Source organism: Catellatospora vulcania, from assembly GCF_009720385.1.
Taxonomy (GTDB): Bacteria; Actinomycetota; Actinomycetes; order Mycobacteriales; family Micromonosporaceae; genus Catellatospora; species Catellatospora vulcania.
Map to the genome: position 1 here is coordinate 320,997 of NZ_ML769304.1, position 54,312 is coordinate 375,308.

Consider the following 54,312-nt stretch of genomic DNA (forward strand, 5'->3'; position numbering starts at 1 on the left):
GGTCTTGGCCGCAGCTGTGGGCGGCCGTGGGGTTGGGCCGGGGGGGGGCCGCCCCCCCCCACGACCGGAGGCGGTGGGCATGCCTTTCACCATGACACGCCGGGGAGCCTCGCCGCGACGGGTTACCGCGCCGGGGTGACGGCCTGCCGGCGGCGCAGGGCGGGGTTCGTGATCGCAGGCGCCTGGTAGCCGGCGTCGGCCTGATTGAGGACCGTGCCGGGCGGCACGATCTCGTCGATGCGGTCCAGCACGTCCTGCGACAGCGTCACCTTCACCGCGCCGAGCTGCGATTCCAGGTGCTCCAAGGTGCGCGGACCGATGATCGCCGAGGTGATCGCCGGGTGTTCCAGCACGAACGCCAGCGCGAGGTGGATCAGCGAGAGCCCCGCCTCCTGCGCCAGGGCGCCCAGTTGCTCGACCGCAGCCAGCTTCGTCGCGTTGGCGGGCAGGGTCGGGTCGAAGCGCCCCGGCTGGCGGCCTGCGCGCAGCGAGATCGGCTCGGTCAGCCCGCGGTGGTACCGGCCGGACAGCCAGCCCCCGGCGAGCGGGCTCCACGGGATCACCGCGAGGCCGTACTGCTGGGCCACCGGCAGCACCTCCCGCTCGATGCCCCGGTTGAGCAGCGAGTACGGCGGCTGCTCGCTGACGACCCGCTCCCGCCCGCGGCGCTGGGCGATCCACTGGCCTTCCACGATCGCCGACGGCGGGAAGCACGACGTGCCGATGTAGCGGATCTTGCCCTGGCGGACCAGGTCGGTGAGCGCGCCGAGGGTGTCGTCGAAGTCGGTGTCGGCGTCGGGGCGGTGGATCTGGTACAGGTCGACGTGGTCGGTCTGCAGGCGGCGCAGGCTGTTCTCGACCTCCCGGATGACCCAGCGCCGGGAGTTGCCGCGGTGGTTGGGGTTGTCGCCGATCTGCATGTGCACCTTGGTGGCCAGGAACACCTCGTCCCGCAGGCCGCCCGCGAGGGCCTTGCCGACGATGGTCTCCGACTCGCCTTGGGAGTAGGCGTCGGCGGTGTCGATGACGTTGATCCCGGCGTCCAGCGCCCGGTGGATGATGCGGATGCCGTCCTCGTGGTCGGGGTTGGCGCGGGCGCCGAAGTTCATCGCGCCCAGGGTCAGCGGGCTGACCTTCACGCCGGTGCGGCCGAAGGGGCGTAGCTCGGTCATGGTGGTTCTCCTCGGTCAGGCCGCGACGGCGTGCGGCACGGCGGCGTACTGGCTGGCGGGGCGTTCGAGACCAAGGTGGTCGCGCAGGGTCGTGCCGGTGTACTCGGTGCGGAACAGTCCGCGTCGGCGCAGGATCGGCACCACGTGGTCGACGAAGACCTCCGCGCCGGACGGGAACATGTCGGGCATCAGGTTGAACCCGTCGGCGGCCCCGTTGACGAACCACTCTTCGAGCGTGTCGGCGATCTGCTCGGGCGATCCGGCGACCAGCCGGTGCCCGGAGCGGATGCGCCCGGCGAGCTGGCGGACGGTGAGCTTCTCGCGCCTGGCCAGGTTGATCTGCGCGTCGAAGAAGCCGCGCGAGCCGTTCTCGACCCGCAGCGCGTCGCCGATGAGGTGCCAGGGCAGCTCCTCGTCGAGCTTGAGGTGCCTGCGGTCCAGTTGCAGCCGCTGCGCGACCTGCCCGAGCTGCGCCTCGATGCCCTGGATCTCGTCGAGTTCGGCCTGCCGGGCCAGCGCCTCGGCCTCGGTGCTGCCGATCACCGTCGACAGCCCCGGCATGATCTTCAGCGAGTCGGGGTCCCGGCCCAACGCGGCCGCGCGGGCCTTCATCTCGGCGTAGAAGGCCTGCCCGTCTTCCAGGGTGGTCTGCGCCGTGAACACGGCGTCGGCGCTGCGGGCGGCCAGGGACTTGCCGTGCTCGGAAGAACCGGCCTGCACCAGCACCGGGCGGCCCTGCGGCGAACGCGGGATGTTCAACGGGCCGCGTACGGCGAAGTGGCCGCCCTCGTGGTCGATGGTGTGCACCTTGTCCCGGTCGGCGAACACGCCGCGGGCCCGGTCGGCGATGATCGCGTCGTCCTCCCAGCTGTCCCAGAGTTTGACGGCGATGTCGACGAACTCCTCGGCGCGGCCGTACCGGTCGTCGTGCACGGGTGCGCCGGTGAGCCCGAAGTTGCGGGCGGCCGCGTCCCCGGCGGTGGTGACGATGTTCCAGGCGGCCCGGCCGCCGGACAGGTGGTCCAGCGAGGCCAGCCGCCGGGCCAGGTTGTAGGGATCGTTGTAGCTGGTCGACGCGGTGGCGATGACCCCGATCCGCTCGGTGGCCAGCGCGATCGCGGTCAGCACCAGGGTCGGCTCAAGCCGGCCGCTCGGCCCGCCGCCGGGGTCTCCGGCCAGCGCGGGCCCGTCGGCGAGGAAGATCGCGTCGAGGGTGCCGCGTTCGGAGATGCGGGCGATGTTCTGGTAGTAGCCGATGTCGAGGTAGGACAGCGGATCGACCTCGCCGTAACGCCAGGCTGAACTGTGCCCGCCCAACCCGAGGATGTTCATGCCGATGCTCATCTGCCGCGGCTTGGTGCTCATGGGAGTTGCTCCTTGCTGCTGAAATCTGCGCCCTGGCCGGGCATGGGATCGGCACGTGACGCGTGCTCGCGGCCTTCGCCGGCAGGGGTCAGAACAGCCCGCTGAGCGGGGGCTGCTCGCCGGTGAGGTGGTACGCGCCCGCGGCCGCGGCCTTCCACAGGCGCGGGTTGTGGTTGGCGACGGTGCGGGCGTTGCGCCAGTGCCGGTCGAGGTTGTGGGTCCGGGCGGTGGCCGAGCCGCCGCCGACGTCGAAGACCAGCTCCCCGGCGCGCAGCGCCGCCTCGGCGGCGACGTACTGCGCCTGCGCGACCTGGACCGAGGCCCGCACCAGCACGTCCTCGGCGAGGTCGGCCGCCCAGGCGTCGTCGATGGCCTGCGCCGCGGCGAGCACCACCGCTTCGGCGGCGTACGCCCGCGAGGCGATCTCCCCCACCGCCAGCCGCACGTACGGATCGTCGACGGCCCGTGCCGCGGTGCTGTGCTTGATCGGCCTGGCCTTGTCCCGGGCGAACGCGGTCGCGTCCGTCAGCGCGTCGCGGGCGATGCCGGCCAGCACCGCCCCCAGGTAGAGCTGCAGGAATGCGGTCACCGGCGAGCGCCGGTCGCGGAAGCCGCGCCGGTCGCGCAGCTCGTGCGGGTACACGACGACGTCGTCGAGGTCGGTGGTGCCGCTGGCGGTCAGCCGCTGCCCGATCGCGTCGAAGTCGTCGTGCAGGTGCAGCCCCTCTCGGTCGCGGGGCACGATGAAGGAGACCGGCTGCCCGTCGTCGTCGAGGGCGGTGGCGCTGACCCAGTCCGCGAACAGCGAGCCGGTGCTGTAGTACTTGCTGCCCTTGGCCCGGTGGTGCGGGCCCTCCCGGGTGATCCGGGCGCTGATCGCGCCGTTGGCCCCACCGATCTCCCAGCCCGCGTTGCCGACGACCTGCCCGGCCAGCAGGCGGCAGAACCAGGTCCTGCGCTCGGCGTCGGAGCCCTGTGCGACCAGGCCTTCCACGAACGAGAAGTCGGGCCGCAGCGCCTGGGCGACATTGGAGTCGGCCGCGGCCAGGTCCACGATGAAACGGATCGTGTCGCGTACGCTCGCCGCCGCGCCGCCGTGCTCCGCGGGGATGCGGAAGGCGAACAGCTGTGCTTTCGCCACCGCCCGGACCTGGTCGAAGGGCAGCTCCCGCAGCCGTTCGCGGTCGGCCGCACCGGCCCGGATCCCGGCGAGCACCGGCGCGGCCCGCTCGTGCAGCACCCGCGCGCTGAGCGCCTCGGTCGCCGGTCCGGCCAGGTCCGATTCTGTGCTCGGCACGCTAGGCCGCCTGCAGGTAGCGGGCGGCGAGGGCGTCGGTGAAGCCGGTGACGACGGTGTCCAGGAATGCCTGCCCGGTGGCGTCGAGCAGGATGCCGCCGGTGTCGGTGTCGACGATCGTCTTGTCGTGGATGAAGCAGCCGCCGACGATGTGCGTCGCGCCCATGCTGGACAGCACCGGCCGCAGCGCGTAGTCGATGGCCAGCACGTGGGCGGGGGTGCCGCCGGTGGCCAGCGGCAGCACCACCTTGCCGGCCAGCGCGTACTGCGGCAGCAGGTCCAGCAGCGACTTGAGGATGCCGCTGTAGGCGGCCTTGTAGACGGGTGTCGCGACGATGACGCCGTCGGCGGCCGCGATCGCCGCGCCGACCGACAGGATCGCCGGGTGGCGCACGTCCGCGCCGAGCAGCGCCTCGGCGGGCAGGTCCCGGACCGCGAGGTGCTGGACCTCGTACGAGCCGGAGCCGGGCAGGTTGTCGGTGACGTGGCGGAGCACGCGCGCGGTCTTGGAGGTGGGCGACGGCGATCCGGAGATCGCGAGGATCGAGGGCATGGGGTTCCTCCTCAGCCGACGGGCACGGGTTCGGGCGTGGTGGCCGCGAGCGCGGCGGGATCGCGGTAGCGGGCCCCGGGGTGGACGGCGGGCAGCCGGGACCGCCCGGCCCCGAACAGCCGCTCGCGCAGCGTCTCGCCCTCGTCGTAGGACTCCCGGTAGCGGCCGCGCCGCCGCAGCTCCGGGACGACCAGTTCGATGAAGTCCGCGGCGGTGCCGGGGGTCAGGAACTGGCGCAGGTTGATGCCGTCGATGCCGCCGTGGTCGACCCAGCGCTCCAGCTCGTCGGCGACGACCTTGGGCGTGCCCGCGACGAAGAACGGGCCGCGGTCGAAGCCGCCGAACCGTTCGAGGACCTCGCCGACGGTCTGCTCGGGCCGGAACCGGCTGGTCAGGCGCTGGTGGCCGGGGTCCTGCCTGGCGATGATGTCGGCGACCCGCTCGTCGGGGTGGTAGCGGGTCCAGTCCAGGCCCGCTCCGGCGTGCGCGAGGTGGCCCTCGACGCTGCGCAGCCGCCGGAACTCGGCTACCTTGCGGTCCACCTCGGCGTCGGTGCGGCCGACGATGACGGCCGCGCCCGCGAGGAACTTGATGTGGTCACGGTCGCGGCCGTACGCGACCGCCCGGTCCTTGGTGTCCTCGATGTTCGCGCGCACGTCGTCGAGGGAGAACCCGCCGACGAACACCGCCTCGGCGTGCTTGGCCGCGAAGCCGCGTCCCGCGTCCGACGCCCCGGCCTGGTAGATCACGGGGGTGCGCTGCCGGGACGGCTCGCTCAGGTGCGGCCCGGCGACGCGGTAGTTCTCTCCGACATGGTTGATGTAGCGGACCTTCGCCGGGTCGGTGTAGACCCGGTTGTCGACGTCCCGGATCACCGCGTCGTCGTCCCAGGACCCCTCCCACAGCTTGTACAGCACGTCGAGGTACTCGTCGGCGATGGCGTACCGCCGGTCGTGCTCGACCTCGTCGGCCAGGCCGAAGTTGCGGGCCGCATTGGGCAGGTACGACGTGACCACGTTCCACGCCACCCGGCCCTTGGTCAGGTGGTCCAGCGTCGACATGCGGCGCGCGAACGCGAACGGCGGCTCGTAGGTCGTCGAGAACGTGGCCGCGAACCCCAGGTTGCGGGTCACCGCCGCCATCGCCGGGATGAGCAGCAACGGATCGTTGTTGGGGATCTGCACGGACTCCCGCAGCGCCGTCTCCGGCCCACCCCGGAAACCGTCGTACGCGCCGATGACGTCGGCCAGGAACACCGCGTCGAAGGTCCCTTGCTCCAGCAACTGCGCCAGCTCGGTCCAGAACTCGATGTCGTTGAAGCGGTGCCGGTTGTTGTCGGGGTGCACCCACAGGCCGTGGGAGATGTGCCCGACGCAGTTCATCTCGAACAGGTTGACGTGGATCTTCTTAGGCACGCGGGCCTCCCTGGCTGGCGGGGGTGAGCACGGCCGACAGCAGCGTGCGGGTGTACTCGTGCGCGGGCGCGGTGAAGATCTGGCGCACGTCGCCGGACTCGACGACCTCGCCGTCCTTCATCACCAGCACCCGGTCGCTGACGTGGTGGATCACGCCGAGGTCGTGCGAGATGAACAGGTACGCGATGCCGAGCCGTTCCTGCAGGTCGGCGAGCAGGTCCAGGATCTGCGCCTGCACCGACACGTCCAGCGCCGACACCGGCTCGTCGCAGACGATCAGCTCCGGTTCCGGGGCCAGCGCGCGGGCGATCGCGACCCGCTGGCGCTGCCCGCCGGACAGCTCCAGCGGCCGCCGCTTGAGGTGCTCCGCGCCGAGGCTGACCTGTTCGAGCAGCTCGACGGCGCGGTCGCGGCGCAACGCGGCCCGCAGCCCGGTGACGCCGATGGCCTCGCCGAGCACCCGCTCGACGGTGTAGCGCGGGTCGAACGAGCTGAGCGGGTCCTGGTAGACGATCTGCAGCCGGCGGCGCTCGGCCCGCTTGTCGGCCGGGGTGAGGCTGTCCCAGCGGCGGCCGCGCACGCTGACGTGCCCGCCGTCGGCCCGTTCCAGACCCAGGACCAGCCGGGCGGTCGTCGTCTTGCCCGATCCGGACTCCCCGACGATGCCGAGCGTCTCCCCCGGGTGCACCGCGAAGGACACTTCACGGACCACGGTCCGGTTGACCTTGTCGGGTCCGGTGTACGCCTTGACCAGTCCTTCCGCTGCCACGATCGGGGTGGTGCGGTCGAACTCGCGCGGCGTGGCCCGGATCGCGGCCGCGGGCGCCGACGACAGCCGGGTGCCCTTGGCGTGCGTCGCGGGCACCGCCGCGAGAAGTGCCTTCGTGTACTCGTCGCGCGGGTCCTCCAGCACCTGCCGGGTCGGGCCCTGCTCGACGATGCGCCCGGCGCGCAGCACCGCGACCCGGTCGGCCAGCCGCGCGACGACGGACAGGTCGTGGCTGACCACGAGCATGCCCGCGTCGCCGCGCTTGAGCTCGCCGAGCAGTTCGAGGATCTGCGCCTGCACGGTGGCGTCGAGTGCGGTGGTGGGCTCGTCGGCGATGAGCAGCCGGGGCGCGCAGGCGATCGCGGAGGCGATCAGCGCCCGCTGCCGCAGGCCGCCGGAGAGCTGGTGCGGGTACTGCTGGGCGCGCAGTTCGGGTTCGGGGACACCGACGGAGCGCAGCAGGTCGAGGACCTTCTCGACGCGGGCGGCCTTGGTCAGGGTGGTGTGCAGGGCGAGCGGTTCGGCGATCTCCCGGCCGACCGGGCGCAGCGCGTCGAGCGAGCTGAGCGCGTCCTGGAGCACGAAGCCGACCTGTGCGCCGCGGATGCCGCGCCAGTGCCGTTCGGTGTTGCGGGACACGTCGCGGCCGTCGAACTCCAGGGCCGCCGCCCGCACCCGCGCGCCGTACCCGGTGAGCCCGACCAGGGTGCGGGCGGTGACGCTCTTGCCCGACCCGGATTCGCCGACCAGGGCCAGGCACTCCCCCGGCGCGATGGTGAACGACACCCCGTCCACGACGTCGGCCCCGTGCCTGCCGAACGACACCCGCAGGTCGTCGACCCGTACCAGCGGGGCCTGCGGGTCCCGGCCGCCGACCGTGGCCGCGTCCGGCGCCGTGCCGAGCGCGCTCATGACCGGCCCTCCGTGCGGCGGCGCAGGTCGCGGCCGACGACGGTGACCGCCAGCACGGTCAGTGTGATGGCCAGGCCCGGCACGATGACCATGAACGGGTCGTTGGAGATGTACTGGATGCCCAGCGAGAGCATGTTGCCCCACTCCGGCGCGGGCGGTTTGGTGCCCAGGCCGAGGAAGCTCAGCGAAGCCCCCGCGCCGATGGCGTTGCCGACGCCGATGGTGGCCAGCACGACCAGGGGCTTGAACGCGTTGGGCAGGATGTGCCGGCGGATCACCGTACGGCGGCGCAGCCCCAGTGCGGTGGCCGCTTCGACGTAGGTCGCGTCGCGGACCACGTGCGTCTGCGCGCGGATCATCCGGGCGTAGTACGGGACGCTGGCGAACGCGACCGCGAACAGGGCGTTGACCGTGCCGGTGCCCAGCAGGGTGATGACGACCAGGGCCAGCAGCAGGTCCGGGATGGAAAGCGCCACGTCGATCAGCCGCATCACCGCGCCCTCGACGTACCGGTTGGCCAGGCCCGCGAGCAGGCCGATCGCGGAGCCGAGGGCGACCGCGATCGCGGTCGCGCCCAGGCCCATCACCAGCGACGAGCGCGCCCCGTAGACCATGCGGGCCAGGGTGTCGCGGCCGGACTGGTCGGTGCCGAGCAGGTGTTCGGCACTCGGCGGCACGAACGCGCCCGCGGTGCTGATCTCCAACGGGTCGTGCGAGGTGAGCAGTCCGGGCGCGACGGCGGCGACCGCCAGCAGGCCGAGGAAGGCCAGGCCCAGGGCGACGCCGGGCCGGAAGGCCCGCCGCCGGCCCGCGGTGTGGTCGCGCCGTTCGGGTAGGACGGCGGGGACGGTTATGGCGGTCACGCGGTCACCACTCTCGGGTCGATGAGGCCGTAGACGATGTCGACGACGAGGTTGACGACCACGTAGACCGCGGCCGCGAACAGGACCACGCCCAGTACCAGGGGGATGTCCTTGGTGGTGGTGGCGGTGAGCATGAGCTGGCCGACGCCGCGGCGCACGAACAGCGTCTCGGTGATGACCGCGCCGCCGAGCAGGCCGCCGATGACGAACCCGGACATGGTCACGATCTGGATGAGGGCGTGCCGCAGGGCGTGGCGCAGCCGCACGCCCGCGTCGCGCATGCCGCGGCTGCGGGCGGTGAGGATGAACGGCTGTTCGAGGACCTCCTCCAGTTCGGTGCGCAGCACCTGCGACAGCGTCGCCGCGATCGGCAGGGCGAGCGTGAACGTCGGCAGGACCAGCGCGGACAGCCCGTCGTTACCCGACACCGGGAACCAGCCGGCCTGGAACGAGAACACGATCAGCAGCACCAGGCCGAGCACGAAGGTGGGGAACGAGGTGAGGACCAGTTCGGTCCCGGAGGCCGCGGAGCGGATCCACGGCCGCCTCCTGGCGGTGAGGACCGCGGTCCCCACCGCCAGGACGACCGCGACCAGCGCGGCCGCCAGTGCCAGCTGAACCGTCTCGCCCAGTTGCTCCCCGATCGCCTTCGCGACGGGCACCCGCTGCTGGTAGCTCTCGCCCAGATCCCCTCGCAGCAGCCGGCCGAGGTAGCCGAGGTACTGCTGCCACAGGGGCTGGTCGAGGCCGTAGTCGGCGCGTACCCGGGCGAGCACGGCCTGGGTCGGGTTGGCTCCGTCCCCGGCCACCGTGGCCAGGGCCGCGTCGCCGGCGGTGGCGTGCAGCGCGACGAACGACAGCGTCGCCGCGCCCCACAGCACCCCGATGCCGGCGGCGAACCGGGTGGCGATGCGTTTCAGCTGGCGCATGGCTACTTCTCCAGCCAGGCGTAGGCGAAGTACGGGGTGCCGTGGGAGGTGTCGACGACGACGTTGTGCAGCTTGGCGCTGAACGCCCAGAGCACGGAGTTGTCGTAGACGGGGAAGCCGGGCACGAGCTCGGTAAGCCGCTGCTGGGCCTTGCTGTACAGCTCGGTCAGCTTCGTCTTGTCGCCGGTGCGCCGGGCCTCCTCCAGCCAGCCGTCGAGCTGGGCGTCGCTGATGCGGGAGGTGTTCTGGCCGAGGCGCTTGTCGTTGGGGATGCTGAAGGTGGCGTACTTGACGTAGAGCACGTCCGGGGTGTTGGTGTGCCAGACGCCCGCGGACAGGTCGTAGTCGCCGCCGTAGCGCCGGGTGGTCAGCTGGGCGCTGGGCAGCAGTTCGATGTTGACCTTGATGCCGACCGCCTTCACCTGCGCCTGGACCAGGTCGAAGATCGGGCTGATGGTGGCGGTCTGGGCCACCGGCCACTGCACGAGCAGGGTCTTGCCGTCCTTGGTGCGGTAGCCCTCGGCGTCGCGGCCGGTCCAGCCGGCCTTGTCGAGCAGCTCGTCGGCCAGCTTCAGGTCGTGCCCGCGCAGCTTCACCTCGGGGTCGTAGTACTTGGTGACCCGGTCGACGAAGCTGGTGGCCAGCTGCCGCTCACCGAAGCCGACGGTCTTGACCAGGGCCTCCCGGTTGACCGCGGCGACGAACGCCTGCCGGATCGCGAGGTCGTCGAACGGAGCCCGGGAGGTGTTGAACTCGATGGTGTACGGCAGCCCGATCCGGTTGACGTTGGAGTACACCAGCTTCGGGTCGCTCTTGACCGCGGCGGCGTTCTGCGCCGGCACGTAGCCCGTGGCCTGGTACTGGTTGCTGACCAGCGAGTTGAACCGGACGGCGTCCTGCCCGACCCAGGAGACGTTGATCCCGTCCAGGTGCGCCGCGCCGGTCAGGCCGAGTTGCGGCGGAGCCCAGTCGTACCCCTGGCGCTTGGCGAACGTGGCGCCCTGCGTCTTGGTGTACCCGGTCAGCACGAAGGGACCGGAGCCCACCGGCTTCTCGCACAGCTGCGCCGGGGTGCTCTCCTTGATCGCCTTGGGTGACAGCAGGCCGAGCCAGCCCTGCGCGAGCACGTCCAGGAACGGGGTGTACGGCTGCTTGAGCTTCACCTCCAGCGTGTACGGGTCGATGATGCGGCTGCTGTCGTACGGCGCGATGTAGGGCCCGGCCAGCGGCGAGCGGGTGTCCGGGTCGAGCATGTGCTCGAAGTTGGCGACCACGGCCGCCGCGTCGAACACCGCCCCGTCGCTGAAGGTCACGCCCTTGCGCAGGTGGAACGTGTACACGGTGCCGTCGGTGTTGATCTCCCACTTCTCGGCCAGCCACGGCCCGGGGTTGCCGGCGGCGTCGAGGTAGATGAGGTTGTCGGTGAGGATGCGCCCGAAGATCTGCTCCACGTCGGAGGAGATGGCGTGCGGGTCGAGGCACAGCGGGTCGGCGGACATCGACAGGTTCAGGATGCCCCCGTCGGCGGGGGCGCCCCCGCCGTTGAGCACCTCCCCTGCGGTACGCGACGACGCGTCCGCGCTGGCGGGAGTGGTGCCGCCGCCGGAGCCGCAGGCGGCCAGTGCTCCGATCGCGACGGTCGCGGCGAGCAGGCGGGTGGACAGGATGAAACGCACGGTGAAGCCCTTCACAAGGGGTAGGGGTGTGCCGAGACGGCCGCTCTCGTGGGGTCGAGAGCGGCTCGGGACTCGGAGTCGAGGAGCGCGGGTCGGGGCGAGGGCTACGGTGCCGCTCGGCGCGACGCCGCGGAACGATCAGGCCTGAGGCAGGCCGGTGCGCGGCGTCAACAGCCGCTGCTGCACACCCGTTGGAAGTCCACATGGCGCCGTTGGGTCAGGCGCAGGCTCCGCTTCATGGGTAGGGACCGTAGGAGCGCCGCGGCAAGACCGTCCAGGCTTTTGTGACCCAGCTCACACACTTCTCCTGTATATCCCATAGATTTAATATGAATTATCTGCTCGATGGATTGTGCTGCCCTACCTGCGCGTGTCAGCATCCGTTCATGGTCAGCTCCACACCGGATCTCGTTTCGGCACCCGTCGATGCGTTGTCCATTCCCGACACCGTGCCCGCGCACGTCATCCGTGACGACGCCGAGGCGCTGCGGGTCGCGGCGGCGCTCGCCGTGGAGTTCGCGGCCCGCGCGGCCGAACGCGACGCCGACCGCCGGCTGCCGCACGCGCAGATCGCCCGGCTGAGCGCGAGCGGCCTGCTGGCCATCACCGTGCCCGCCGAAAACGGCGGCGCCGACGCGAGCACGGCCACCGTGACCGAGGTCTTCCGGCTGCTGGCCGCCGCCGACCCGAACATCGCCCAGATCCCGCACAGCCACTTCGTGTACGTCAACGTGCTGCGCCACAACGGCACCGCCGAGCAGCGCAGGTTCTTCTTCGGCGAGGTGCTCGCCGGGAGGCGCATCGGCAACGCCCAGTCCGAGACCGGCACCAAGCACCTCATGGACTACCGCACCCGGCTAACCCCCGACGGCGACGGCTACCGGCTCGACGGCACGAAGTTCTACGCCACCGGCGCGCTGTTCGCCGACTGGATCGCCGTGCTGGCCCGCGCCGACGACGACAGGCTGCACGTCGCGTACACCCCCGCCGACGACCCCGGCGTCACCGTCGTCGACGACTGGAACGGCATGGGCCAGCGCACCACCGCCAGCGGCACCGTGCACCTCGACCGCGTCGCCGTGCCCGCCGACCGGATCGTCCCGCACCACCTGACCTTCACCGGCCCGCAGCTCTACGGCGCGTTCGCGCAGATCGTGCACGCCGCCATCGACGTCGGCATCGCCGAGGGCGCACTGTCCGACGCCGCCGAGTTCGTGCGCACCAAGACCCGGCCCTGGTTCGAGGCCGACGTGCCGACCGCCGCCGAGGACCCGCTGCTCGTGCAGCGCTTCGGCGAGCTGGACCTGCAGCTGCGGGCCGCCCGCGCGCTGCTGGCCCACGCCGCCGCCGAGGTCGACCGGGCCGCCGCCGACCTGCACGACGACTCCGCCGCCGGCGCGTCGCTGGCCGTCGCCGCCGCCAAGGCGTACGCCGACCGCGCCGCCAACGAGATCAGCAGCGCCCTGTTCGAAGTCAGCGGCACCCGGTCCAGCCTCGACGAGTACAACCTGCACCGGCACTGGCGCAACGCCCGCACCCACACCCTGCACGACCCCGTCCGCTGGAAGATCCAGCACCTCGGCCGCGCCGCCCTCAACGGCACTCCCCCACCCCGCCACGGCCTGCTCTGACCGCCCGACAGACGTCGGTCCGGGAGCCGCGACGCCGCGAGTTCGGCGACCACGGCGTGGCGGCTCCCGGACCGCGACCCACCCGAACAGCACGGAGACAGCACATGAGCCTCACCTTCCACTGGTTCCTGCCCACCTACGGCGACAGCCGGTTCATCGTCGGCGGCGGCCACGGCCTGCCCGCGGGCGTGGCCGGCGGCGCGCGCCCGGCGACCCTGGCCTACCTCGGCCAGATCGCCCGCACCGCCGAGCAGCTGGGCTTCGTCGGCGCGCTCACGCCGACCGGGGCCTGGTGCGAGGACGCCTGGCTGTCCACCGCGATGCTCACCGAGGTCACCGAACGCCTGAAGTTCCTCGTCGCGTTCCGCCCCGGCCTGCTGTCGCCGACCCTGGCCGCGCAGATGGCCGCGACCTTCCAGCGCCACTCCAACGGCAGGCTGCTGCTCAACGTCGTCGTCGGCGGCGAGACCCACGAGCAGCGCGCGTACGGCGACTGGCTCGACAAGGACGCCCGCTACGCCCGCGCCGACGAGTTCCTGCACGTCGTGCGCTCGCTGTGGCGGGGCGGCAGCGTCGACTTCACCGGCGAGCACCACCGCATCGAGGGCGCGACCATCCCCCGGGTGCCCGACCCCGTGCCGCCGATCTACTTCGGCGGCTCGTCCCAGGCCGCCGGCCCGGTCGCCGCCAAGCACGCCGACGTCTACCTCACCTGGGGCGAGCCGCCCGCGCAGGTCGCCGGCAAGCTCGACTGGATCCGCAAGCTCGCCGCCGAGGAGGGCCGCGAGCTGCGTTACGGCATCCGGCTGCATGTCATCGCCCGCGACACCGCCGACGAGGCCTGGGCCCAGGCCCGCAAGCTGCTCGAAGGCATCAGCGACGACGACATCGCCAAGGTGCAGGCGGGCCTGGCCCGCAGCGAGTCCGAGGGGCAGAAGCGCATGCTCGCCCTGCACGGCGGCAAGCGCGACGACCTGCAGATCGCCCCGAACCTGTGGGCGGGCGTCGGCCTGGTCCGCGGCGGCGCGGGCACCGCGCTGGTCGGCAGCCACACCGAGATCGCCGACCGCATCGCCGAGTACGCCGACCTCGGCATCAGCGAGTTCATCCTCTCCGGCCACCCGCACGTCGAGGAGGCGTACTGGTTCGGCGAGGGCGTGCTGCCGATCCTGCGCGAGCGCGGCCTGTGGACGCACCCGGCCGGCGACCCGGCGCGCGAACTGCCGAACATCCCCTTCGCCGCAGCCAAGACCCGATAGAAGGTGGCCCCATGACCGGATCGACGAACCAGGTGCGCAGCCAAGCCGTTGTCCACCGCTGTACACCGGTGTCGTCGACGGGCCCGCTCGGCCGGCTGATCCCCCATGCCGCGCGGCCCGACCGCTGGTGCTGGGGCCCCGACCAGGGATTCCATCCCCGGTCGGCCCCACACCAGCGGGTCCAGCTCACCCCCGCCGCGGGTCTGCTGACCCGCGGGCGGACCATCGGCGTACGCCAGGCCGTGGCGCTCGGCGCAGCCGGGGCGCACGCCGACCTCGCGCACGCGTTCAGCGAACTCGACTCATGGGTGCCGTTCCCCGACGCGGACGTGTTCGCGCACCTCGGGTGGGCCGTCCGGCACCTCGACGGAGCCGACGACGACGTGCTGCGTGACATTGTCGTGCAGGCGCTACGGTCGATCGACGAAGAGCTGCTGCCGACATCGTGGCGGCGGCCGCTGGCCATCGCGGCCGCCGGTGCGGAGGTCTCGGCGGCGGAGCAGGCGTGGCTGCGCAACGCTTGCGATGCGGCGTACCGGCGGCTGACCAGGTTCGAGACCGGCTGGCCGCAGCCGCCCGCCGACCGGCAAGCCTGGTGGGACTACGCGGCCGCGCGAGCCTGCACCGCGCTGCGCGACGGCGACTGGGTCAGTGCCGCCCGTGCCGTGACCGATCTGTACGGCCTGACCGGCCCGGATCCGCAGCAGGCTGCCGAGTGGCTGACAGCGATCACCGATCGCGCCGCCGTCATGCGTCCAGACTGACGACACGAATTCGACCGACCGCCGCATCGTGGACGGCGGGCGGGTGTGAGTGGTGCGTGTCGACGGGCAACCGTTGCCGGCGCGGGTCCGCGCCCAGCCGGATGGCCGTTGCCCCCCACGCGTGCGTCCGCGCATTTACGCTTCGCGAATGAATTTCCACAAGATGGCGCGGCATGCCCTCGCCACCGCGCTGGTCGCCGGCGCGCTGGTAGCAGGGTTCGGCGCTCCCGCCCAGGCGGCGGAATCGACCTGCAACAGCAAGGGGCAGGCCTGGCTCGAGCACCAGGCTTACGGCACGAAGGTCCCCCTCTACAACACCAGTCAGCGGTGCAAGCTCACCCCCGGTGACGGGGAGGGCGGTTACAACGCGGGCGTGGAGGGCCTTCAGTACAACCTGAACAAGTGCATGCGACCGATGATCATCGCCAGTGGCAGCGGCTACACCGACCTGCGGTTCGATCCGCTGGTCGAGGACGGCGAGTTCGGCTCGCTCACGAAGAACGCGCTGATCAAGGTGCAGAAGTATGTCAACCGCTACTACGGGGTGGGCATCGCCACCGACGGCGGCTACGGTCCGCAGACCCGGTCCTGGATGGAGTACTGGGACGGGAGTGAGTGCGGGTTCCTGTCCCTGCCATAGCCGAACGCGCTTGACCTGCGAACACTACTCTGGGTAGCGGAGGACCCAGATCACCGCCGGCGGTGAGCCCGGCACCGCACGCGTCGGGTGCGGTGCCGGCCCGCCACCGCCGGCAGCGAGCGCCCGGTGCGGATTCGGCGCGGCTCAGCCGATCGGCTCGCCTTGCGAACTCCGTCCTGACCGGACACCATGAGACGACCGCACGAGATCGACGGGGGCCACCATCTTCAGTACGTCGGCAACTCCGGGGACCGAGCTTTCGGATCACCGGCGGGCGGGAACGGCGGTGCTGTTCGCCTCAGCGGCGAGCGCCGTCGTGCTGGCCGTGCCCGGTGGCTTCCGTATTTTCGACGACGTCGCCACCCTCTACGGCGCGGGCCGCTGGGTACTGCTGGCGCTGCTGGCCGTAGGCGGACTCGTCTTGTTGCGGGGCAGACCGGTCGCCGCCGACGTCGCCGCGACAGCAGGTCTGTTCGCCGCAGGACAGCTCAGCGCCACCGGCATCTGGGCGGTGAAGCACTGGCGTCCCTTCTCCGGCATGGTCGGCACCGGCTACAACATTCTTCCCCTGCTGATGCCGTTGGCAGCCGTCCTGGCCGTCGCGGGCGCGGTGGCCGCGGTGGTCTGCCTGGCCGTGATGCGTCGCAGCGGCGTCCTGGCCGCGCAAACCCATGGATACCAGCGCTGGGTCGCCTTCGCGACCGGCGCGGCAGTCGCGGTCGGCCTGCCGGTCGCGATGCTGGGCGGCCTGTCCCCGATCACCCTGCTCGGTGCGTACGCGCTGCTCTTCGGACTGCCGTGGGGCATCGCCCTGGCCGCGACCGGCTGGCTGCGCCGCGACGCGGCGCTCACCGCAGGCGCCCTCGTGACTGTCAGCGCGCTGACCGCCGTCGGCTGGAGCATCGGCCACAGCACTGATTGGCCTTCCGTCTCCTTCCACTTCCTCACCGTCGCCGTCGTAAGCACCGTCGCGACCGCCCTGCGCCTACCCGCCCAAGGCCGCTGACACGCGTCCATCGCGTCATTCTCGGACTGTCCTGCAGCACCCGCTCCTACCTGAGTGAGCGCAGACCCGTGCGGACCTCGTCGACGAACGACTCCGGCTGCTCCCACGCGGGGTAATGCCCGCCCGCAGGCAGCCGGTTGTAGTGGATGAGCTGCGGGTATGCCTGCTCCGCCCAACTTCGCGGCGGCAGGTGCAGCTCGTCCTCGAAGACGCTCACCGCGACCGGGAGCCTGACCCCCTTGGCGGCGAAGAACGAGAACCTGTTCTCCGCGTACAGCCGCGCCGAGGACACACCCGTGTTGGTCAGCCAGTACAGGGTGATGTTGTCGAGCACGTCCTCCCGGGTGAGGCTCTCGGACGATCCCGCGAACGCCCGCGAGATCAGCGCCAGGCTGTTGGCTTCGAGGTCGAGCATCCACGCGGCCAGGAACACCGGCGAGTCGGCCAGCCCGGCCAGGGCCTGCGGCCGCGAGCCCTGCTGCAGCGCGTACGTGACGTGCTGCCAGGTGAAGTTCAGCTGCTCGCACGCGGCCCGTTCCTCGTCGGACAGCCCGGCAGGCAGGTTCTCCAGGGCGTTGGCCGCGCCGAGGATGTTCTGCTGGAACAGGTTGTCGATCCCGGCCGGGACGACGCAGGGCATGTTGGTATGGATGCCGGCCAGCCCCTCGACCTCCTGCGCGGCCATCAGGTCCACGACGATCGAACCCCAGTCGCCGCCCTGCGCGACGTAGCGGTCGTAGCCCAGCCGCTGCATCAGCTGCGCCCACGCGCGGCCGATGCGGTCGGGTCCCCAGCCTGGCTCGGTGGGCTTGCCCGAGAACCCGTACCCGGGCATCGACGGCAGGACCACATGGAACGCGTCTTCGGCACGACCGCCGTGCGCGGTGGGGTCGGTGAGCGGCTCGATGACCTTCAGCAGCGCCGCGACCGAGTACGGCCAGCCGTGACAGATGACGATCGGCAGCGCTTCGGGGTGCTTCGACCGCACGTGGATGAAGTGGATGTCCAGGCCGTCGATCTCGGTCACGAAGTTCGGATACGAGTTGAGCTTCGCCTCGCACCGTCGCCAGTCGTACTCCTCGACCCAGTACCTGGCCAGTTCCTTCATGGTGGCCAGCTGCGGGCCCTGCGACCGGTCGGCGACGGTCTCCTTCTCGGGCCAGCGCGTGTGCAGGATCCGGGCTTGCAGGTCCTTGAGGTCGGCGTCGGCGAACTCGACCCGGAACGGCCGGATCGCCGGTGCCTCGACGGGTGAAGGCATGGACATTCCCTGGTTCTTGAGGATGGTTCTCGGCGAGCGCCGTGGACGCCTGGCGCACCGAGCGGCTCGAAACGGCGAGCCGCTCGGTGCGCGCCGGGGGTCCGGCTACCTCAGGGAGCGCAGCCCGGTGCGGACCTCGTCCACCAGTGACTCCGGCTGCTCCCAGGCGGCGAAGTGGCCGCCCTTGGGGAGCTTGTTGTAGTGGACCAGGTTCGGGTAGGCCTTCTCCGCCCAGCTCCGGGGTGCCTGGTAGAGCTCGTCGGGGAAGACGCTCACCGCGACCGGCAGTTTGACGCCCTTGACGCCGAAGAACGAGTACGTGTTCTCCGCGTACAGCCGGCCCGCCGACACCCCGGTGTTGGTCAGCCAGAAGTGCGTGATGTTGTCGAGGACGTCGTCGCGGGTCAGGCCCTCGGGCACCCCGGCGAACGAGCGCGAGATCAGCGCCATGCTCCGCGGGTCGTGGTCGAGCAGCCACGCGGCCAGGAACACCGGCGAGTCCGCCAGGCCCGTCAGCGTCTGCGGCCGCGAACCCATCTGGAGCGCGTAGGCGACGTGCTTCCAGGTGAAGTCGAGCTGCTCGCAGGTGGCCCGCTCTTCGTCGGACAGCCCGGCGGGCAGGTTCTCCAGCGCGTTGGCCGCGCCGATGACGTTCTTCTGGAACAGGTTGTCGATCTCGGCGGGTACCACGCCGGCCATGTTCGTGTGCAGGCCGATCAGGCCGTCGACCTCCTGCGCGGCCATCAGGTCGACGACGATGGCGCCCCAGTCGCCGCCCTGGGCGACGTAGCGGTCGTAGCCGAGGCGATTCATCAGCTCGCCGTAGGCGCGGGCGATGCGGTCGGGGCCCCAGCCCTTCTCGGTCGGTTTGCCCGAGTACCCGTAGCCGGGCATCGACGGGATGACCACGTGGAACGCGTCGTCGGCGGTTCCGCCGTGCGCGGTCGGGTTGGTGAGCGGCTCGATGAGCTTGAGCTGCTCGATGACCGAACCGGGCCAACCGTGCGCGATGATGATCGGCAGGGCGTTCTCGTGCTGGGACCGTACGTGGATGAAGTGGATGTCCAGGCCGTCGATCTCGGTGAGGTAGTTCGGGTACGAGTTGAGCTGTGCCTCGCAGCGGTACCAGTCGTAGTCGTGCGTCCAGTACTGGGCCAGCGCCTGCATCGTGGCCAGGGTCGGGCCCTGCGAGTCGTCGGAGACGGTCTCCTTCTCGGGCCAGCGCGTGTGCAGAATGCGCGCGTGCATGTCCTTGAGGTCGGCCTCGGATACCTCGACCTTGAACGGCCGGATCGCGGCGGCGTCGGATGTGACAGACATGAGTAGCTTCCTTGCTGTGCTGATTGGAGCTTTGGAAGGCTTCGGGCCTTCCTCCGGTGAGTGCCGGCGATGGCCGGCGGTGTGCGACGAGCACCTGGCTGAAGGTTGTCGCCCGGACTTGCGCTAATCAGGCATGCTCTGCCCCCATTTGCATTGATTCTAGGTGGAAGCCGGAGCCCAAAGACCCTTCGGCGGCGGTTCTGTCCGGCCCATCGCCTGGGCTTGACCGGCCTGTCGACGATCGCAGCCCGGAAGGCGGATCGCCCCCGTGTCGACCCCCGGCCCACCCCCCGGTCTGTACCCCCGGACCTCGGGCCGGAAGGTACAGACGGGCATGAACGGTGCACCGAGGCAGTGCGGACATCAGGGGTGCTCCACCGACGTCGAGCCTCCGAGTGATGGTCACCGCTCCCTCCCCGACCTGGGAGGATTCGACCTATGGGAGCGTCGGCGGTAGGGAACCGGGCCGGGCTTCGGGGCCGAGGCCGGGAACTCGCCAGGCTCGACCGGGCGCTCGCCGATGCGAGAGCGGGCGTGAGCGCCGTGCTGGTGCTGCGTGGCGAGCCGGGTATAGGCAAGACCGCGCTGCTGGAATATGCGGCAGCACAGGCGGCGGGTTTCCGGACCACCGGTGTCATGGGGGTCGAATCGGAGATGACGCTGCCCTATGCCGGCCTCCACCAGCTCTGCGCTCCGCTGCTCGGCAGGCTGCCGCTGCTGCCCGAACCGCAGCGCGAAGCGCTCTCGGCCGCCCTGGGTCTGCGCCAGGGCTCGCCGCCGAACCGCTTCCTGGTCGGGCTGGCCGCGCTCAGCCTGCTGACCCAAGCCGCCGAAGATCGGCCGCTGCTCTGCATCGTCGACGACGCCCAGTGCTTCGACGAGGAGTCCATGCAGGCGATCGCCTTCGCTGCGCGACGGCTCACCGCCGAACCCATCGCCATGATCTTCACGCTCCGCTCGCCCGGCGGCGACCAGGAACTGACCGACCTGCCCGGCATGACCGTCGAAGGCCTGCACGACACCGACGCCCGCGCCCTGCTCGCCTCAGCCGCACACGTCCCCATGGAACCCCGGATACGCGACCGCATCGTCGCCGAAGCACACGGCAACCCGATGGCGCTGCTCATGCTGCCGCGCCTGATCCCACCCACCGACCTGGCGGGCGGGCTCTGGCTCGCCGGCCGACGCCCCGTGGCCGACACCATCGAAGACGCTTTCCACCTGCGCTTGCAGCAACTTCCGCCGGACAGCAGGCGACTGGTGCTGACCGCCGCGGCCGACCCCACCGCAGACGCGAACCTGCTGTGGCGTGCCGCGGAAATCCAACACATCCCGACCGGGGCTGCCGCGCCCGCCGAAGCCTCGGGTCTCGTCGAGTTCGACACCGCGGTGCGGTTCCAGCATCCGCTGGCACGCTCGGCCGTCTACCGGAAGGCGTCGGCGCCGGACCGGCGCACCGCACACCAGGCGCTGGCCGAAGCCACCGACCCGCACACCGACCCCGACCGCAGAGCGTGGCACAGCGCCCAGGCCGCGACCCGCCCCGACGAAACCCTCGCGGCCGCACTCGAAGACTGCGCGTTCCGGGCACAGGGCCGGGGCGCAGCCGCCACGGCCGCGGCGTTCCTGCGCCGATCCGCGCAACTGACCCCCGACCCGGCGCGGCGCGCCGACAGAGCGCTGGCCGCGGCCCAGGTCGGCATCGACGCAGGTGGCGCGGTCCAGGCACACGACATGCTGGCCGCGGCCGCGGCCGGGCCCCCGGACGAGACGCGACAGGCCCGGCTCGAACGGCTGCGCGCCCGCCTGGCGTTCACGCAGCAACGCGGCGACGACGCGCCCCGGCTGCTGCTCGACGCCGCCCGCCGACTCGCGCCGCTCGACGCCGCGCTCACCCGCGACACCCTGCTGGAAGCCTTCGGTGCGGCACTGTTCGCCGGACGCCTGAACACCGGCCCCGACTTGCCGGAGATCGCCCGAACCATACGAACCACACCGCTGCCCGCGTCGTCGCCGCAGCGGCCGGTCGACGTCCTGCTCGAAGCCCTCACCGCCCTCACCATCGACGGCTACGGCAGCGCCGCCGACCGGCTGCGCCAAGCGCTGAACAGGATTCAGCACGAGCAGCGGTCCGCCACGCCGGGCACCGACCGGCGGTGGATGTGGCTGGCCTGCCCGGTGACACCGGAACCGTTGGCACCGGAACTGTGGAACGACGAGGCCTGGCACGAACTGGCCACCGGAGCGGTGACCCTCGCCCGCGACGCGGGCGCGCTCGGCGTCCTGCCGATGGCACTGAGCTACGAAGCCTGCTACCGCGTCCACACCGGCGACCTCTCCACCGCGGCGTCCCTGGCCGACGAGGCGACCGCGATCTCGACTGCCATCGGCAGCGCGCCGATGATGTACCCGTCGCTGCTGCTCGCCGCCTGGCAGGGCCGGGAGTCCCAGGCCCGCAGGCTCATCGACGCGGCCCGCGCCGAAGCGAGCGCCCGCGGCGAAGGACGTGCGCTGGCCATCGCCGACTACGCCACCGCCGTGCTCCACAACGGCCTTGGCCGCTACGACGCGGCGTTCACCGCCGCTGCCCAGGCCGGCGAGTACGAAGACCTGGGGCTGTTCGGCTGGGTGCTGGTCGAACTGATCGAGGCCGCCACCCGCAGCGGGCAGCCCGACGCGGCTGCGGCAGCGCTCGAAAAGCTCACTGACCGGACCCGCGCCGCCGCGACCCCGTGGGCCCTGGGCATGGAGGCCCGCTCACTGGCGCTGACCAGCAGCGGAGACGATGCCGAGCCGCACTACCGCCAATCGATCAGATATTTGAGCCAGTGCCGGATCACCGTGCATCTGGCCCGCGCCCGGCTGCTGTACGGCGAATGGCTGCGGCGGCAGCATCGCCGTATGCACAGCCGCGAGCAGTTGCGCACGGCCCGTGAAATGCTCAGCCGGGTCGGCGCCGACGCCTTCGCCGAGCGCGCCCGCAAAGAACTGCTCGCCACCGGCGAGACCGCACGCAAACGTGACGCCTCCGCACTCAGCGAACTCACCGGTCAGGAAGCGCAGATCGCCCGGCTGGCCCGGGAGGGGCGCACCAACGTCGAGATAGCGGCCCACCTGTTCATCAGCCCGCGGACCGTCGAGTGGCACCTGAGCAAGGTCTTCGCGAAACTGGGCGTGACTTCACGCAAGGACCTGCGTTCGGCGTTCTCGGCCGCCGAACCGCCGATGTCGACGGTGTGAGGCGCCAGGCCGGCGGGCCGCATGGTGGTACCACTATCACTTGCGCCGTGCAGTGCACGATCGACCCGGCTCAGGTCGAGGCGTTCGAACGCGGACTGATGCCGGGACGTCGCGGCCGGGACTGACCCTGGTGCCGCATAAGGCTGTGGGTTGATGACACCGGACGGCGTACGCCGCTACCGTCTTGCGGATGCGATGGCGTCGGCTGGCCGATCTGGTGCTGGTGTCGTGGCTGCTGGCCGCCGCGCTGCTGCTGGCGGGCGCCGATGTCACCGGAGCCACCACGGGTGTGCCGATCGACGCCGTCGGCTGGGCGCTGATCCTCGCCTTCCATCTGCCGCTGTATGTGCGGGTCTGGTTCCCGGTGCCGGTTCTGCTCGCCGTCACCGCCGCCGCGACGGCTTATCTGGCGCTCGACTACTACCACTCGGTGGTGACGTTCGCGGTCGCGCTGGCGGTGTTCACGGTCGCCGAGGCGCGGCCGCGGAAGCTGTCGGTGCCGGGCGCGCTGCTCGGCGGGGCGGTGCTGCTGTACGCCCAGCGCCTGCTGCACGGCAACGAGCGCCTGTTCGGCGCGGTCGTGGTCACGTTCATGATCCTGGTGGCGTGGGGGTTCGGCGACAACTCGGGGCGGCTGCGCGAGCGGGGCAGGCACCTGGCGTACCTGACCGAGCAGCTGCGCCGCGAGCAGCAGGAGCGGGCGCACCAGGCGGTGTCGCAGGAGCAGGGCCGGATCGCCCGCGAGCTGCACGACGTGGTGGCGCACCACATGTCGGTGATCTCGGTGCAGGCCGGGCTGGGCCGGTATGTGCTGGACTCCGATCCGCAGACGGCGCGGACCGCGCTGGACGTGATCGCGGGCACCGCGCACGAGGCGCTGAGCGAGATGCGGCGGCTGCTGGCGGTGCTGCGGGTGTCGTCGGTGGAGGCGGGCGAGCCGGCGCAGTTCGACGCGGCTCCGGGGCTGGACCGGTTGCCGCATCTGCTGGAGCGGGTGCGGGCGGCGGGGGCGACGGTGGAGTCGCAGGCCGAGGGCGAGCCGGTGGCGCTGCCGCCGGGACTGGCGCTGTGCGTGTACCGGGTGGTGCAGGAGTCGCTGACCAACGTGCTCAAGCACGCCGTGCCGCCCGAGGCGACGGTGTCGCTGGTGTGGCACGCCCATGCGCTGGCGGTCACCGTCGCCGATCGCGGTGCGGCTCGGAGACCTGAATCACCGTCCGATGTGGTGCGTCACGGGTTGATCGGCATGCGGGAACGGGCGAGGATCTACGGGGGGACGCTGTCGGCCGGACCTCGGCCGGAGGGCGGGTTCGAGGTGCGCCTCACGCTGCCGATCGGGGAACACGCGGATGGTTGACGTCTTGGTCGTGGACGACCAGGTGCTCATCAGGGCAGGGCTGGTCGCCATGATCAAGGCCGCGCCGGGCTTGAACGCGGTCGGTGAGGCGGCCTCCGGCGAGGAGGCCGTGGAGCTGGCGGCGCGGTTGCGGCCGGACGTGATCCTGATGGACATCCGGATGCCGGGCCTGAGCGGCGTCGCGGCGACCGAGCAGATCCTGGCCGCCGCTGAGGACGAGCCGCCGCGCGTGCTCATCCTGACCACGTTCGACCTGGACGAGTACGTGTACGCGGCGCTGCGGGCCGGGGCGAGCGGGTTCATGTTGAAGGACACCAGCCCGGAGCGGCTGTTCGCGGCGATCGCCGCGATCGCGGGCGGGGACATGCTGTTCACGCCGACGGTGGTGCGCCGCCTGATCGAGGCGAACACGGGTCCCGGCCGGGCGGCGGGCGGCCCGAGCCCGGATCTGGCGGTGCTGACCAGCCGGGAGCTGGACGTGCTGCGCCTGGTCGCGCGCGGGCTGTCGAACACGGAGATCGCCGGGGAGCTGCATCTGAGCGAGGCGACGGTGAAGACGCACCTGAACCGGCTGATGTCGAAGCTGTCGCTGTCGAGCCGGGCCCAGGCGGTCGTGATCGCGTACGAGACGGGTCTGGTCACCCCGGGCGGCTCCGCCGGCTGACTACACCGTCGGGTTGACCCGCCTACCCTCCTGGTTGGAGGGTGACGGCCAACTCCGGGTTCACGCGCTCGCCTGCCTGCGCTGCGACGATGGGCCGGGGAGGTTGATCGGTATGCAGTTCGTCTTTAGCCTGGCCGACACCGAGCACGAGCTGGACCTGAGGCTGGGCCGCCCGGACGCGACGGTGGGCGATCTGGCGGCGGCGCTGGATCTGCCCGGCGGGCTGCTCGTCGACGGGCGGCCCGCCCGCGCGGAGACGGCGCTGGTCGAGTCGGGGCTGGTGACGGGTTCTCAGGTGACCGCCCGGGAGGCAGGGCCCACGGTCGCAGCCGCGCCCGTGGCGGTGCTGCGGATCGCGGGCGGCCTGGCCGCGGGCCGCACCGTGGGGCTGCCGGTGGGGCGCACCACGCTCGGCCGCGCTCCGGCGGCGGGAGTCTGCGTTTCGGCCCCGGACGTGTCCCGGGAGCACTGCGCCCTGGACGTGGCCGCCGACGGCCGGGTCACCGTCACCGACCTGGGCTCGCGCAACGGCACCGACCTCAACGGCGCCCGGCTGAGCGGCCCGTCGGCCGTCGGCCCGGACGACGTCATCTCGCTGGCTGGGCAGGTGCTGCTGCGGGTGCTGCCGCCCGCGCGGCTGGAGCGGGTGCAGCACGTCAACCCGGTGCGGGAAGCCCGACCCGGTGGCACCATGCCGTTCAACCGGCCGCCCCGCGCCGCGTCGGCCGCCTCCGCGCCGCCGATCCGGGTGCCGCGGTCCCCGTCGGCGGGGCACCGTACGCCGTTCAGCTTGGCGCTGTTCATCGGTCCGATGGCGATGGCCGGGGTCATGGTGATGGTCATGGGCGACTGGCGGTTCGCGCTGTTCGCGCTGCTGTCGCCGGTGATGCTGGTGGGCGAGTTCGTCGAGCAGCGCACCCGGGGCCGGGTCAGCCTGCGCCGGGGCCGTCGCGACCATGCCCGCCGGCTCGACGAGGCCCGCGCGGAGCTGACCCGGCGACGCGCCGCCGAGATCGCCGCCCGCCGGGCCGCGCACGCCGACCCGGCCGCGCTGCTGGCCAGGGCCGAGGGCCCCGGGGCGCGGCTGTGGGAGCGCCGCCCCGGCGCGGCGGACTTCATGCAGCTCAGCGTCGGCGTCGCGGACCAGCCGTGGCTGCCGCCGCTGACCACGGACGGCGGAAACGCCCCCGACCCGGCCGACGCCGCGCAGCTCGACGCGGATGAGCCGCTGCCGCAGGTGCCGGTGGTCGCCTCGGCGGCCGGTGGTGTGATCGGACTGGAGGGCGATCGGGCCGCCGCGCTGGCCGTGGCCCGGTCGCTGCTGTGCCAGGCCGTGGTGAGCAGCGGGCCCGCCGACGTCACCGTCGCCCTGTTCGCCGACCAGGACCGGATCGCCGACTGGGACTGGACGAAGTGGCTGCCGCACCTGGCCGAACCCGGCGGCGGGGCCGGGCGTCTCGTCGCCGTCGGGGACGAGCAGTCGGCGGCGCTGGCGCGGGCGCTGCTGGCCGCGGGCGATCCGGCGGCTTCCCGGGCGACGCTGATCGTGGTCGACGGGGCGGCGCTGCTGGAGGGACGGCCGTGCCCGCTGCGGGACCTGCTCGCGGGCAGCGCGACCCGGTCCGGCGGGATCGTGCTGACCGACCGGCTGCCCGCGCTGTGCACGTCGGTGCTGTCGCTGGGCGGGGACGGCACCGGGCGGCTGCACCAGGTCACGACCGGGGAGGAGATCACCGGAATCCTGCCGCAGGGGGTGGGCGAGGAGCACGCCCGGCGTACCGCGCGGGCGCTGGCCCGGTTCGACGACCCCGAGTCGCCGGTGGCGGGCGCGGGACTGCCCGACAGCGTGAACCTGCTGCCGCTGCTGGGCCTGCCCGACGTGACCGGCCCGGCGCTCGCCGAGCGCTGGCAGGCCGGGGCCGGGGCGCTGCGGGTGCGGGCGGTGCTCGGCGTCGGCGAGCGCGACCTGTTCGGCGTGGACCTCGACGACGACGGGCCACACGGCCTGATCGCGGGCACCACCGGGTCGGGCAAGAGCGAGCTGCTGCGCACCCTCATCGCGAGCATGGCGGTGGAGACCGACCCGCAGCACCTGACGTTCGCGCTGGTGGACTACAAGGGGGGCGGGGCACTTGACGAGTGCGCGAAGCTACCGCACGTGGTCGGGCTGGTCACCGACCTGGACGAGCAGCTGGGCGAGCGGGCGCTGCGCTGCCTGGAGGCCGAGCTGAAGCACCGCGAGCACGCGCTGCGCGACGCGGGCCTCGGTCATGTGCGTGACTATCAGCGGCTGCGCCAGACGCGGCAGCCCGAGCTGGAGCCGATGCCGCGGCTGGTGGTGGTGATCGACGAGTTCGCGACGCTGGTGAAGTCGCTGCCGGACTTCGTGGACTCGCTGGTGAGCATCGCGCAGCGGGGCCGCAGCCTCGGCATGCACCTGATCATGGCGACGCAGCGGCCCGCGGGTTCGGTGAGCGACGCCATCAAGAACAACGTGAAGCTGCGCATCGCGCTGCGGCTGGAGAGCACGGGCGACTCGCAGGACGTCATCGACAGCCCGGCCGCCGCCGGGATCGGCAGCCGCCAGTGGGGCCGCGCCTACTACCGGCTCAGCCTGCGCGAGGTGCTGCCGGTGCAGACCGCGCTGTCCACCGGGGTGAGCCCGCGGGCCGGGGCGGCCGCCGCGGTGTCGCTGACGCCGTTCCTGCTCGGCGGCGGCGTCGCCGCGGGCGAGTCCGGCGACGGGGCCACCGACCTGCAACGCATCGTCGAGGCGGCCACTGACGCGTGCGCGGTCGCGCAGATCGGCGCGCCCCGCCGCCCGTGGCCGGACCCGCTGCCCGCGCTGATCGGGCTCGCGGACCTCGGCGAGGCGGCCCGCACCCTGCAGGGTGACATCCGCGCCCTGCCTGCGCTGGCGCTGGCCGACGACCCCGACCGGCAGGCGCAGTACCCCGTCGGCTGGGACCCGGAGGCGGGCAACCTGCTCTGCTACGGCTCGGTCGGCGCAGGAGCCACCACCACCCTGGCCACCCTGGCCCTGGCCATGGCCGCCGCGGCACCGCCCGACCGGCAGCACCTGTACGTGCTCGACCTCGGGGCGGGTGACCTCGCGCCGCTGGCAGACCTGCCGCACACCGGCGCGTACGTCGGCGCGGCCGAGAAGGAACGCCGCAGCCGCCTGATCCGGTTGCTGCGCCGCGAGGTCGACGCCCGCAAGGCCGGGGCGGCGCAGACCCCGTGGCTGGTGCTGATCGACAACGTCGGCGCGCTGCTGTCCGAACTCGACCGCGACGCCACCGGCATGGCCCTGGCCGACGAGCTGGCCCGGGTGTACGCCGACGGTCCCGCGGTCGGGGTGCACGTCGCCGCGACCGCCGACCGCGCCGGTGCCGTACCCGGCTCGTGGGCAGCCCTCACCCAGCAGAAACTGCTGCTGCGCCTGGCCGACCCGAACGAGTACGGCGCGTTCGACGTACCCCGCACCGCCGTGCCCGCCTTCACCGCCGGACGTGCCCTGATCGCCGCGACCCGGCAGGTGGTCCAGCTCGCCCACCCCGGAGCCGAGACCGCCGCCGCGGTCGAGACGGTCGCGGCCCGGTGCCCGGGCGCGGCCCGCACCGCCCCCGCGGTCCGGGCGCTACCGCACCAGGTCGGCTGGTCGCAGCTGGCCGCCCCGGCCGCGTGCGGCCCCGAACCGTGGCAGCTGCCGCTGGGCCTTTCCGCCGAATCCCTCGACCCGGTCGGGCTCACCCTCTACGAGCGCGAACACGCGGTGATCACCGGCCCGTCGCGGTCCGGCCGCAGCACCGCGCTGTGCACGGTCGCGCTCGCCGCACTGTCCGCAGACCCCGCACCGGCCGTCGTCGCGTACACCCCGCGCCGCTCCCCGCTGCGCGACCTCGACCCGCGGGTTCGGGTCTGCACCGACTACGACGGGCTGCGCACCGTCCTGTCCGCCACCGACCGGCCCACGCTGCTGCTCGTCGACGACGCCGAGGCGGTCGAGGACACCGCCGACGCGCTCGACGTGTGGCTGGCCGCGGGCGGCCCCGGCCGGCACCTGGTCGCCGCGGGCCGGGCCGAGGCCGTACGCCGCAGCTACGGCGGCTGGGTGCAGCGGGTCCGCGACTGCCGCACCGGCGTGCTGCTGGCGCCCGACCACGACCTCGACGGTGACCTGCTCGGCGTGACCCTGCCCCGGCACGACCGGATGGCGCCCGTGCCCGGCCGCGGCTACCTCGTCGTCAACGGCGGCGTCGAAGGTGTGCAGCTCGCCCTGCCCGACGCCGTCCCGTCAATACCGCACCGGTTGTAGACGGCTACCGCGCACGGTCTACCAGGAACTTCCACCCCCGGCCGGTCGACCGGCACACCGTCCATCTGCGACTGTCGAGTAGTCGCGAAGACCTGGGGAGGTATCCGATGGGCGAGCCGTACGTGCACGTCAACTACGACTTCGGCGCGGCCGACCAGCTCGCGTCGGCGCTGACCGCGGCGGCCAACGACACCCACGCGCTGATCGAGCAGCGCAAGGCCGCCCGTACCAGCCTGCTCGGCGCGGAACCCGGCCTGGCCTGGGACGGCAGGCACCGCAGGGACTTCGACCGCGACTTCACCAGCCAGCAGCGCAAACTCGCCGCACTGGAGGACGACCTGCGCGACGCGCTGAAGGTGCTCCACCGGATCAGCCAGCAGGCCCACGACGTCAACAAGCGGCACCGGTAGGCGCGGGCGATGGCGACCAGCTCGGCGATCCCCGAGAACCTCAGCGCGTACGCGGACCGCTGCGTGCCCGCCGACGACGCGCTGCGCACCCTGGTCGGCACCCGGCTGCGCCCGGCGATCACCACCTTCTTCGCCCGCTCCGCCCCGGGCGCCGACGGGCAGAACATCGACACCGCCGCGCTGCGCAACCGCCTCGGCGGCGTGTGCACCGCCGGGTCCGTCGACGCCCTGCTCGCCGCCGCGGCAGCGGACGCGTCCCGGCTGGACGCCTGGGTCAAGCAGGTCGGCCGGGTCTTCCTGGAAGCCGGCACCCAGGGACCGCCGATCCAGGGCCCTATCGCGCCCGGCGCCACCCGCCCCATCGTCTACCAGGTCGACGACACCAAGGTCGACCTGGCCGCACACCTGCCGTCGATGGACGCGGGCAAGCAGCTGGCCGCCAAATTCAAGGACTCCACCGACTCCGCCACCCTCACCTGGGTCACCGAGCAGCTCCAGTTGCACAAGGACGACCCGTACTACCTCGCCGCGGTGTTCAACAACCTCGACCCGAACGACATCGCCCGGCTGCTGCGCAACCCGGCCAACGGGCTGCTGCTGTCGTACGCGTTCGCGCACAACCTGGTCACCCCCGACGCCGCGAAGAAGATCGTCGAGGCGCTCAGCCACATCTCCGGCATGCACGAGATCTCCCCCGAACACCAGTACCTGCCCGCCGACTCGCGCGCCGCGTTCCTGCGCTACCTCGCCGCCGACCCGGCCGCGGCGAAGTACTTCCTCAAGGCGATCGGCCCCGAAGGCTGGAAAAAGCTCGTCAGCCTGTACGCGGGCAAGCCCATTCCCGGCGCCCAGATCGAACCCCTGCGGGTACTCCAGACCGCGTTGAAGGACACCAAGGACCCCAACGAGGTCCAGTGGTACCTGAAACTGCTCGCCGAGAACCTGCCCGGCCACGTCGACCCGGCCAACTTCAAGCCGCTGGAGCCGGTCCTGCGGGAGCTGCTGCTCGACAGCCTGCCCAAGCTCAAGGAGCCGGTGCCAGGACCCGGCGGCGACGTCGAAGGGTGGGTGATCAAGTACGCCACCGCCCTCGACAGCCTCAACAAGATCTCCGACTGGGTAGGGCAGCACTACGAGGACGCCACCGCCTTCCGCACGCTCTTCCCGGAACTGCTCCTCGGCATCGCCACCGACCTGGTGCTCGAACGCATCCCCGGCGGCGTGGCCAAGGACATCGCCACGCAGCTGGTCCCCATCGACAAGGGCCAGGAGTGGCTGCTCAAGCAGCTGGAGGTGAAGCCCGGCGAGGAGTACGAACCGCGGGTGTACCTGCGCAAGGCGGCCATCTCCACCCTCGTGCTGACCCTGCTCGCGCAGGGCCGGATCACGCTGCCAGGCCAGAGCGCCCCGGTGTCGCTCGCCCAGCTGCAAGCCGACCCCGACTTCGCCAAGATGCTCGACGCCTTGGCCGACAAACGCCCGCCCGAGGACTCCGGCAAATACGAGGAGTGGTTCAAGAAGAGGCGCGACGCGCTGCAGCTGGCCCGCAAATACCACCTGGACGGCGGCACGCTCTACTCCGTCGTCAACAACCTGGACAACAACCTGCTCCCCTAGCCACCAGGGCCGGGGTGAACGTACGAGGAGAGGTCATGGCGACAGTCAAGGTAACCGATCAGGCCCACGCCGACGCGCAGCGGCTGCTGGGCATCATCAACAACCAGATGCCGGGGCTCATCACCCAGCTGCAGGGCACCGGCCGGGCGCTCAAGGACCCCAACAACTGGGAGGGCCCGCTCGCGGTCCAGTTCCGCGGGGTGTGGGACAAGGCCGAGGGCGACCTCAACCGCATGCGCGAAGCGCTGGCCGACCTGCAGGGCTCGGTCCAGAAGATCCTCAGCAACATCTCGCGCGCCGGCGGCGCGTGATCGGGGGCGGCCGGGCGGCGCCGCGAGGCGCCGCCCGCTGGCGACGGAGGCAGCGATGATGTACGAAGGCCCCGAGGCCATCGACGGGTACCACGACCTGGTCCGCATCGGACACGGCGGGTTCAGCGTCGTCTACCGCGCCCACCAGGAGGTGTTCGAGCGCGAGGTCGCCGTCAAGGTGCTCATGGTCGGCTCCGACGAGGCGCTGCGCCGCCGCTTCCTGCGCGAGGTCAAACTCACCGCACAGCTCAGCAGCCACCCCCACGTCGTGACGATCCTCGACGCGGGCATGACCGCCTCCGGGCGGCCGTACCTGGCCACCGAGCTGTACGAGCACGGCTCGCTGCACGAACGCGTCCGCGAGCAGGGACGGCTCGCCCCCGACGAGGTCGTCCGCATCGGCGTGAAGATCGCCGGCGCGCTGGCCGCCGCGCACGAGGCGGGCATGGTGCACCGCGACGTCAAACCCAGCAACATCCTCATCTCCCGGTACGGCGAGCCGGTGCTCGCCGACTTCGGCGTGGCCTGGCTGCTCGACGGCCACTCCTCGGCCACCATGCTGGACGTCTTCTCCCCGCACCACGTGGCCCCGGAGACCGTCAACGGCGGCCGCCCCGGCCCGGCCTCGGACGTCTACGCGCTGGGCTCCACCATGTACCACCTGCTGCGGGGCAGCGCCCCGTACAGCGGCGAAGGCGACGACGCCATCGCGGCCGTGCTCTGGCGCACCGTGCACGACCCGGTGCCGCACCTGGACCTGCCCGAGTCGCCGGGACTGGCCGACGTGCTCACCACCGCGATGGCCAAGGACCCGGCGCAGCGCTACCCGCACGGCGCCGCGTTCGCCGAAGCGCTGGCCGCGCTGCTGCCCGCCGCGACCGCCGCCCCGGCACCGGTGCCGCCCCTGCCGCCCCGACCTCCCGCGGCTGTCCCCCGCCCGGCTCCCGCCCCGGCCGACGAGACGATGTTCCGGCCCGACCGAGCGCTGCCGGCCAAGCCCTCGCCCGCCGCCGCCCGACGTTTCGGCGTCGACCTGGCCGCAGGCGCGGGCGTCGGCGCGCTGCTGGTGGCGGTGACCGCGTTCGCGCTCTGGCCCGCCCCGGCCCCGCCGCCTGCCGCGCCGCCCGAGGTGCCGACCGGCGCGGCCCTGGAACAGGCCCGGCCGCACGACGTCACGGTGCTCGACGAGCAGGAGGCATCCGCGCTGGTCCGCTGGACGGTCACCGGCGGCCGCGACGACCGGGTCCTGGTGCGGGTGCTGTCCGCCGAACCCGGCATGCGGCCCCGGGACGAGATCGCGCCGCGCGGCGTCACCGAACTGCGGATCGGTGGGCTGACCCGGGGCACCGGCTACTGCTTCCTCGTAGGCGCGGTCCTCGGGCCGGACGAACCCGCGCCGATGGCCTGGTCGCGCCCCCGCTGCATCCGCGACGCCGAGCTGCGCGGCCCGTTCGCGCAGGCCGTGCCGACCCCTGAGGAGTCCTGATGTCCCGGCTCACCGCCCTGGCCACCGGCCTGGGCACGGCAGTGGTGGTGCTCGCCGCCGCGGTCGTGCTGCTGTGGCCGGCGCAGTCACCGCCGCCGGTCGAGGCGGCCGTGCCCGCGCCCGGTGCGGCCGTCGAGTTCACCGTCGACGGCCACGACGTCGCCACCGCCGACTGCCCGAAGGGAGTGGACTGGGTCGACGACCCGGTACACGGCCAGGTGATCATGCTCAACGGGGCCGACCAGTTCTGCCTCACCGGAGGGCCGCTGATCCGCACCACCGGCGACTACTCGGTGTCGGCGTGGGTCAAGCTGTTCGTGCCCCCGGACGGTCTGGCCATGACCGCGGTCGCCCAGGACGGCGTCCACGCCAGCGGCTTCTACCTGCAGTACAGCTGGTACCACCGCAAGTGGGCGTTCAACTGGATGGAGGCCGACGTGGTCGACCCCGTCCACAACCGCACGTCCACCTCCGACGAGCCGGTCACCACCGAGTGGACGCACCTGGTGGGCACCTACGAGGCCCGCACCCGTCAGATCACCCTCTACGTCAACGGCGTCCCCGGCAAGCCGGAGACCATCGGCAAACCATGGCAGGCGAAGGGGCCGCTGACGATCGGCCGGGCCAGGTGGAACGGCCAGCCCGGCAACGGCCTGCGCGGCCAGATCGCCGGCGTGCAGGTGTGGACCCGCACCCTCAAACCCGAAGAGGTCGTCGAGGTACGCGACGCCGCCACCCGAGCCTCCTGACGTGGGTCACCTGCCCCGCCCTTACCAGCAGCTTGGCACGCGCTCACGTGCCGTCCGTCACCCCGCCCGGACCCGACACGGTATAGGGTGGGGGCATATGGCTACTTATCGAAGTCCCGCAGTGCTGGTCTCCGCAGACGGTACGAGAACGTCCGGTTCCGCCGCCCTTTTCACCGAGCCTGGGCGCAATGGCGGTTTCAGGCCCTGGGCGGGCGATTTCCGGCCCACGGCCGATTCCGCGGCCTTCACGAACCCGGTCGGCCTGACGCTGACCCTGGAGATGCCTGACGGCCGGTCCGGGAAGGTGGTCGTGCAGAGCCTCAAGGGCGGCACGAAGAACACGGTTCTGGCCCTGTTGGGCGAGGACCAGCCTCCCTTCTGACCGTTCCGGTCCCTGATGGTGCTACGGCCTGTTTCATAACTCGTGGGAGTTGTGAGACAGCGCCCTTCTCGGGCGTCCGTTCCTCACCCCGGGGTGGGGTGGGTGCGGTTCCCGCGTCATCGGGGCTGGTTTCGCTCGCGCGGGTGCGCGGGCCAGAGCCTTCCCCTCGGCGGGCGTTGGTGACCGGGCCCCCTGCGTGGAGGTCCCGGATCTGGGCGTGGTGCTGCTCGGCCCAGATGGCGAGGTTGACCGCGGCGTTGAGGTCCCGGTCGGCCTGATACCCGCACGAGGCGCAGGTGAACGTGCGCTGGTTCAGGGGCACGGCGGGGGCGACGGTCCGGCATGGGGCGCAGGTCTTGGTCGACGGGTACCAGCGGTCGACCGGAATCAGGTCGCCGCCGCGCCACTGCTGCTTGTAGATGATCTGGCGGGCCAGTTCGCCCCAGGCGGCGTCGGCGACGGCTGCGGCCAGGTGCCGGTTGGCGAGCATGCCGGTGATGGTGAGGGTCTCGATGGCGAGCTTGTCGTGGGTCTTGACCAGCTTGTTGGAGACCTCGTGCAGGAAACGGCGTCTGATCGCCGCGACGCGGGCGTGGTGGCGGCCCAGCCGGGCCGCGGCTTCACGGCGGTTGTTCGAACCGAGCGGTTTGCGGGTGACGGCGCGGGCCAGGCGACGCTGCCGCGCCATGCCCGCCCGGGAGGGCCGCGGCCAGTCGTCGACTCGCGCGGTTTCGGTGCCGTCGGCGCGGGCGGCGACGACGAACGTGGCCAGTCCGCGGTCGACGCCCACCCAGCCGGTATCACTGTCGGGCCGGTGGCGGGTGGCGTCGTGCAGGTCGGCGGCTTCGCAGGTCAGCGACACCGCCCAGCGGCCGGCCCGGTGGCTGACGGTCGCCGACAGGATCTTGGCCCTGCCCTTGGCCAGCATCCGCCGCAGCCGTCGGGTGTCCTCCCGCACGGCGATCGTGCCGATGCCGGGCAGGGTCACCGTCCGCGGTGCCCGCTCACCGACCCGGATACCGGCCCGTCCCGTGGCAGAGGTCTTGCTGCGGATCCGAAACGACAACTGCGCGCGCTTTTTCGACTTGAACCTGGGGAACCCGACCCGGCGACCTCCACGTTCGCCGTTGCGCGATGCCGTGTAGGCGGCCAGCCCGCGGCCCAGATCGACCGCGGCCTCCTCGAACACCTGCTGGCACACCTCGGCCCGCCAGGCCAGGCCGGTGGCCTCCACCGTGGTGGTGCCGTCGGCGGCGGCCACCAGCACCCGGCCCGCCGCGGCCGAGCGCTTCCACGCGTTGAACACGTTGATCAGGTCGAAACCCGACCACGGCACCTGCCCGACCGTCCCACGACACTTGCCGCCCAGGGCCTGCTTGACCAGCCGCAGACACTGGTTGTAGCCGAACCGGGCCGCACCCGCGTGCCGACGAAGCACGACCTCCTGCTCGACCGTCGGGTCAAGACAGAACCGGAACGTGGTGAAACGGGCCACGGCAGCACACCCTGCCACACACCCCCGACAAACACCCACCACCCGCAAGCCCACACAGCTTGACCGGAGACACGCGGCGAACGACACCGCCGATCACTTCTGAAACACGCACTAGCCCGCCGATGAGGCGGCCGCGCAGGCTCATCGAGACGTGTCGTCACGATGAGCCGCGCGGCAGACTCTGCGCCGGATTTATCGCACGAGCCAGCGTTGCGCCCCGGTGCCGTTGCAGGTCCACAGGTGGACGATCGTGCCGTTGGCGGTGCCGCTCGACTTGACGTCGACGCACTTGCCCGAGCCGACTCCGACGATGGTTCCGTTGGCGTTCACAGTGAAACGCTGCGCGTTGGTGCCGTTGCAGGGCCAGATCTGGATCTTCGTGCCGTCGGCCGTGCCGTTGCCGTTCACGTCGAGGCACCGGTCGCCGTAGACGCGCAGCTCACCGGCCGCAGTCCGGGTCCACCGCTGGTTGTTGCCGCCATGGCAGTCCCACACGGTCACCTGGGAGCCGGGCCCGGCGGTCCCGCCGCCTGAGTCGTCCAGGCAGCGGTTGGACAGCGGGTTGGACAGCAGGACATACGAGCCGGTCGGCGGCGCCGTGACGTGCGCGAGACTGCCGGGCACCGACTGCAACGCCGCGTACCACCTGGCGGCCATCTTGTCGTAGCCGGTCTGATTCGGGTGCAGCCCGTCGGCTAGGTCGGCGAGGGTGAGCGCGGAGTGCATGTCGACCAGGTGGGTGCGAGCTCCCTTCTGCGCGACGATGCCCGGGATCGCGGCGTTGAACGTCTGCGAGCGGGCCTCCTCGGTCGGGTTGCTGCGCACGATGACCTGGGCGACGAAGATCTCGGTCTGCGGCCCGAGCAGCCGGATCTTGTCGATGAGCGCGGACAGCCGGGCCGGCGCGTTGGGCAGGTCGTAGTTCTGGCCGACGTCGTTGGTGCCGATGTGCAGCAGGACGGTCCGCGGCGCGTGCGTGCGCATCCAGTTGACGATGTTGGCGTCCAGTTGGTCGATCCGCCAGCCGGAATGGCCCTCGTGGTCGTGGTCGCCGAGGCCGGCCGGGCCGTTGAATCCTGAGCCGACGAGGTCGACGGTGTGCCCGCCGGCCGCCATCCGCTGCCAGAGGTTGATGCGGTAGCCGCCGGGCACGTTGAACCCGTCGGTGATGGAGTCGCCGAGCGGCATGACGCGGACCCCGCCGTTGGTCTCGGCGTAGGCCGGTGTGGCCGGCAGCAGCGTCAGCGTGCCGGCGGCGAGCGCCGCGGCGAATGTCAGCAGTGTGCGGAGGTTTCGGCGCATGAGCGATTCCCTTCGACCGGATGGGGCGTTCGGGTTCGCGTGGCGCCGTCCACGCAGACAAGGTTGTCGATGTCAGAGTTTGATATCCATCGATTGAATTGTCAAGCATGCGGGCGTCTTGCTGCAACAAAGCGTCGGCATCGTGGTCGGCCTGGGCCGATTCCACGATGCCGACGCTGTTCGAAAGGGCGGGTCGTGCTCAGTCCTGCTGGTCGAGGAAGGCCAGGGTGGTCGCGGCGAACAGCGGCGAGCTGAACAGGTTGTAGTGAGTCAGGCCAGGCAGGATCGCCAGCGCGTGACCGCCCTTGGGCCGGCCGTCGCCCATCCAGCCGCCGTCACGCTGGCCGCCGTCGAGCAGGCCGAAGATCTCGACGAAGTGACTCGGCGGGGCCATGTCGGCGTCGGCGGCGACGATCAGCGTCGGCACCTGCAGGCCGCGCACCTCGTCGGTGTAGTCGAAGTCCTTCGCCATCGCCACACCGATCTTGTCCAGCAGCCGCGGGAAGTCCTCCGGGCGCGGTGCGACACGCTGGTACAGCTCGTACATCGGGGTGTCCTTCATGAACTCGGCAGCCGCCGCGCTCACCTGGCCCTGCTGCCCGAGCATGTCGGGGTAGATCGCGCCGCGGCGGATGTTGGCCGACGCCGAGACCAGGCGGCCGACCTTGCCGGGGTGCCGGATCGCGGTCAGCAGCGCGACCCCGCCACCGAGGGAGTAGCCGACCACGTCCGGGCGGTCGAGGCCGAGGTGGTCGATCAGCGCGGCGATGTCGTCGGCCATCAGCGGCACCTCGAGCGGCCGGTCGATGTCCGCGGTGCGGCCGTGTCCCTGCAGGTCGACGGCGATCACCTGGTGGCGCTCGGCGAGCGCGGGCAGGATCGGCCCGAACATCTCCCCCGAGCCGAGCCCGCCGTGCAGCAGGATCATCGGCCGCCCGGAACCGTGCGTCTCGTAGTACAGGTTGATGCCGTTCACCTCGGCGTACCGGCCGGTGCCCGCCGCGTCGCCGGTCCACTCGGTGGTGCTCATGATGATCTCCTCGGGTATCGCGGATGTGTCTACATCTGCTCTGACGGCTCGCGCGGGGCCAACTCATCGGTGCTCCGAGAAGAAACTCTCCGGCGGGGCTTACGCCGCGCCCTGGGCCAGTTCGCGCAGGCGGCGCTGGAGGTCCCTGGGGCGGTGCACGTCGCGCAGCACGGTCACGCCCTGGCCCTGCAGCACGGCGGTGTTCACCCGGAGGCTGCCCCTGCCGACGATCCGGTCGAGCAGGTCCTGGTGGACGTCGATGCCACGGATCATGTTCAGCGGGACGGTGCGGTCGTGCCTGCTCAGGACGCCTTCGCGCAGCAGCAGCCGCTGGTCGGTCAGCGCGTACCGGGTGGTCAGCCCGCGCAGCACGTGCGCGACCGAGGACACCACCAGGGCCAGCCCGGCGACCAGCAGCAGGATCACCGCGATCCCGGTCATCAACGGGTCGTCCAGCCACCGGGAGTTGACGACCGCCCAGAAGACGCAGACGACGCTGAAGTAGCCGACGAACCGCAGCAGCTCGGTCACGACGATGTCGACAAATCGCGGCCCGTAGCGCTCGACGACCTGCTCGTCGCCGACCAGAAGCTCATCCGGAAATGCCATCCGCCCGCCCCCATGACTGGACCCCGAAGTGCGTCGACCGAGGGTATCCACTGCCGTAAATGCGGGCAACCGCCGACGGGCCTCAGTACGCCGTCAGTCGGCGAGTTCGCGCACCCGGGGCACGACCTCCTGGGCGAACCGCTGGAGCTGGTCGAGCTCTGACATCGCGGGCCAGAAGACGAAGGTGTCGAAGCGCAGCCCCTGCGCCCATCCGGCCAGCGTCTGCGCCCACGTCTCGGCGGAGCCGAACAGCCCCTTGCCGCGGTGCGAACCGCCGATCATGCCGAGCACGTTGTAGAGGCGGCGCACCTGCGCCGGGTCCCGACCGGCCCGTGCCGCCGCATCGTCGATCATGGTCTGCTTGGCGGGGACCTCACCCGGCGGCACGTACACGTTCAGCGGGCTGATCCAGCCGTCGGCCAGCTCGCCGATGAGGCCGAGCATGCGGGGGCCCTGCGCGCCCAGCCACACCGGGACCCGGTGCGGCGGGACGGGCCCGGGTTCGTACCCGCCGACCTGGTGGTGGCGGCCGTCCATCGCGATCGGCCCGTCGGCGTCGAGCGCCGCCCGCAGCAGCCGCAGCGCCTCGGCGGTGAACTCGACGGCCGCGCCACCGCGTACCGCGGTGCCGCCCATCGCCGCGACCGCGTCGGGGAAGCCGCCCGAGCCGACGCCCAGCTCGAACCGGCCGCCGGTCAGCACGTCCAGGGACGCCGCGGCCTTGGCCAGCATCGGCACGGGGCGCAGCGCCATGTCGGCGACGTCGGTGAGCAGGCGCACCCGGCTGGTGAGCGCGCCCAGGTGGGTCAGCGCCGTCATGGTGTCCAGGTGCCCCGGCTGGTACGGGTGGTCCTGCACCGCGATCAGGTCCAGTCCCGCCTCGTCGGCGGCCCGGGCCAGCGCGGTCATCGCGGCCACGTCGTGGGCCGACGGCGTGACCGCCAGCCCGAACTGCAGCTTGTCAGCCATGGAACGGCCACCTCTTCCAGGTCTTCAGCACCGGACCCAGGGCGCCCTCCTCGAATTCCAGGTGTTCGAGCAGCCGGTCGGAGAGCGTGCGCAGGGCCACCACCAGCTTCGCGCGAATCTCGGCGTCGTCGCCGCCCAATGCCCGAGCCGCGCCCTCGACCTGGTCGAGCAGATCCGAGACCACGCGATGGTCGGACTCCAGCCGGTCCACGGTCGCCCGCAGCTGCGGTGCAGCGCGGCGTACCGCCGGGAACAGCATGGCGTCCTCGGCCTGATGGTGGTGGTGCACGAACTGGCAGTAGCTCAGGCAGTTGATTTTCAGCTGGAACAGCGGGCCGTTGCTCTGCAGCTTGCGCAGGCCCTGCTGGAGGTCACGGGCCGGGGCGCCGCCGGCGGCCTGGTCGGCGAGCCTGCGTACGGTCGCCAGGTCGCGCCGCAGCATGCCGTGCACCCATTGCAGTTCGGCCAGCAGGGGGTTGTCGTCCACTGATCGTTGTCTGTTCATCACACGTCTCGTTCGCGAGGGGAAACGCCGCAGTGATCACGGCGCTCCCCCAGCTTGGCCGCGGCGTCCGCCGATCGCAAACCACGGGTTAGTCACTTACTTCAAGTAAGCGACTTTCATCCGGCCGCCCGCCGGTAGCGGTCGGCGAGGCGGCGCAGCGCGGCCGACAGCTCCGGGGCGTCCTGGACCGTGAAGTCGGCGTCGAGCAGGCCGATCCACATGGCCATCGACTCGGCGGTGTCCGCGCCGGTGGTCACCGCGCAGGTCTGCTCGTCGATCACCTCGACCGAGCCGGCCGTGGCCGGCAGCCGCTGCGCGATCACCTCGGCGGGCGCGTGCACCACGATCCGCGCCCGGTAGTGCCAGGTCGCGGTGGACACACCGCGGGACACGTACGCGGCCAGGTCCTCGGCCGGCAGCGGGCGCGGGGCGAAGCGGGGCCCGCCGGGCGAGACCGGCTCGATCCGGTCCAACCGGAACGTGCGCCAGTCGCCGCGCTGCACGTCGTAGGCGACCAGATACCACTTGCGGCCCCAGTTGACCAGCCGGTACGGCTCGGCGTCGCGCCTGGTCGCGGTGCCGTCGTGGGCGCGGTAGTCGAACCGGAGCCGCTCGTGGTCGCGGCACGCCGCGGCGAGCGCGGTCAGCACCTGCGGGTCGACCTCCGGCCCACGCCGGCGCGCCGGAACCGCCACCGTGTACGTCTGCAGCGCGTTCACCCGCCGCCGCAGCCGCACCGGCAGCACCTGCTCCACTTTGGCCAGCGCCCGCAGCGAGGTGTCCTCGACCCCGGCGATCGACCCGGCCGCGGCCGTGCGCAGGCCGACCGCGACGGCGACGGCCTCCTCGTCGTCGAGCAGCAGCGGCGGCAGATTCGCCCCCGCGCCCAGCCGATAGCCACCGATCGCGCCGCGGGTCGCGTGCACCGGGTAGCCGAGGCTGCGCAGCCGCTCGACGTCGTTGCGCACCGTGCGGGTGCTGACGTCGAGACGGCCGGCGAGTTCGGCGCCGCTCCACTCCCGCGGGGTCTGCAGGAGCGAGAGCAGTTTCAGCAGTCGTGCTGATGTCTCCAACATGGTTCCGATAATGCCAGGCCATTAGGAACGAACTGTTCCTAATGGCCTGGCAGGGTCATCGGCATGGAGAACATCAGCAACGGCCGCCGCTGGCTCGGCCTCATGGCGATCCTCGCCGCGACCCTCATGAACCTGCTCGACTCGACCGTGGTCAACGTGGCCGCCCCGTCGATCCTGGCCGACCTGCACGGCACCTACGGCGACCTGCAGTGGATCGCCGCCGGATACACCCTGGCGCTGGCGGTGGGCCTGCTGGTCGGTGGCCGGCTCGGCGACATGTTCGGTCGCCGCCGGGTGCTGCTCATCGGCGTCGTCGGCTTCGTCGCCGCGTCGGCGTTGTGCGCTTCAGCCTGGTCGCCGGAGTCGCTGATCGGCGCGCGGGTCGCGCAGGGCCTGTTCGGCGCCGTCATGATCCCGCAGGGCTTCGGCCTGATCCGCGACCTGTTCGGACCCGCCGACTTCGGCAAGGCGTTCGGGGTGTTCGGCCCGGCCATCGGACTGTCGACCATCCTCGGCCCGGTGGTGTCCGGGGTGCTCGTCGACGCCGACCTGTTCGGCACGGGCTGGCGCATGGTGTTCGCGATCAACCTGCCGCTGGGGCTGTTCGCATTGATCGTCGGTCTGCGTACGCTGCCGGCGGGGATCAGCCCCGCGCGGGCCCGGCGGCTGGACACGGTCGGCGCACTGCTGGCCGCCGCGGGCATGTTCCTGCTGGTCTTTCCGCTGATGCAGGGCCGCGAGCACGGCTGGCCCGCGTGGACCTGGGTCATGCTGGCCACGTCGGTCGTGGTGCTCGGCGTGTTCGCCGCCCACCAGCGCCGCCGCCAGGCATCCGGGCGTACGCCACTGGTCGAGCTGAGCGTGTTCGCCAAGCGCTCGTACACCTCGGGCACGCTGTTCGTGCTGGTGTTCTTCGGCGCGATCGTCGGCTTCTCGCTCGCCGTCGGCCTGTTCCTGCAGCTCGGCCTCGGCTACAGCCCGGTGCGGGCGAGCGTGACCATGTCCGCGTGGGCGGTCGGCGCGTTCCTCGGCTCGGGCTTCAGCGCCGGGGCGATGGCGAGACTCGGACGGCGCATCCTGCACCTGGGCCTGGCCCTGATGACCGTCGGCCTGATCCTGCTCTACGCCATGTTCTCCGCGTACGGCACCGGCATCGGCGGGTGGAGCCTGGCGTTGCCGCTGTTCGTGTACGGCCTGGGCATGGGCATGATCTTCGTGCCGCTGTTCGACGTGATCATGGGTGACATCGCCGACCACGAGGTCGGCTCGGCCTCCGGCATCCTGGAGTCGGTCCAGCAGCTCGGGTCTTCGCTGGGGGTTGCCGCGCTGGGCACCGTGTTCTTCACCGCGGCCGGGGCCACCGGGCAGGCCGCCGGGTTCCTGCACGCCTCGCAGCGGGTGACGCTGGTGGCGATCGCGCTGACGGTGGTCGCCTTCGGCCTGGCGTTCCTGCTCCCCCGCAAGGCCCGCACGAACGAGCTGCCCACGTCGGCCGAGGCCACCGTGGCGGCGACACCCGAACGCGAGGGCGCGCTGGTCTGAAGACACCTTGCGGTGCGGGCCCGGTCCGGCCCGCACCGCACTTACGATCTTCACAGGCCGATGTCCCGTTTGCCCGGCGTCCCCCGGCACGGGATCCTCGCGCGGACTACGCCTGATCGTCGCAGTCGACCGTGGCCGGCACGCCGGTCGCCACCCTCACCGCCGTGTGTGCGATCTCGCGTACCGATTCATCCTGGTCAGCGACCGCAAGCTGCCGCAACAGGGACAACGTGCGCTCGTCGTCCCACCAGCCCAGGGCGAGCAGCGCTATGGCGACCTTGCGATTGAACTCCTCGACGTCCGCCACGGCCACTTCCCGCAGCATGACCGGCGTCTGCCCCTCGTCATGCCAACCGGCGGCCACCGCACGCATCGCCGCCGCGCTGACGATCGACGGCCCGATCTCCAGGAACCCCTCCGAAGGTCCCGTCAACCTCGACAGCGCCTGCAGCGCAGGAAGTGTCCTGGCGTCGCCACGCCAATCGCGTGCCAGCGTGTTCACCGCTTCGGCCTGCGTCCACCAGTTCTCCTCGTGCAACGCCCGATCGCGCAGCATCGGCAGCGTGCCCGCATCTGTCGGCCAGCCCTCCACGATCGCCCGCATCGCCGCCTGCCGCACGATCGAGCTTCCCTCGCTCGCCACCATCCTGTGCAACGACGCCAGCACCTCGGCATTGCCCCTGCCACCGCGACCCATGACGGACGCCGCCTCGGATCGGACGTTCTCATCAGGGTCGCGTGCCGCGATCTCCAGCGTCAACGGCAAGGTGCCGGGGTCGTCAAGCCAGCACTCGCCGATCGCGGTCAGCGCGGATCGGCGCACCGCGAAACTCGGTTCGTCCACCGCCAGGCGTCGCAACAGCTCCAGCAGGTCGCGTCGTCGGCGTCGGGAGGCCACCGCGACGACCGCCGCCGCGCGCACGATCGGCTCACCGCGTCCGACTGCGACCTTGTGCAGCAGTGGAAAGGTCCCTGTGTCATCGGGCCAGCCCGCTTCGAGGGTCTGGACCGCGGTCACCAGGACATCGATGTCGTCGGCCGCGGCTATGAGGTTTCTGACCGACTCAAGCGCACCCGGATGCAGCTGCCAGCCCGACCCGATCGCCACGACGGCCGCGATTCGCAGGAATCGTTCCTCGGCGTTCTGCGCGAGGTCGCGCAAGAACTCGAACGAGGCGGGCTCGCCTCGCCATCCGGCCCCGATCGCCCTGACCGCAGCGATACGTGCAGCGACGTCTCCGTCACCGGCGGCCACGCCACGCAGGAAAGACAACGCGTCGGCATCCCCGTGCCACCCGACCCCGATCAGCGACAGCGCCGCGGTGCGGACGTACAACCCGGGCTCCTGCGCGACGAGTTCGCGCAGTCTCGCCAGCGGAACAGGACGGCGACGCTGCGCCCGCAGCGCCTCGATCGCGCTGAGGCGGACGTCGGTCACCGGGTGCCGGAACGCGAGTTCGACGAGGTGGTCTGTGCTCGCACCGGGCTCGCGGCAGGCGTTTGCCAGCACCGCGGCCGGCACGGCGCCGGCGTCGGCCAGGTCCCACACCCGACGATGGAACCAGTCGAGGTAGCCCTCCCAACCTGGCAGCGCAGTCCCCAGCCCGGCAACCGTCGGCACGATCGTGCCGCTCACAGCCGCCCCGCCGCCGAGCAGGTTGGTCTTCGCCGTGAAGGAGAGCACCTCCAGCGCGTGGATGAGGTGACGGAACACGGCAGGACCGGCCAGGGTCAACCGGCTCAGCCTGCGCACCTCCGCCAGGCACCGCACGGCGAGCGCGAGGTGGGTCGGCGAAGCCTCATGTCGAACGGCCCAGTGCGGGTTCCGGTCGAGCAGGCTGAGGATGCAGCGCTCGGCGGTGCTCTCGCCCAGCATACCGGTGATCAGCAACAGCACCTCCTGCCAGGCCGGGTCCTGCCAGCGGCGCTGGAAGAGGTCGACGAGCTGGTCCTCGGTGAGCTCCCGGGTGCGATGGAAACGGTCCACGATGTCCGCGGCGGCGAGGTACTCCAGGAAGGACCGGTGCACGAATCCGTACACGTTGCCGCCGAATCGGCTCAGGATGAAGTTGCGGTCCCGGAACTGCTGAAGCATGGACGCGGCCGCCTGCTTGGCCTTGTCGAGCGGCACGTGGCCGGGGTCCCGTTCCCGCAGGAAGGCGGCGAACTCGCCGGTCAGATCGTGGCCGCTGATGAAGTTGCCCGACAGCCCGGCCGGGCTGTCCTGCATCCGCCGGGCGACCAGGCGCAGCAGCTCCAGCTTGTCGGTGGCGTCCAGGTAGGGCAGGTTCGCCGACGGCAGTTCCTGGTTCAGGAACTTGCTCGGGTCCCAGTGCTCGACCATCACCGTGACCGCGTGCTCGAAGACGCTGCTCCGGTCGCGCGGCAGGGCCCGCCGCCGCCCGATGATGGCGAGGATCGTGAGCAGCATCGGGTTCCCGGCGATCTCGGCCACGGCCGTGGAGTTGCCGATGGCGTTGAGCAGACGGCCTGCGAGCTGCTCGCCCTGTGCGGGGTCGGCCCGGCAGGTCACCTGATACCACCGGGTCACGAAATCGCGGACCTGCCCGTCGTCGAGATCCTGGATCTTGGCTTTGGCGAAACCGGCCGTCCTCAGGTCCTCGCCCTGGTATCCGACGGGACGGGAGGTGACCACGACCCGAGCCTGTGGATGGGCGTCGGCGAAGCCGACGATGTGCCGTTCCACGAGGTTGCGCAGTTCGGGTTCGAACACCTCGTCGAGCCCGTCGAAGAAGACCACCGCCCGGCCGTCGGTGCGCAGGTGATGTGCCAGGTCCTCCGGGGGCAGCCCGGTTCCCTCGGCGTGCCGCTGCTGCCAGTACCGGGCGAACGCGTCCACCGGGTCGGCGCTCAGCACGCGGGAGAACGCGCGCAGTTCGACGAGCAGCGGCAGCCATCCGGCCAGCGGCGCCAGCGGATCCGTCGGCTGCACCTGGCCGCTGAGCGTGTAGACGACATACTTCGTCAGCGTGGTCTTGCCCGCGCCCGGATCGCCCAGCAGAACCAGGCGCGCACCCTCACCGGCGAGCAGTTCCAGCGCCTGGACCGGCGGGCGCTGGGTGTATGCCTTGCGTACGTCGGCCAGCAGTGCCCGGTCCACGTCGGGTGGTAGGTCACGCAGGTCCTGGAGGTCGTCCTGGGCCAGGCGCAGCATCAGCTCGCGGGGTAGCTCGACGGTCGGTGGATCGCTTCTCACGAGCTGGCCGACGAAGATCTCACCCAGCCGCAGGGGCGGGTGGTCGTCCTGCTCCGACAGCGGTGTCAGCACCTCCAGGTCGATGCTCTGGAAGCGCCTGCGCACCGCTGTTCGGTAGGCCTGGCGCGCGGCCTCCCAGCCGGCTGTCCGGCCGGCCGATCCGGCCTCCTGCTCGTGTGCCGAACGACCCCGGTGGAGCAGCCAGCCCGCTGATCCCACCGCCACACCGAGCAGAGCCGTCAGGCCGCCGGCGACGCTCATCCAGCTGTCCGCGTCGCCGAGTGTCTGCCCGACCAGGAAGAGCACCAGCCGGACCATCAGGGTCACCGTTCCCGCGACAACGAGTGCCGCTGCGGCATACCACCAGGTCGCCCGGGACATGAGTCGCATTTGGACATCATCCAGCAGATCCCACAGAACCGGCATCACCCCATCGATTGGTCCGCACGACCGACCCGAAGGCACCCCCGGTGATTTGGTGGAATGACGTTTGTGCAGTACCTTGGCGCGAACAATTCTCACGGCCAGAGCCGACGCGCGCGACGGGGACGCACGCCGGCGGCGTCAGGCATGGAGGCCGCGCGCAATGACTTCGTACACCGTCACCATCACGCCTGACGACCCCGCTCAGGCCGTCACGACGATCCGGCTCGACCTCGACGGGGCCGCGACCACGGTGCGCGAGCTGCGCCTGTCGGCCGGCTCCGGCGGCAGCCTGACGCCCGGCGATCTGCCTGTGCTCGACCTGAACCAGCTCGTCACCGCGGTGCTCGCGGCGACGTCCGGGGCAGCCCCGGCAGCCGCACCGGCCAAGCCGTCCCGGCGTACCCCGGCCGTGCCCGCCGCCGTGCCCGGTGAGCTGGAGATGCAGGCCCCGGCCGAGGGCGAGCCCGTCGCGACGAAGGCGGCAGGCCGCAAGCGTCCCGCAGTCAAGGCGGCACCGGCTGCCTACGCGGCGGAAACCCCGGCCGCACCCGTGGTGACCGAGGCCGCCGTTGCCGCGATTGCCAAGGCCGACGCGAAGGCTGAAGGCAAGTCCGACACCGGCAAGTCCGCGGGCAAGGCACGAGTGGCCAAGACCGGCACCGCCAAGCCCGGCGCGGCAGAGCCCGCTGCGGCGAAGCCCGCTGCGGCGAAGGCGGCGCGGGCCAAGGCGTCCGCGCGCAACGCCGCGGCCGCGGCGCGGGAGAAGAAGGCGGCCCCGGCCAAGGCCACGGCGAAGAAGGCCGCCTCGTCCACCCCGGACAGCGGCCGCCCGAGCGGTGCCAGCCGCAGCTACCGCAAGCTGCCGGAGGACTTCGAGCAGGTGCTGCGCCAGGCCGGTGACAGTGCCAGCGTCATCGCCGACCACTACGACGTGCCGCGACACACCGCGTACGGCTGGATCCGTACCGCCCGCAAGAAGGCCGCCACGGTCTGACCCGACGGCACGAGCCACTGCTCGACGGTGCGCGTGGACGACCACGCGCACCGTTTGCTTTTCCGCGACCATCGCACGCTCATCCGCGTCGGCCTGTCGCCGCGCCCGTTACTGGTCATCACGGGTTCCGCCGACGGCGGATTCGACCCCACGCGCAGTGGCGTCGACGAGGACGAGATGACGCCCCCGCACGGACTGTTCCTGGTCGCCACCCTGTCTGCCGAACCGGTGGGCTGCGGCGCGCTGCGTCTGCACCCCGGCGAACCCGCCGAGATCAAGCGCGTCTGGGTCTCGGAGTCCGTGCGCGGCCTCGGCGTGGGCCGCCGCATCATGGGTGAACTGGAACGGCACGCGGCGGCCGCCGGAGCCGACTCCGTGCGGCTCGACACCAACCGCACCCTCACCGAGGCGATCCGGCTCTACCGCACCTCGGGCTACCAGGAGATCCCCGCCTACAACGACAACCCGTACGCCCGCCACGGGTTCGCCAAGCCGCTGGTTCATTCGGCGACCCCACGTCGATGACGGCCCTGACGAGGCCTGGGACGAAGGTCGCCGGCAGCGCAGGTCAGCGCGCAGTGGCGTTAAGAAGGGCACCTTCCTCTACCTATGGCGATGTGAAGGTGCCCTTGCTTTCATTCGAAGCGGGTGGGGTCGCCGGCGCCTATGCGGAGGATCACGGGTTCGTCTTCGGAGAAGTCGACGACCGTGGTGGGTTCGGTGCCGCAGTCGCCGGAGTCGATGACGGCGTCGATCAGGTGGTCGAGGCGCTCCTTGATCTCCCAGCCCTGGGTCATCGGCTCGGTGTCGCCGGGCAGCAGCAGGGTGCTGGAGACCAGCGGCTCGCCGAGTTCCTCCAGCAGGGCCTGGACCACCGGGTGGTCGGGGATGCGTACGCCGACGGTGTGCTTCTTCGGGTGCAGCATGCGGCGTGGCACCTCGCGCAGCGCCGGCAGGATGAAGGTGTAGCTGCCTGGCGTCGCCGCCTTGATCAGCCGGAACACCGAGTTGTCTATCTTGACGAACTGCCCGAGCTGGGCGAAGTCGCGGCAGACCAGGGTGAAGTGGTGCCGCTCGTCGAGTTTGCGGATGTCGCGGATGCGGTCCAGCCCGTCCTTGTCGCCCAGCTTGCAGCCGAAGGCGAAGCACGAGTCGGTGGGGTAGGCGATCAGCCCGCCCTCCCGCACGATGTCGACGACCTGCCGGATGGAGCGGGCTTGCGGGTTGTCCGGGTGCACGTCGAAATACCTGGCCACACGCTGAGACTAGTCCTCCGCGGGCGGCCGTGCCCGGCGCACTCGCAGGCACGGGCGCACGGCCGGCGTCGAGGTGCACTAGGCTCGGCCGCCTTGGGATCCCTGGGGAGGAAAACCAATGCGCTTCACGCGTACGCATGCCGTCGTCGGCACCTTGACCGTGGTCGCCGCGGTGCTGGCCGGCGTGGTGCTGGTCCTGGACCGTGGCGGTGACCCGGAGACCGGTGCCGAGCCGCGCCCGAACGCGGTGTTCGCCACCGACGAGCCGGCCGGGCCGAGCGAGTCGGCGGAGGCCTCGCCGAGCCCGTCGCCCTCAGTGAAACCGTCGCCGTCGAAGTCACCCAAGCCGAAGCCCAAGCCCAAGCCGAGCCCGAAGAAGGTGGACCTGCCCGGCCCGCCGCCGCCCGCGCCCAAGCCGGCGTCGACGCCGTCGGGCGTCAAGTGCCCGACCTACAAGGGCACGAACGCGCCCAAGGCCGACGTCGAGGCGGCGCTGGAGTCCGCCGCGGCCCGTAAGTTCTGGACGGTCTCGCAGGTCACCCTGCCGCCGAAGCTGATCAAAGCCGTGGCGATGCAGGAGAGCGGCTGGCAGTCGGCCATCATCGCGTGCGACGGCGGCATCGGCACGATGCAGGTCATGTCGAGCACCGCGACGTGGCTCAACGACGACTCCCCGTTCACCCTCGACGAGGACGTCAACACGCTCCAGGGCAACACGGTGCTGGGCTCGGCCTACCTGCAGTGGCTGATCCGGTACTTCGGGATGAAGTACGGCATCGGCTGCGAGGAGCCGGACCCGGCGGTGTCCCCCGCCCCGGCCTGCACGCCGGACTACACGCTGCGCGAGGACGACTGCCGCCGCGACCCGGCCGTCGCCGACAGCAAGGAATGGTGCCTGCTCAACGCGGTCATCTCGGCCTACAACTACGGGCAGAACGCCGTCGACAAGGAGATCAACGACGGTGACGAGGTGTGGTATCCCAACGCGCCGTACGTGGCCAACGTCCGGGCGCTGATGGAGCGGTACTGATCAGATCCACAGGTTGCCGAGCAGGATGCGCCGGCTCCAGTCCTCGTACGGCAGCGAACCGCCCGTGTAGATCGGGTGGTAGTACGCGAACACGACGGCGACCAGCAGCACGAACACGCCCGCCATGACGGCCCCGAACAGCTGCCGGTCGGGGTCGCCGGGTCGGCCCGGTGGCGGGGACATGGCCGCGCCGAGCACGAACACCACGGCGAGGATCAGGAACGGCTCGGCGGGCAGGGCGTAGAAGTAGAACATCGTGCGCGCCGGGAAGAAGAACCACGGCACCAGCGCGGCCGCGGTCATCGCCAGCACGGCCCCGGCGCGCCAGTCGCGGCGGGCGAACCCGAACCAGATCGCGGCCAGCAGCGCGGGGATGAACGCCCACCACAGCAGCGGTGTGCCGAGCAGCAGCACGTCGGCCATGCACTTGTCCGCGCCGCAGGGCAGCGACTCGCTGCGGTAGAACAGCACCGGCCGGCCCAGCAGCAGCCACTGGATCGGGGCCCACTCGCCCACGGACTGGTAGCTGTGCGCCTCGGTGATCGCCTGGTGGGAGCCGTACGCCAGCTCGTGGTACTGCATGAGGTTGCGCAGCGCGCCCCAGAACGGCGGCTCGTCCTGGCCGCTGTCGCGCAGGTAGTGCCGGGCGTAGCCGCCGTCGGTGGACAGCCAGCCGGTCCAGCTCGCCAGGTACACCCCGAACGTCAGGGGCAGCCCCGCCAGCAGCCAGCCGGTCTCGTCGAGGATCGTGTCCCGGATCGGGTGGCGCACCCCGGCGCTGCGCCGCGCACCCGCCTCCCACCACAGCACCAGCAGCACGAGCACCGGCGTGAACGCCAGCGCCGACCACTTCACCGCCAGCGCGCACCCGAACAGCAGGGCCGCGGCCAGCCGCCACCACGGCACCGCGCCCGGCGGGCGGCTGCGCCGTCCCCTGGCCTGCGGGTCGCCGCCGTCGGCGAGGAAGCGCAGCCAGCGGGTGCGGCGCTGGTCGCGGTCGAGCACCAGTGCGCCGAACGCGGCCAGGATGAAGAACATCAGGAAGATGTCGAGCATCGCGACCCGCGACAGCACGAAGTGCATGCCGTCGAACGTCATCAGCAGCCCGGCGGCGCAGCCGAGCACGACGGAGCCGAACATGCGCATCGCGATGCGGGTCAGCAGCAGCACCGAAAGGGTGCCGAAGACCGCGGCGGAGATGCGCCAGCCCAGTTCGTTGTAGCCGAAGACCTGCTCACCGAGTCCGATGAGCCATTTGCCGAGCGGCGGGTGTACGACGTAGCCGGTCGTGTTGTCCTTCTCGTTCCACTCGAAGCCCTTTTCCCACAACCAGTGGGCGTCGGTGGCGTAGTAGGTCTCGTCGAACATCTTGCCCGGCGGGTTGGCCAGGTCGTTCAGCCGAATCAGGCCGGCGAGCAGGGTCACGAACAGCGCGGCGGGCCAGGCGTAGGGGTCGAGCAGGGCCGGTGACAGCCGACGGCGTACCACGTCGGGGACCCGGGCGGCGGGTCCGGACGGCGGGGCGGGTTCGGCGAGCGCCTGCCGTGGGCGCGGCACACGGGCCGTCTGCGTCATGCGGCGCATCGTATCCGGCCGGTCCGGCACCGGTTGACCGCCCGGCCCGGCACTTGCGCAGGCCCTTAGTCTTTGAACCCGACGGAGAGGCGGCGTGGTGCTGGACGAAGTGATAGGCGACCTGCAGCTGGACGAATGGGCCGACGGCACCGCCGTCGTCAGCAGGCCTTCCGGCACCGCCAAGGCGGCGGGTGCCGAAGGGCGGGTGCCGGTCGACCCCGACGCCTTCGACTTCCTGTCCGGGATGCGGCCCTTCAGTTTCGTGCTGGATCCCGATGACGGCGAGGCGCCCGCCGACCGACCGGACGCGTGATCGCATGCCGACACCCCGGGACCTGCACGCAGCACTCCGGCCCGGCCGCGCTGGTTGGTCGGCGGCGATGACACGGCTGGTCGCGCCGGCGACGGAGCTCGCGTCCCGCGGCCCGGCGCACCAGCCGGCGACCCCGTCCACCAACGACCCGGGGGCGACCTGGTTCGAGCTGGTCACCCGGCCGCTGTGGGGCCTGGCCGCGCACGCCGCCGGCGGCGGCCAGGCGCCCCGGCAATGGGAGGAGGTCCGTGGCGCGCTCACGGCCGCCGTCGACCCGGGCCATCCCTGGTACGCGGGCCCGCCCTTCGACCGCAACCAGCGGCTCGTCGAGTCGGCGGCGGTAGGTTACGCGCTGGCCGTCGCCCCGCACGAGCTGTGGGATCCGCTCACCGGAACCCAGCGCGACGACCTCGCGGCGTGGCTGTCCACGGCCGCGGCCGCCGAGCCGGTCGACAACAACTGGCACTTCTTCCCGGTCCTGGCCGCCACCGGGCTGCGCGCTGTCGGCGTCGCCGTCGACGAGGCCGTGATCGGGGCGCACCTGGACCGCCTCGACGAGTTCGCCACCGTCGACGGCTGGTACTTCGACGGCCAGGGCCAGCAGCGCGACTACTACAACCCGTTCGGCTTCCACTACTACGGCCTGCAGCTGCTGGGCCTGGGCGTGCTCGACGAGCAGCGGGCGCAGCGGGTACGCGAGCGCGCCACCGCGTTCGCGGCGCAGTTCCAGCACTGGTTCGCCGCCGACGGCTCCGCCCTGCCATACGGCCGCAGCCTCGGCTACCGCTTCGCACAGGGCGCGTTCTGGGCCACACTGCCGGTCGCCGATCTCGAAGCCGTCCCCTGGGCGCACGCCCGCGGCCTGGCCGAACGGCACCTGGCCTGGTGGTGGGAGCAGCCGATCCTCGACCGTGACGGCCTGCTCAGCGTCGGCTACCGCTACCCGAACACCGGCGTGGTCGAGCAGTACATGGGCGGCGGGTCGCCGTACTGGGGCACGAAGTTCTTCGCCGCCCTGGCCGTGCCCGCCGAGCATCCCTTCTGGACCGCCGAGCCCGCGCCCGCCGGCCGCCGAGCCCGCGTGGAGTTGCAGCCCGCGCCGTCGATGCTGGTCAGCCATGATGCCGACGGGGACGTCACGGCGCTTTGCGGGCAGGAGGCGTACGTGTGGGCGCGGGGCGGCACCGCGAAGGCGGCGAAGTTCGCGTACTCGACGCTGGCCGGGTTCAGCGTCCCGACCGGTGGTGAAGGGCTGGGGCACGGGGCATACGACAGCGCGCTGGCGCTCAGCGAGGACGGGATGCACTGGCGGGTCCGCGAGCGCGGCGACTGCGTGCTCGACGGCGACACGCTGCTGTTGACCTGGCACCCGTGGCCGGACGTCACAGTGCGGACCACGCTGCGCTTCGAGGGCGGCGGGCACCGGCGCACCCACGAGGTCGTCACGGCCCGGACGCTGCAGACGGCCGAGACCGGCTTCTGCGTGCCGTGGACCGCGGCGGGCCATGCTCCCGCGGGAGCGGTCGAAGACGCCGGGCGGGCCGAGGTTGCTTCGGACGGTGTCGTCTCGTCCGTCGCCGACCAGGGCAGCAGCGCGCCCCGCGCCGGGCAGGTGCTGGTGCCGACGGCGGGTGGCAACGTGCTGTTCGGCCGCACCGCGCTGCCGATGCTCACCGCGGAGCTGGAGGCCGGAACCCACCACCTGACCTGCATCGTCACCGTCCGCCGCCACTGAACTGATGGGAAGGGCACCTTCTACATCGCATAGCGATGTGAAGGTGCCCTTCCTTCGCCCCGGGGCAGATAACGGTTACTGGAGTGAGGTTGTGTGACGGGGGACACGTGCATTATGGTCTGCGTACTCATCGGGGGAAACGTTTACGAAAGATCGATGTAGCTCTGCCGTAAAGAGGACGACCCATGCAGCTGTCCCGCCGCCGCCTGCTCCAAGCGGGTGGCGTTTCCGCGCTCGGCGCCATCGCGCTGCCCGCACTCGGCTCCGCCGCGTACGCCGCGGACGAGTTCGACACCCTGCGCCTGCGCTACCGCGACACGATCACCGGCACCGGCTTCGACCCGGCCGTCGAGCCCTACGCCTCCCGGCTGGCCGACATCGGCGCCCAGGCCGCGCAGCGGCGTGCCACGATGACGCCGGCCGGCGCGGCGCTCTGGCCCGACCTGCCGCTGAGCGACCCGGCCTCCATCAGCAACAGCTACGGCCGACTGAAGACCATGGCACTGGCGTATGCGCAGCCCGGCACCGGCCTGACCGGCAACACCGCCGTCCGTGCCGAGGTCGTCACCGGTCTGGACCACCTGCACACCAAGGTGTACAACCCGTCGACCACCTACTACGGCAACTGGTACCACTGGAACATCGGCGCACCGCAGACGCTGATGGACGTGATGGCGCTCGTCTACGACGTGCTCACGCCGACGCAGATCAGCAACTGGCTGGCCGCCGTCGACCACTTCACGCCGTACGTCGCGCCGATGCTCAACGGCGGCGCAAGCACCGGCGCGAACCGGGTCGACATCTGCGTCGTCATCGCCCGGCGCGGCATCCTCGGCAAGAACGCCGCCAAGGTCACCGAAGCCCGCGACGGGCTGTCCGCCGTGTTCGAGTACGTCCGCACCGGCGACGGCATCTTCGAGGACGGCTCCTACCTCCAGCACACCGTCGTGCCGTACGCGGGCAGCTACGGCGCGGTGCTGCTCGGCGGCCTCGGCGGCCTGTTCGGGCTGCTGTCCGGCTCGACCTGGGCCGTCGCCGACCCCCACCGGCAGATCATCTTCGACGCGGTGACCCGGGCCTGGGCCCCGTTCATGTACAACGGCCTGATGATGGACGGCGTCAGCGGCCGTGCCATCAGCCGCGGCCTGGCCGTGCAGGACCTGCTCGGCGTGCAGGGCGACGACCACGTACGCGGCCACGGCATCACCAACAGCATCCTGACGCTCGCCGACGCCGCCTCCCCCGCCGAGGCCGCCACGTGGCGGGGCATGGTCAAGGGCTGGATCCAGCGCGAGTACTGGGGCAATCTCGCCGACGACCGCACCATGGGCGTGCCCGCGCTGGCCCGCTGCCTGGGCGTACGCGACAACGCGGCGATCACCGCGAGCGCGGAACCGGTCAACCACCGCCTGTTCGCGGCGATGGACCGGGCCGTGCACCGCCGGACGGGCTGGGCCGCCTCGCTGAACCTGTGCTCGCAGCGCACCACCTACTACGAGACCGGCAACGGGGAGAACCTCAAGGGCTGGCACACCGGCAACGGCATGTTGTCGTACTGGGGTGCGACCTGGGGCAACGGGCAGTACTCCGACGCCTTCTGGCCGACCGTCGACCCGTACCGGCTACCGGGCACCACGGTGTCGAAGAAGACCCTCGCCGACGGGGCGGGCGGCATCTGGGGCGCGTCGAACCCCGGCACGGTTTGGGTCGGCGGCGCGTCCGACGGCGTGTACGCGGCCATCGGGCAGGACACCCGCGGCCTGGAGTCCACGCTGCAGGCCAAGAAGTCCTGGTTCTGCCTCGACGACGGCATCGTCTGCCTCGGCGCGGGCATCACCAGCACCGACGGCGTCGCCGTCGAGACCATCGTCG

The 54,312-nt window shown here is 71.7% G+C and carries 42 protein-coding genes; 21 read left to right on the forward strand and 21 right to left on the reverse strand.

The window, feature by feature from the left end:
* Positions 1-122 precede the first annotated feature (122 nt).
* From F6W97_RS11695 to F6W97_RS11735, 9 genes are all read right to left on the reverse strand, one after another.
* On the reverse strand, positions 123-1,172 hold the full coding sequence (locus F6W97_RS11695; RefSeq protein ID WP_155370268.1) for an aldo/keto reductase: 1,050 nt from the start codon (positions 1,170-1,172) through the stop codon (positions 123-125).
* A 15-nt stretch (positions 1,173-1,187) separates the two neighbouring features.
* Positions 1,188-2,537: an LLM class flavin-dependent oxidoreductase gene (locus F6W97_RS11700; RefSeq protein ID WP_155370269.1), complete on the reverse strand. Its 1,350-nt coding sequence runs from the start codon at positions 2,535-2,537 to the stop codon at positions 1,188-1,190.
* 88 nt (positions 2,538-2,625) lie between these two features.
* Positions 2,626-3,834, reverse strand: a complete 1,209-nt coding sequence (locus F6W97_RS11705; RefSeq protein ID WP_230686598.1) for an acyl-CoA dehydrogenase family protein — start codon at positions 3,832-3,834, stop codon at positions 2,626-2,628.
* A gap of 1 nt (position 3,835) precedes the next feature.
* Positions 3,836-4,387, reverse strand: a complete 552-nt coding sequence (ssuE, locus tag F6W97_RS11710; RefSeq protein ID WP_155370270.1) for an NADPH-dependent FMN reductase — start codon at positions 4,385-4,387, stop codon at positions 3,836-3,838.
* 11 nt (positions 4,388-4,398) lie between these two features.
* On the reverse strand, positions 4,399-5,802 hold the full coding sequence (locus tag F6W97_RS11715) for an LLM class flavin-dependent oxidoreductase (RefSeq protein ID WP_155370271.1): 1,404 nt from the start codon (positions 5,800-5,802) through the stop codon (positions 4,399-4,401).
* Positions 5,795-7,483 (reverse strand): dipeptide ABC transporter ATP-binding protein, encoded by a 1,689-nt coding sequence (locus tag F6W97_RS11720; RefSeq protein ID WP_155370272.1) that lies wholly within the window; start codon positions 7,481-7,483, stop codon positions 5,795-5,797. Before F6W97_RS11720 ends, F6W97_RS11715 begins: the two co-directional genes overlap by 8 nt.
* Complete coding sequence (locus tag F6W97_RS11725; protein ID WP_230686599.1) at positions 7,480-8,346, reverse strand: ABC transporter permease; 867 nt, start codon at positions 8,344-8,346, stop codon at positions 7,480-7,482. Before F6W97_RS11725 ends, F6W97_RS11720 begins: the two co-directional genes overlap by 4 nt.
* On the reverse strand, positions 8,343-9,275 hold the full coding sequence (locus tag F6W97_RS11730) for an ABC transporter permease (protein ID WP_155370273.1): 933 nt from the start codon (positions 9,273-9,275) through the stop codon (positions 8,343-8,345). Before F6W97_RS11730 ends, F6W97_RS11725 begins: the two co-directional genes overlap by 4 nt.
* Before the next feature lie 2 nt (positions 9,276-9,277).
* A complete protein-coding gene (locus tag F6W97_RS11735; protein WP_155370274.1) occupies positions 9,278-10,951 on the reverse strand; it encodes an ABC transporter substrate-binding protein in 1,674 nt (557 codons plus the stop codon).
* Positions 10,952-11,337: 386 nt separating this feature from the next.
* Between F6W97_RS11735 and F6W97_RS11740 the strand changes: the two genes are divergently transcribed.
* From F6W97_RS11740 to F6W97_RS11760, 5 genes are all read left to right on the forward strand, one after another.
* A complete protein-coding gene (locus tag F6W97_RS11740; RefSeq protein WP_196279090.1) occupies positions 11,338-12,582 on the forward strand; it encodes an SfnB family sulfur acquisition oxidoreductase in 1,245 nt (414 codons plus the stop codon).
* A gap of 104 nt (positions 12,583-12,686) precedes the next feature.
* On the forward strand, positions 12,687-13,841 hold the full coding sequence (locus tag F6W97_RS11745) for an LLM class flavin-dependent oxidoreductase (RefSeq protein ID WP_155370275.1): 1,155 nt from the start codon (positions 12,687-12,689) through the stop codon (positions 13,839-13,841).
* Positions 13,842-13,852: 11 nt separating this feature from the next.
* Complete coding sequence (locus F6W97_RS11750) at positions 13,853-14,605, forward strand: hypothetical protein (protein WP_155370276.1); 753 nt, start codon at positions 13,853-13,855, stop codon at positions 14,603-14,605.
* Positions 14,606-14,753: 148 nt separating this feature from the next.
* Positions 14,754-15,245 (forward strand): peptidoglycan-binding domain-containing protein, encoded by a 492-nt coding sequence (locus F6W97_RS11755; RefSeq protein WP_155370277.1) that lies wholly within the window; start codon positions 14,754-14,756, stop codon positions 15,243-15,245.
* 286 nt (positions 15,246-15,531) lie between these two features.
* Positions 15,532-16,251 carry a hypothetical protein gene (locus F6W97_RS11760; RefSeq protein ID WP_155370278.1) on the forward strand — a complete coding sequence of 240 codons (720 nt, stop codon included), beginning with the start codon at positions 15,532-15,534 and terminating at the stop codon, positions 16,249-16,251.
* A gap of 46 nt (positions 16,252-16,297) precedes the next feature.
* On the opposite strand, the gene F6W97_RS11765 is transcribed toward F6W97_RS11760, so the two are convergent.
* Together F6W97_RS11765 and F6W97_RS11770 are read right to left on the reverse strand one after the other, a co-directional pair.
* Positions 16,298-17,512, reverse strand: coding sequence for an epoxide hydrolase family protein (locus F6W97_RS11765; RefSeq protein ID WP_196279091.1), 1,215 nt, complete (start codon positions 17,510-17,512; stop codon positions 16,298-16,300).
* A 105-nt stretch (positions 17,513-17,617) separates the two neighbouring features.
* Positions 17,618-18,832: an epoxide hydrolase family protein gene (locus F6W97_RS11770; RefSeq protein ID WP_155370280.1), complete on the reverse strand. Its 1,215-nt coding sequence runs from the start codon at positions 18,830-18,832 to the stop codon at positions 17,618-17,620.
* Between the two features lie 438 nt (positions 18,833-19,270).
* Between F6W97_RS11770 and F6W97_RS11775 the strand changes: the two genes are divergently transcribed.
* The 9 genes from F6W97_RS11775 (at position 19,271) to F6W97_RS11815 (ending at position 32,984) form a co-directional block, all read left to right on the forward strand.
* Positions 19,271-22,072: a helix-turn-helix transcriptional regulator gene (locus tag F6W97_RS11775; RefSeq protein ID WP_155370281.1), complete on the forward strand. Its 2,802-nt coding sequence runs from the start codon at positions 19,271-19,273 to the stop codon at positions 22,070-22,072.
* 190 nt (positions 22,073-22,262) lie between these two features.
* On the forward strand, positions 22,263-23,429 hold the full coding sequence (locus tag F6W97_RS11780; RefSeq protein ID WP_155370282.1) for a sensor histidine kinase: 1,167 nt from the start codon (positions 22,263-22,265) through the stop codon (positions 23,427-23,429).
* Positions 23,422-24,093, forward strand: coding sequence for a response regulator (locus F6W97_RS11785; protein WP_155370283.1), 672 nt, complete (start codon positions 23,422-23,424; stop codon positions 24,091-24,093). The genes F6W97_RS11780 and F6W97_RS11785 overlap by 8 nt, the downstream gene beginning before the upstream one ends.
* Positions 24,094-24,205: 112 nt before the next feature.
* Complete coding sequence (locus F6W97_RS11790) at positions 24,206-28,411, forward strand: FtsK/SpoIIIE domain-containing protein (protein WP_155370284.1); 4,206 nt, start codon at positions 24,206-24,208, stop codon at positions 28,409-28,411.
* A gap of 107 nt (positions 28,412-28,518) precedes the next feature.
* The gene (locus F6W97_RS11795; RefSeq protein ID WP_155370285.1) at positions 28,519-28,821 is read left to right on the forward strand and encodes a hypothetical protein; all 303 of its coding nucleotides are present in this window, start codon (positions 28,519-28,521) and stop codon (positions 28,819-28,821) included.
* A gap of 9 nt (positions 28,822-28,830) precedes the next feature.
* Complete coding sequence (locus F6W97_RS11800) at positions 28,831-30,438, forward strand: hypothetical protein (protein ID WP_155370286.1); 1,608 nt, start codon at positions 28,831-28,833, stop codon at positions 30,436-30,438.
* Between the two features lie 35 nt (positions 30,439-30,473).
* Entirely contained in the window at positions 30,474-30,749 is a 276-nt protein-coding gene (locus tag F6W97_RS11805) for a hypothetical protein (protein ID WP_155370287.1), read from the forward strand.
* A 55-nt stretch (positions 30,750-30,804) separates the two neighbouring features.
* On the forward strand, positions 30,805-32,235 hold the full coding sequence (locus tag F6W97_RS41220) for a protein kinase domain-containing protein (RefSeq protein ID WP_155370288.1): 1,431 nt from the start codon (positions 30,805-30,807) through the stop codon (positions 32,233-32,235).
* On the forward strand, positions 32,235-32,984 hold the full coding sequence (locus F6W97_RS11815) for a LamG domain-containing protein (RefSeq protein WP_155370289.1): 750 nt from the start codon (positions 32,235-32,237) through the stop codon (positions 32,982-32,984). The genes F6W97_RS41220 and F6W97_RS11815 overlap by 1 nt, the downstream gene beginning before the upstream one ends.
* Before the next feature lie 320 nt (positions 32,985-33,304).
* Here the strand turns inward: F6W97_RS11815 and F6W97_RS11820 are convergent, their stop codons facing one another.
* The 7 genes from F6W97_RS11820 to F6W97_RS11850 form a co-directional block, all read right to left on the reverse strand.
* On the reverse strand, positions 33,305-34,861 hold the full coding sequence (locus tag F6W97_RS11820) for an RNA-guided endonuclease InsQ/TnpB family protein (protein ID WP_196279092.1): 1,557 nt from the start codon (positions 34,859-34,861) through the stop codon (positions 33,305-33,307).
* A gap of 192 nt (positions 34,862-35,053) precedes the next feature.
* Positions 35,054-36,163 carry an RICIN domain-containing protein gene (locus tag F6W97_RS11825; protein ID WP_155370291.1) on the reverse strand — a complete coding sequence of 370 codons (1,110 nt, stop codon included), beginning with the start codon at positions 36,161-36,163 and terminating at the stop codon, positions 35,054-35,056.
* A 199-nt stretch (positions 36,164-36,362) separates the two neighbouring features.
* Complete coding sequence (locus F6W97_RS11830; RefSeq protein WP_155370292.1) at positions 36,363-37,193, reverse strand: alpha/beta fold hydrolase; 831 nt, start codon at positions 37,191-37,193, stop codon at positions 36,363-36,365.
* Positions 37,194-37,292: 99 nt separating this feature from the next.
* Positions 37,293-37,802: a PH domain-containing protein gene (locus F6W97_RS11835; protein ID WP_155370293.1), complete on the reverse strand. Its 510-nt coding sequence runs from the start codon at positions 37,800-37,802 to the stop codon at positions 37,293-37,295.
* A 93-nt stretch (positions 37,803-37,895) separates the two neighbouring features.
* Positions 37,896-38,771, reverse strand: a complete 876-nt coding sequence (locus F6W97_RS11840; RefSeq protein WP_155370294.1) for an LLM class flavin-dependent oxidoreductase — start codon at positions 38,769-38,771, stop codon at positions 37,896-37,898.
* Positions 38,764-39,258 (reverse strand): hemerythrin domain-containing protein, encoded by a 495-nt coding sequence (locus F6W97_RS11845; protein ID WP_196279093.1) that lies wholly within the window; start codon positions 39,256-39,258, stop codon positions 38,764-38,766. Before F6W97_RS11845 ends, F6W97_RS11840 begins: the two co-directional genes overlap by 8 nt.
* Positions 39,259-39,392: 134 nt before the next feature.
* Complete coding sequence (locus tag F6W97_RS11850) at positions 39,393-40,352, reverse strand: helix-turn-helix transcriptional regulator (RefSeq protein ID WP_155370296.1); 960 nt, start codon at positions 40,350-40,352, stop codon at positions 39,393-39,395.
* Between the two features lie 63 nt (positions 40,353-40,415).
* Between F6W97_RS11850 and F6W97_RS11855 the strand changes: the two genes are divergently transcribed.
* Positions 40,416-41,894: an MFS transporter gene (locus F6W97_RS11855; RefSeq protein ID WP_155370297.1), complete on the forward strand. Its 1,479-nt coding sequence runs from the start codon at positions 40,416-40,418 to the stop codon at positions 41,892-41,894.
* 106 nt (positions 41,895-42,000) lie between these two features.
* Here the strand turns inward: F6W97_RS11855 and F6W97_RS11860 are convergent, their stop codons facing one another.
* Positions 42,001-45,633: a HEAT repeat domain-containing protein gene (locus tag F6W97_RS11860; RefSeq protein ID WP_155370298.1), complete on the reverse strand. Its 3,633-nt coding sequence runs from the start codon at positions 45,631-45,633 to the stop codon at positions 42,001-42,003.
* 64 nt (positions 45,634-45,697) lie between these two features.
* Between F6W97_RS11860 and F6W97_RS11865 the strand changes: the two genes are divergently transcribed.
* A complete protein-coding gene (locus tag F6W97_RS11865; protein ID WP_155370299.1) occupies positions 45,698-46,531 on the forward strand; it encodes a hypothetical protein in 834 nt (277 codons plus the stop codon).
* A 177-nt stretch (positions 46,532-46,708) separates the two neighbouring features.
* On the forward strand, positions 46,709-47,056 hold the full coding sequence (locus F6W97_RS11870) for a GNAT family N-acetyltransferase (protein ID WP_155370300.1): 348 nt from the start codon (positions 46,709-46,711) through the stop codon (positions 47,054-47,056).
* Positions 47,057-47,166: 110 nt separating this feature from the next.
* Here F6W97_RS11870 and F6W97_RS11875 read toward each other — a convergent pair whose 3' ends face one another.
* Positions 47,167-47,787 (reverse strand): L-threonylcarbamoyladenylate synthase, encoded by a 621-nt coding sequence (locus tag F6W97_RS11875; protein WP_155370301.1) that lies wholly within the window; start codon positions 47,785-47,787, stop codon positions 47,167-47,169.
* 118 nt (positions 47,788-47,905) lie between these two features.
* On the opposite strand from F6W97_RS11875, the gene F6W97_RS11880 reads away from it, so the two are divergent.
* On the forward strand, positions 47,906-48,817 hold the full coding sequence (locus tag F6W97_RS11880) for a transglycosylase SLT domain-containing protein (RefSeq protein ID WP_155370302.1): 912 nt from the start codon (positions 47,906-47,908) through the stop codon (positions 48,815-48,817).
* Here F6W97_RS11880 and F6W97_RS11885 read toward each other — a convergent pair whose 3' ends face one another.
* Positions 48,818-50,392 (reverse strand): dolichyl-phosphate-mannose--protein mannosyltransferase, encoded by a 1,575-nt coding sequence (locus F6W97_RS11885; RefSeq protein ID WP_230686600.1) that lies wholly within the window; start codon positions 50,390-50,392, stop codon positions 48,818-48,820. It lies immediately after the preceding gene.
* Positions 50,393-50,486: 94 nt separating this feature from the next.
* Between F6W97_RS11885 and F6W97_RS11890 the strand changes: the two genes are divergently transcribed.
* From F6W97_RS11890 to F6W97_RS11900, 3 genes are all read left to right on the forward strand, one after another.
* Complete coding sequence (locus F6W97_RS11890; RefSeq protein WP_155370304.1) at positions 50,487-50,705, forward strand: hypothetical protein; 219 nt, start codon at positions 50,487-50,489, stop codon at positions 50,703-50,705.
* A 4-nt stretch (positions 50,706-50,709) separates the two neighbouring features.
* A complete protein-coding gene (locus F6W97_RS11895) occupies positions 50,710-52,440 on the forward strand; it encodes a DUF2264 domain-containing protein (RefSeq protein WP_269059679.1) in 1,731 nt (576 codons plus the stop codon).
* 185 nt (positions 52,441-52,625) lie between these two features.
* A partial coding sequence (locus F6W97_RS11900; protein ID WP_155370306.1) for a polysaccharide lyase 8 family protein occupies positions 52,626-54,312 on the forward strand: 1,687 nt, incomplete at its 3' end.

What these genes read in the sequence shown, in the direction of transcription:
- F6W97_RS11765 (WP_196279091.1), bottom strand. Translation starts at nt 17,512, where the DNA reads ATGCCTTCACCCGTCGAGGCACCGGCGATCCGGCCGTTCCGGGTCGAG.
- F6W97_RS11775 (WP_155370281.1), top strand. Translation starts at nt 19,271, where the DNA reads ATGGGAGCGTCGGCGGTAGGGAACCGGGCCGGGCTTCGGGGCCGAGGC.
- F6W97_RS11730 (WP_155370273.1), bottom strand. Translation starts at nt 9,275, where the DNA reads ATGCGCCAGCTGAAACGCATCGCCACCCGGTTCGCCGCCGGCATCGGG.
- F6W97_RS11720 (WP_155370272.1), bottom strand. Translation starts at nt 7,483, where the DNA reads ATGAGCGCGCTCGGCACGGCGCCGGACGCGGCCACGGTCGGCGGCCGG.
- F6W97_RS11740 (WP_196279090.1), top strand. Translation starts at nt 11,338, where the DNA reads ATGGTCAGCTCCACACCGGATCTCGTTTCGGCACCCGTCGATGCGTTG.
- F6W97_RS11835 (WP_155370293.1), bottom strand. Translation starts at nt 37,802, where the DNA reads ATGGCATTTCCGGATGAGCTTCTGGTCGGCGACGAGCAGGTCGTCGAG.
- F6W97_RS11695 (WP_155370268.1), bottom strand. Translation starts at nt 1,172, where the DNA reads ATGACCGAGCTACGCCCCTTCGGCCGCACCGGCGTGAAGGTCAGCCCG.
- F6W97_RS11805 (WP_155370287.1), top strand. Translation starts at nt 30,474, where the DNA reads ATGGCGACAGTCAAGGTAACCGATCAGGCCCACGCCGACGCGCAGCGG.
- F6W97_RS11790 (WP_155370284.1), top strand. Translation starts at nt 24,206, where the DNA reads ATGCAGTTCGTCTTTAGCCTGGCCGACACCGAGCACGAGCTGGACCTG.
- F6W97_RS11795 (WP_155370285.1), top strand. Translation starts at nt 28,519, where the DNA reads ATGGGCGAGCCGTACGTGCACGTCAACTACGACTTCGGCGCGGCCGAC.
- F6W97_RS11840 (WP_155370294.1), bottom strand. Translation starts at nt 38,771, where the DNA reads ATGGCTGACAAGCTGCAGTTCGGGCTGGCGGTCACGCCGTCGGCCCAC.
- F6W97_RS11870 (WP_155370300.1), top strand. Translation starts at nt 46,709, where the DNA reads ATGACGCCCCCGCACGGACTGTTCCTGGTCGCCACCCTGTCTGCCGAA.
- F6W97_RS11855 (WP_155370297.1), top strand. Translation starts at nt 40,416, where the DNA reads ATGGAGAACATCAGCAACGGCCGCCGCTGGCTCGGCCTCATGGCGATC.
- F6W97_RS11780 (WP_155370282.1), top strand. Translation starts at nt 22,263, where the DNA reads ATGCGATGGCGTCGGCTGGCCGATCTGGTGCTGGTGTCGTGGCTGCTG.
- F6W97_RS11895 (WP_269059679.1), top strand. Translation starts at nt 50,710, where the DNA reads ATGCCGACACCCCGGGACCTGCACGCAGCACTCCGGCCCGGCCGCGCT.
- F6W97_RS11830 (WP_155370292.1), bottom strand. Translation starts at nt 37,193, where the DNA reads ATGAGCACCACCGAGTGGACCGGCGACGCGGCGGGCACCGGCCGGTAC.
- F6W97_RS11885 (WP_230686600.1), bottom strand. Translation starts at nt 50,392, where the DNA reads ATGACGCAGACGGCCCGTGTGCCGCGCCCACGGCAGGCGCTCGCCGAA.
- F6W97_RS11700 (WP_155370269.1), bottom strand. Translation starts at nt 2,537, where the DNA reads ATGAGCACCAAGCCGCGGCAGATGAGCATCGGCATGAACATCCTCGGG.
- F6W97_RS11815 (WP_155370289.1), top strand. Translation starts at nt 32,235, where the DNA reads ATGTCCCGGCTCACCGCCCTGGCCACCGGCCTGGGCACGGCAGTGGTG.
- F6W97_RS11770 (WP_155370280.1), bottom strand. Translation starts at nt 18,832, where the DNA reads ATGTCTGTCACATCCGACGCCGCCGCGATCCGGCCGTTCAAGGTCGAG.
- F6W97_RS11750 (WP_155370276.1), top strand. Translation starts at nt 13,853, where the DNA reads ATGACCGGATCGACGAACCAGGTGCGCAGCCAAGCCGTTGTCCACCGC.
- F6W97_RS11825 (WP_155370291.1), bottom strand. Translation starts at nt 36,163, where the DNA reads ATGCGCCGAAACCTCCGCACACTGCTGACATTCGCCGCGGCGCTCGCC.
- F6W97_RS11800 (WP_155370286.1), top strand. Translation starts at nt 28,831, where the DNA reads ATGGCGACCAGCTCGGCGATCCCCGAGAACCTCAGCGCGTACGCGGAC.
- F6W97_RS11755 (WP_155370277.1), top strand. Translation starts at nt 14,754, where the DNA reads ATGAATTTCCACAAGATGGCGCGGCATGCCCTCGCCACCGCGCTGGTC.
- F6W97_RS11850 (WP_155370296.1), bottom strand. Translation starts at nt 40,352, where the DNA reads ATGTTGGAGACATCAGCACGACTGCTGAAACTGCTCTCGCTCCTGCAG.
- ssuE (WP_155370270.1), bottom strand. Translation starts at nt 4,387, where the DNA reads ATGCCCTCGATCCTCGCGATCTCCGGATCGCCGTCGCCCACCTCCAAG.
- F6W97_RS11865 (WP_155370299.1), top strand. Translation starts at nt 45,698, where the DNA reads ATGACTTCGTACACCGTCACCATCACGCCTGACGACCCCGCTCAGGCC.
- F6W97_RS11745 (WP_155370275.1), top strand. Translation starts at nt 12,687, where the DNA reads ATGAGCCTCACCTTCCACTGGTTCCTGCCCACCTACGGCGACAGCCGG.
- F6W97_RS41220 (WP_155370288.1), top strand. Translation starts at nt 30,805, where the DNA reads ATGATGTACGAAGGCCCCGAGGCCATCGACGGGTACCACGACCTGGTC.
- F6W97_RS11785 (WP_155370283.1), top strand. Translation starts at nt 23,422, where the DNA reads ATGGTTGACGTCTTGGTCGTGGACGACCAGGTGCTCATCAGGGCAGGG.
- F6W97_RS11880 (WP_155370302.1), top strand. Translation starts at nt 47,906, where the DNA reads ATGCGCTTCACGCGTACGCATGCCGTCGTCGGCACCTTGACCGTGGTC.